This is a genomic window from Algibacter lectus, assembly GCF_004368925.1.
Classification (GTDB): domain Bacteria; phylum Bacteroidota; class Bacteroidia; order Flavobacteriales; family Flavobacteriaceae; genus Algibacter; species Algibacter lectus.
Map to the genome: position 1 here is coordinate 48191 of NZ_SORL01000010.1, position 57671 is coordinate 105861.

Sequence of the window (57671 nt, forward strand, 5' to 3'; positions counted from 1 at the left end):
TCACTACCGAAATTGGAGCTACTTTTAGATATTTTAACACCAGAATGGATGCTAATTTGGAGCAAAGCCAAATTCCAAATCCAACAGCACATCAAAATGTAAATCCAAATTCGCAAACTGTTTTTGTTCGAGTGGCTGTTCCCGATAAATGTGATAATATTACGAGTTTCAATATTGAGACTATCCATATTACCCCACCAACGCTAACCAAAGCAACCTTTTGCGCTGGCACTTCTGTGGTTTTAGATATGGGGCCAAATTACTCAACGTATACCTGGAGCACCACAGAAACCAAGCAATCCATTGAGGTTTCCGTTGCAGGAACGTACAGCGTAACTTTAGAAGATAGCGATGGCTGTATTGGTACGTTTGATGTTGAAGTTGAAGAGTTACCTCTACCAAACGTAATTGCAACATCCATTACAGAATGTGATTATACAGGTATTGCCGATGGATTAATGCAATTTAATCTTCATGATTATGACAATCAAGTTACAGGTAACAACAGCAACGTTACAACTCACTTTTACTTATCGCAAAGCGAATTAGACAATGATTCCAACGAACAAAGCGCAACGTTTACAAACACTACAAATCCGCAAACCATTTACGTAAAGGTAATTGATAACACTACCGGTTGTTTCGATTCTACAACGCTTACATTAAATAGTAGTTTTATAGAATTAACGCCAAATACTTATGAAATTTGCGATACCGATTTCGATGGTAATTACAGCTTCAACCTTAATGAATTAAACACTTTAGTAGTTGCAAACACCGCGAACTTAGCTTTTGAATATTACAATTCGCAAACCAATGCCGAAAACCAAAATTCAGCACTTTCCGGTATTTACACCATCCCGAATAATAATCATGATGTTTATGTTCGAGTAGAAAACAGTTTAGGTTGTGCCTATATCACTTCCGTGGAAATACAACACAGAGCAAGCACTTCCGTGGAAACGGTTACCGAAATACTAGAATCATGTGACGATGATTTAGATGATTATGCCATATTCGATTTAACGTCTTTTGAAAACTTATTTACTACCGAAATTGGAGCTACTTTTAGATATTTTAACACCAGAATGGATGCTAATTTGGAGCAAAGCCAAATTCCAAATCCAACAGCACATCAAAATGTAAATCCAAATTCGCAAACTATTTTTGTTCGAGTATCTGTTCCCGATAAATGTGATAATATTACGAGTTTCAATATTGAGACTATCCATATTACCCCACCAACGCTAACCAAAGCAACCTTTTGCGCTGGCACTTCTGTGGTTTTAGATATGGGGCCAAATTACTCAACGTATACCTGGAGCACAACAGAAACCACACAATCCATTGAAGTTTCCGTTGCAGGAACTTACAGCGTAACTTTAGAAGATAGCGATGGTTGTATTGGTACATTTGATGTTGAAGTTGAAGAGTTACCTCTACCAAACGTAATTGCAACATCCATTACAGAATGTGATTATACTGGTATTGCCGATGGATTAATGCAATTTAATCTTCATGATTATGACAATCAAGTTACAGCAAATAACACCAACGTTACAACTTACTTCTACTTATCCCAAAGCGAATTAGACAATGATTCCAACGAACAAAACGCAACGTTTACAAACACTACAAATCCGCAAACCATTTACGTAAAGGTAATTGATAACACTACCGGTTGTTTCGATTCTACAACGCTTACATTAAATAGTAGTTTTATAGAATTAACGCCAGCCATATTATATGTTTGTGATGAATTAAATTCTGAAGACGGATTAAACACCTTCAATTTAAGCTTAGCGTCTCCTCAAGTTTTAATAAATTCAACTGAAAATTTTAATGTAGCTTATTATGAAACTTATCAAGATGCAGAACAGCAAATAGATCTATTAGCAAATAATTATCAAAATACTGAGGCTTATTCTCAAACCATTTACGCTCGTGTTGAAAATAACGAAGGTTGTTCATATATTGAAGAAGTTCTACTAGTTGTAAATAGCTTACCTAATATTGAAGTTACTCATGAAACTATTTATTGTCTAAATGCCTACCCTGAGACCATCACCTTAGATGCTGGTTTAATTACGGGTTCTACAAATAATTTCACTTATTTATGGAGCACTAATGAAACAACTCCTGAAATTGAAATTAACGAAATTGGAACATATAGCGTAACTGTAACATCTTTAGAAGGCTGTTCGAAAACAAGAGATATTATTGTTTCACCTTCAACTATACCAACCATAGATCGCGTAGATATTATAGATGCTATGGACATACAAACCGTTACCGTTTATCTTAACGAGAATAGTATTGGAGACAATGAATATGCTATAGACAGCGAATTTGGACCATACCAAGACAGTAATATATTTAATAATATAGAGGGTGGATTGCACACCATTTACGTTAGAGATCAAAATGGTTGTGGTATAGATTCTGAGAAAATTTCAGTTATTAGTATTCCTAAATTCTTTACTCCAAATGGAGATGGTTTTAATGATACATGGCTGGCTTTAGGCATATCTAAAGAATTCCAAACAGATGTTTCTATTTATATTTATGATAGGTACGGAAAACTATTAAATATTTTAGATCCCTTTGGCCCAGGATGGGATGGCACTTTTAAAGGTTACCCGATGCCATCTTCTGATTATTGGTACACCGTTGATTTTCAAGAACTTTTTAGCCAAAAACATCGTCAATTTAAAGGTCATTTTACTTTAAAACGATAAAAACCAACTATTTGAATCCTTTGCAAAATTTATCAAAATCTAATTTTTAAAATATTTCATTCACAATAAAATTCGCAGCTACATATTAAAGCAATTATTGCTTACATTTGTAGTACAACAAAAAAAACACTTCATTTAAATATAGTGTAGTATTCCATAAGAATTTAGAAAGATTAGCATAATGATTTATACCGTAATTGATGTTGAAACCGCTGGACCAGGAAATAAACTTACTGAGATTTCTATTTTTAGATATGAAGACGATGAGTTAATAGATGAATTTACATCGCTTGTTGATCCTCAACAGTTAATCCCTGAATACATTACCGATTTAACAGGTATTGACGATTTGATGGTTGCTAAAGCACCAACATTCGCAGAAATTGCAGAAGATATTTTATCGATTACCCAAAACGCCATTTTTATAGCGCATAATGTGAGTTTTGATTATAACGCCATACAAAATGAATTTGCGGCAATAGATATAAAATTTGTTAGAAAGAAACTATGCACCGTTAGACTTTCTAGAAAATTATTACCAGGTCACAAAACCTATAGTTTAGGTAAATTGTGTGCCAAATTAGATATTCCTATAGTAGGCAGACACCGCGCAAGAGGCGATGCTGAAGCTACTGTTATTCTATTTAAAATACTGCTAAAACAACCTACAGCAGCAGAAGTTATTGAGTCTTTTTTAAAGAAAGCTACTAAAGAGACAAAAGTACCAAAACATCTTAAACAAGAAACTTTCGATCAGTTACCAAGTACTACTGGAATATACTATTTTAAAGATGAAAACGATGCTATTATCTACGTAGGTAGAGCTAAAGACATAAAAAAACGCGTGTTAAGTCATTTTTCGAGTAAAGCAGAAAAAGAGATTAATTTATCTAAAGAATTAACCGATGTAGATTACGAGCTTTCAGGTAGTGAAACCATTGCATTACTTATGGAAGATGCCGCGTTAAAGGAACATCTTCCAAAATACAATCAAGCACCAAAACGTGCTCCTAAAGCGTATGCTATATTCAGTTACCAAGATAGAAATGGCATATTACATTTAGCTTACAACACGCTAAAATCGACGCCAAATGCCATACAAATATTATATAGTATTCAAGAATGTAACCATTACTTAGAGGTACTTTGTAAACAGTTTAATTTGTGTCCAAAATACACGCATTTACAAGAAGGCACTGCAAATTGTTCGCTCTACCCTATTCAATCTTGCAAAGGTATTTGTGATAAAAAAGAATCGATGGCCTTATATAATCTTCGTGTTAAACAAGCTATAGATTACCTTAAAAATATGTCTAAAAATGTGATTGTAAAACAAAAAGGACGATATGAAAATGAAGAAGCTTTTATTTTAATTGAAAACAGCAGCTACAAAGGTTACGGTTTTATCGATAAGTACGAGCAAATTAATACTTCGGAAGATTTAGAACCTTTTTTAATTCCTCAACAAGACAACATAGATATTCAAAGAGTTTTGAATAAAATATTGATTAGTCCTGATCAAAGTGTCGTGCAAACCCAGTAACATATTTTATATCTACATAAAACAAAAAAGCAACCTAATTAGGTTGCTTTTTTGTTTTTGCTATATAATACCGAATTTACTAACTAACGGCTTTCTTCAATTTAATAATATGTAGTTTATCTAAAACAACCATAATACAATACGTAATATCAACCTCAAACCAACGCACTCCAAAATTTGCACGTCCACTGTGAGAATGATGATTGTTATGATAACCTTCACCCATCATTAAAAAATCGAATGGCAATAAGTTTTTAGACGTATCGGCAACTTTAAAATTTCTGTACCCATAAATATGAGCAAACCAATTTATAATTACGCCGTGTATTGGTGCCATTAAAAAAGCTACAGGTAAAAATAACCATTGCCACCAAGCAGTTGCAAAGAAAATAAAAAACACAGTGTATAATGCAGCCCAAACTAATCGAGACACTCTAGAACTTGCAAATTTATCGAAAGACTCCCATTGCGGAACGTTTTTGGTAAACTTATCGGCAACCTCAATTCGTTTTTGATTTATGTCTTGATATATGTTTTTTGTACGCCACATCATAGAAAACACATTGGCATCATATTTAGGCGAATGCGGATCTTTTTCTGTGTCGGCATAAGCATGATGCATTCTATGCATAACGCCATAACCATAAGCACTTAAGTAATTAGAACCTTGAAAAACCCAAGTTAAAAAGAAACATATACGCTCTGCTATTTTAGACATGGTAAAGGTTTGATGCGCCGCATAACGATGCAAAAAGAATGTTTGAAAAAACAAACCTGTATACCATAAAATGATAATAAAAATAAGAATACTCATAATCTTTGTTTAGATAACAAAGGTCTTATTACTTTATGGAAATTACAATGAACCTAGGTTAAGAAATTCGTTTCCTAATTCGGCTTAAAGCCTGTGCTGTAACCCCAATATACGAAGCTATATATTTTAAAGGCACCTCTTTTATTAAGTTTGGGCGCTCTGTAAATAACTTAAGGTAACGCTCTTCTGCAGTTTCATTTAAAAGCGATTGCTCTCGTTTAGATTTTATAAGAAATAAACGTTCTGAGGACATACGCCCTATAACATTACCAACAAAACTTTTTTGATATACCTCTTGTAAATCTTCATAAGAAATACTCCAAATAACCATATTGGTAAGCGCCTCTATTTGGTAGAGCGATGGTTTATGTGTTAAAAACGAATCGTAAGCGCTTATAAATTCATTTTCGAAACAAAACCCGAAAGTGATTTCTTTCTCTTTATCTTCCTTCGGAATTAAAAAACGTGCAATACCAGATTCTATAAAAGAGATGTAGTTCTCCACCTGACCAATTTCGGTAAGTTTATCTTTTTTATTAAACTCGCGTTTAATTAATTTAGATGAAAACAACGTCCAATCGGTATCATTTACCGTTATGGTCTCTTCTATATAGGCTCTAATATTTTTCATTTAAAACTATTCTAGTTCTCGAAAAACTCTGGATAAAATATGAATTAAAATTATTTTATATACGCATTAAGTAACTCTTTCAAAAGTAATATATCTTGTTCTTTATTACGTACTAAACGATTTTCTTTATCATTTTCAAAAGCGGCATAATCAATTTCAACTAAATGGATTTCTTTCTTTTGAAGTACGTCTCTACGTCTTTTATTATATTTTTTTATTTGTTCAGCCCTAGTTATACCACTAACCGTCATTACATTTAGCTTCTCTTCATCTTGATCGGCTTCACTTTCCTTTTCTAAAAACTCTATAACTAAATTAGCTTCTTTATAAAAAGCTGCTAAAGGCAATTTCGTTCTTGTTTTTCCTCTTTTATGCATATCTCCTAGTAAAAAAGGAAAGGTATGCTTACGCGATGCTTTTTCGTTAAGCACCTCATCGCATAGGTCTAAAACATAAAACTCATCACTATTTTCTCTAGTTTCTTGAGCTTTTTCTTTTTTAGAAACCGCACCAATAGCTTCATTCGGTACAAACTCTGCTCCTTCTCTTAATAAATACCAATAAACAGCTGTTTCTGTACGTTCTGCATGTACAGCAGGAATTTTATCTAATGCTTTTTCTTTATCTAAAGCTCTAAAAACCTTACGAAGCGGTAACCCTTTTTTTGTGTCTTTTGTAAAAACACCTGCCTCTATTAAATCGGACATAATATCCTTAGCCGGAATAGAGTTTTTTTCCGTATTTGTATTAAAATAATTCTCTATTACTTTATTAATTTGAGCGACTTGATCTTCGCTAATATTACTATTCTTCATGATTATAACTTTTATGCTAATTGTAGCAACTACAATTAAAACGGCCGCAAGATAAGCCAATATTATTACGATGTAATTATACTACTCGTTTTATTAATCTTAAACACATCATTTTACCAGCTAGAACGTAAAAGTCGTACTAATCTAGAAAAAATATCATCATAGCGCCATTACTTTTTAGAAAGTACCGTTTTCATTTGCGTAGGATTAGAATATAATACCTTTTCGTTCTGCATTAATTGTTTATGAATGTGGTGCGTAACATCCATCCAACTCCGTTCTTCAATCCATAACGGATCCATCATTTTAGATTCCCACAGCTTCAATTCATTTTGTAATAATTGATACTCTTCCTTTTTGAATGTTTTTAAGTCTGTGGTTTCCCCTAAATCATTTTCTAAATTATAAAGCGTTGCTCCAAAATCTTGCAATCTCACCATTTTATAATCACCTATTCTAACTCCAGCTTCTTCCAGTTTTCTCCAAAATAATTTATCGTGCGGATTTCCTGTTTTTTCTCCTTTTAAATACGGCAATAAATTGGTTCCGTCTAAAATTAAATCATCGGCCTTTTTAATGTTTGCTGCGGCCAAAGATGTTGTGAAAATATCTAAAGATGAAGATAAGCCACCAAACGTTTGACCACCTTTAATGATTTTAGGCCAACTCACAATAAAAGGCACGCGATGTCCGCCTTCAAACTTATTACCTTTCCAACCTTTTAAAGGTCCGCCGCTAGAACTATTATTTGCCGCTCCACCATTATCACTTAAAAAATATATAAGTGTATTATCTGCTAAGCCCAATGCTTTTAATTTTTGTTGAAGCTTCCCTATATTTTCATCTAAAGACCAAGTCATGGCTGCCAATTCTTGTCTTGGATGATTTTTATACTTTTCTAAATGCTCCGTTTTGGCTTCCATTGGTGTATGCACGGCGTTATAAGCCAAATACATAAAAAAGGGTTGCGCTTTATTTTCTTCAATAAACTTTACAGATTGATCTCCTAAAACATCGGTTAAATACCCATCGAACATAACTCGTTTACTATTATGCTGAAGCATTTTTTCTTTCTTAGGATTTTTATAAGAAAAGTAGGAACGACTCCCGGCTTCGAAACCAAAAAACTCATCGAAACCTCTTTGATTTGGATGATCACTTTTATCTGCTCCTAAATGCCATTTCCCTAAAGCTAGTGTTTTATATCCATTGGCTTTAAACACATCGGCCATTGTAGAAACATCATCCGAAAGGCCAATATCACCAGGATTACCAAAGCCTGTTCCATTAGCTTCAAAACCAAAACGTTGTTGATATTTACCTGTCATTAAGCCCCCTCTAGATGGAGCACAAACGGTAGCGCTTACATGAGCATCAGTTAAAATAACACCACTTTTTGCTAGAGCATCAATATTTGGTGTTTCTAAATCTTGGCTCCCCATAAAGCCAAAATCGGCATAACCAGCATCGTCTATAAGAATAACGATAACATTGGGTTGCTCTTTAGGTTTCACAACACTTTCATCTTTGTTTTCTTTACAAGATGACACAAAAATTAACAAAAGGATAAATAAACCAAATGCTTTTGAAACACTTTCTTGTATTCTGAAAAAGACTGTCATTTTTTGGTGTTTGTATTTTAAATGACAAGTTATAAATTTATGCTTAAGTTAAATATAAAGATCTAAATTTATTATATATGATAAAAAAACATCCCTTTACAGAATGACTGTAAAGGGATGTTTAGATGGTTTGATTTTCTTAAAACATTAGTTATTTATTTAGAATATAATTTACGCCTGCCATGGCATGAATGTCTGTGGTATTAAAAGCCGGAATATCTAAATCTTCATCAAAAATCATTAAAGGAAACTCAGTACAACCTAAAACAATTCCTCCTGCTCCTCTATCCACAAAACCCTGAATAACCGCTAATACATAGGCTTTCGATTCGGATTTAACTTCTCCATAAGTAAGTTCTTCTTGTATAATTCTATGTAATTCATTCAACACAACTTTATCTTCAGGAACTAAAACTTCTATACCGTTATCAGCAATTCTTTGGGTTACAAAATCGGATTCCATAGAGTAAATAGTTCCTATAAAACCAACACTTTTAATACCTTTATTGTGAATTGCCTTAGCGGTAGCATCTGCAATATGTATTACCGGAAAATCTAATTGCCCCTGCACGGTTTGATATACTTTATGTGGAGTATTGGCACAAAACATAACAGACTCTGCTCCTGCTCTATTAAGGCTTAATGCAGCTTCCGTCAACATACCAGCTATAGAATCCCATTTATCTTCCTTTTGAAACCTATGAACCTCAGCCTGATTGAGCGTATAAACTAATAATGGCGGATTGGTGTTATTCCCATAATAATCGTTGATAGATTGATTAATTGCCGCATAATACTCGATTGTAGAGTGCCAAGAGGTGCCACCTATTAGCCCAAGGGTTTTCATTTCTTTTCGCTTCATTTTTGATTTTTCATTTAAAACCTTAATCTTTTCTATAGGTTTATTACATGCTATAGCCACTAAAAGCACTAAACAATATAGCTGTTTTTTTAGTAGAGCCATGAAAAAAATAAATTAATTATTAAACCCTTTGCTTAACACTTTTGCCATTTGCGCTATAACTACTTTATTTTCAGAATTATTAGCAATATTAATATTCTCCTGAGCATCTATTTCATGATCAAAAAGTTCACTTGTTATAAAATCACCTCGTGTTTTACTCTCTGGTTTCCACTCATACCACTCCACATAACGGTATTGATCTGTTCTAACGGTATAACCCATTCTTTCAATACCTCTGAGTGCTTTTGGACCATATCGCCCTAATAGAAATTGACTATATGCAGCATCTTTAACACTAGCTTCTGGGTTTTCTAATAAAGGTTTTAAACTTGTTCCATGTAAATGTTTAGGCACTTCAAAGCCAGTTACATCGCAAAGTGTTGGGTAGATATCAACGAGCTCGGTTAAGGCTTTACTTGTTTTACCTTTTCCGTTAACGTTATTACCACTTATAATTAATGGCACACGAGTATCTATTTCATAATTGGTTTGTTTTCCCCAACCATTGTGTTCGCCTAATTTCCATCCATGATCTCCCCATAAAACAACAATCGTATTTTCCATAAGCCCAGAACGCTCTAACTCATCCATTAAACGACCTATTTGTACATCGACGTAAGATATACAAGCATAATAGGCATGTATTAATTCCCTTTGCTCCGCTTCAGATAATGATGCTTCATTTGGTTTTGGTAAATCGTGTCTTTCAGAATACCCTCTAAGTTCTGCATCACCATGCATACTAAAAATCGGACTATCTTTAGGAGTAAATCGATTTGTTGCCAAAGGAATATCCTCACTATTATACATATCCCAATATTTTTTTGGAGCTGTAAATGGTAAGTGTGGTTTATAGAAACCTACCGATAAGAAAAATGGTTCATCTGATTCGCCTAATTCACGCATTTTTTTCAGTGCCATAGTTGTTTGTGCACCGTCGTAATAATCGTCATCATTGACTTCTGCCATTTCAATAGAATTGGCTTTTGTATAAATAAAACCGTATTTATCGAACTTAGCTGTTCCTTTTTTTACACGATTAAGCTCTTGCTCTTTTTGAATAATTAAATTCTCTTGATTAATATAAACAGCATCCGGATCGAAAGGAAAACCATCGACATGTAAATATTCATTCCAAGCAACAGAATCTTGTAACGTATTATGAAATGTTTTCCCTAAACCTACGGTATGATAGCCGTTATTTTTGAAAAACTGAGGTAATGAAACAATATCTGGTAAAACATCTCTAAAGTGTTTTTTTAAATCCCAAACCTGAGTAGAGTCAGGCCTTAAACCCGTCAACAAACTTGTTCTAGAGGGTGTACATACTGCTTGCTGACAATAAGCGCGATTAAAAACAACACCATTACTAGCGAGTTTATCGATGTTAGGTGTTTTTACAATACTGTTTCCATAGCATCCCAAATCTGGTCTTAAATCGTCTACTGGAATAAATAAAATATTCGGCCTTTTTACCTGTGTAGTTTTAGCTAATTTTCCTTTTTCCTGATTACATCCACTTAAAACTAAAATAGCTAAAAGCCATAATGCATTGAGGATTTTTATTTTTTTTCTCATAATTAAATATAAATTTTGATAATTCTATTTGGTTCTAACTGTATCTCTAAGATTTACTTTTTGGTAATGCGCCTCTCCAACCTTTTGCCAATTGCGCAGATAAACGTTTAACAATATCCTCCTGCTCGGAATTTTTAGCTACATTAACAGTTTCGTTACTATCTACAAAATGATTATATAATTCAACATCAGCAAAATCGCCTTTCAATTTTTTATCATTATCCCAATGGTACCATTCAATATAATGGTATTGCTTGGTTTGCATGGAATAACCCATGTATTCGTTACCATCTTTAGAAACACGTGCACGTCTTCTAAACTGTGTAAAAACAGCATCTTTCCATTCTAAATCTGGGTTTTCAAAAACAGGAATTAAACTAGTACCTTGTAAATAATCAGCTTTATCTAAACCTGTTAAATCGCAAAGTGTTGGGAAAATATCTACTAATTCTGAAAGAGCTTCAATACGTTTTCCTTCTGTTTGATAAGCTTCTTTTATAATTAATGGTACATGGGTGTCGATATAAAAGTTAGTCATTTTTCCCCATCCATTATGGTCGCCTAATTTCCAGCCGTGGTCGCCCCATAGTACAATAACGGTATTTTCATAAAGACCTCTTTCTTTTAATCCTTCTATTAGTTTTCCTACGCAAGCATCAATGTAACTTACACTAGCATAGTAGCCCCTTTTTAGAGAATCGGCATAGGTTTCTGGAACTGGGGTATCTTCTGGGCGTCCAATTTTATAAGGATTAGTGTATGCTCTTAATTCATAATTAGAATTAGCAGACATTACTGTCGCATTTTTGGGTAATTTTGGGTTGGCTGCTAGTGAAACAGATCCAACAGGGTAAAGATCCCAATATTTTTTTGGTGCTACAAAAGGCAGGTGTGGTCTGTAAAGCCCAAGTCCCATAAAAAATGGTTCATTTTTGTCTTTAATTCTATCTATGGTTTCTAATGCTAATTGTGTTTGCATAGCATCAAAATATAGTGAGTCCGGAACATCTGCTGCTTCTATTGCAGGGCCTCGATTCCAGCCATCGCCATATACTTTTTGACCTTTTCTTTTTTCTAATAAAAGTGCTCTTTTTGTTTTTTGATCTTCTAGAGCTTCTTCAGTGTAATAATAAGTTTCAGCATCGCGCAATGCGTAGGCTTTAGTATTGTAAGGATGTGGTTTTAAATCTGGTTCGTCCCAAGAAATAGAATCCGGCATATAATTATGGAAAATTTTACCAATATTAACCGTATAATATCCCGCTTTATTGAAGTATTGCGGCATGGTAACTGCTTCCGGATTAATTTCTCTAAACTTGTCGCCTAAATGCCAAACTCTGGTAGAATCTGGTCTATAGCCTAACATGGTGCTTGCTCTCGATGGTGCACAAACTGCAGCTTGGCAATGTGTGTTTAACATGACCATGGAGGTTCCTGCTAAGGCATCTATATTTGGTGTTTTTATTTCGCTATTGCCATAGCTTCCAAGATCGGCTCTTAAATCGTCTATCGATAAGAAGATGATATTGGGCTTTTTTGTAGGGCCTTCATTTTTTAGGGAGGCGGCTTTATTTCCGCAAGAAAGAAATAAAAAAAATAAAGAAATACATGTTAATAAAATTCTCATTTGGTAAGGTTTAAGTTGTGTTAACCTGTTTTTATAAGTGGTGCTTTCCTGAAATATAGACAGTTAAAATACGAATTAAATAAGCCAGCGATTTTTATTTCCTTATGAAACAAAACTAATTCAAAGTCTAAAATCTACTGGCTCACTATTAACAGAACAAAGGGAGTGTGCTCTATTTATTTTTCGAACCACATAGGATCCTCGATAGTTACTTCTGTAGGTATGTTTATGTTCGCTGCGGCTTCATTGCTAGAATATGTATATCTTCTGATTATATCTGTTGCTCCAGAAAGGTTAGGGACATCAAAATCAACCGACTTTGTTCTTTTCCATAAATTCCATGCTTCTATTCCGTTACCAAATAAAGCGATATAATGCTGATCGTTAATGTAATCCAAAGCCTCTTCTTTTGTTAAAGTCGATAAATCGGGTAAACTAGCGATGTAGGTATCTTTATCTGTTTGTGAAATCTCTCCTAGAGAACCATCGAAATAATCTAAAGCCAATGTAACGCCTTCTAGAAACCATGTGTTTGCTTGAGCTAAACCTCCAGAAATATATTCGTTTGCAGCAGCATCTGCTAATAAAAAGTAGGTTTCAGATGCTGTTGAGTATCTATCAGGTGTGTCTGCTAGAATATTGTTTACATTTATTTTTGAAGCAAATGCGACACCTGTAAATCCTTGAACTAAACCAACATAAACACCATTTGTATTTTGATCAAAATAGGTTGCTCTACGGGGATCGTCTAAATCGTTCATAAGGTTTACTAGTGGGCTTCCTGCGTACCATAAATTAATATTTCCTCCCCAAAAATTATTTATAAAAGTATATTTAGGGTTTTCGTTACCAATTTCAGAACTGTATTGTAATTTGGCTTCTTGGTCGTTAGTGAAGATTAATGCGCTATTTGCTACCTCCTGAAGTCTACTAGAAACTTCACTAGGCTTTTTGTTTGCCATAAACATAAGCATTTTTAACTTTAATGAATTTGCCCAACGAATCCATGCTGCTTTATCGCCTTCAAAAATTAAATCATCAACAATATTAGAATCTACATCTTGTTCTAAAATTGCAATAGCCTCATCCATTAAAGTTACGATACCCTCCATTACAGTTTCTTGAGAATCGAACACTGGATATGGATATTCTGCTGGATTTCCTGCTTGAGTAAAAGGAACTTCACCCCATACTTGCGTGATATTAGAATAAATAAAACCCTCTAATATTTTTGCTTGAGCAACAATATATATGTCATCTGGATAATCTGTTTCAACTAATAATTCTACTAAAGATAAATTTTTTAAACAGGTAGTATACCAGTTGGTCCATGCGTTATTTACTGAGGGTACACCAAGTGTATATCTACTTCTACTTCTCCAGGTGCCACCACTACCTGCCCATTGTTGGGCGTGCATATTAGAACCTGCAAATTCAATAACTCTTTGTGAAGACATATTCACTATGACCTCTGGAAATAAAAGATAAGGAGGTACTGTTGTTACTGCTAATGGATCTTCATTAATATCTGTGATATTCTTAGTGCATCCGTTTAAGCTGAATATAATTATCGATAATATTAATAAATACTTTGTTTTTATGATTGTATTTTTCATCTTTTTCTTATTTAAAATTTAACGTTTACACCAAACCCAATACTACTTGTTGAAGGCAAACCATTATATTCTATACCTCCTCCATTACTGCTTGAGCCAAACAAATTTGTTTCAGGATCAATATGAGGAATACTCGTGTTAAAAATGGCTATGTTTCTTCCTTGCAGACTAAATCTTAAACTGCTAAAAGGTGTCTTTTTTAACTGTTTTTTATTTAATGAATAAGACAAGGCTAACTCTCTCCATTTTATATAAGTAGCATCAAACGTGTTGCTTTCATGAATTCTGGCGGCAGAATAATTACTCCAATAACTTTGAACGCTTGGTATTGGTGTTGTGTTTTCAGAGTAAGTGCCATCTCCATTATCAACAAAGGTGTTGGGGTCTACAAAAAGTGTTTCTCTATCTACAGCTGTTTCTGCGGCCAAACCACTAGTTCTTAGATTAGATACGGTTTGCGAATACAAAACACCGCCTTCTTTCCAGTCGAAAGTTGTGGAGAGTCTCCATCCTTTATAACTAAATACAGAAGTAAGCCCCATAGTAAAGTCTGGCATTATGTCTCCTAAGCGTTCTGTATTACCTTCATAACGTAAACCGGTACTTCCTACTAGTATTTGATCTTCTATAGTATCTCCGTTTTCATCTACAGCTCTAGCAAATCTATTTCCATATAGGCCTATACTTTGTCCTTCTCCGGCAGCTACTGTTAAACCGTTATAGGTACTCGCCATAGTATATACACCTAAGTCGCCTAAATCTTCAATAATGGTTTCATTGGTTGTAAAATTGTAATTTACGTCCCATTTAAACCCTTTAGCTCTAATCAGTTTTATTCCTAATTCCAGTTCAAAACCTGTGTTTGAGATTTCTCCTAAATTAGTCCAAGCAGAACTATACCCTGTAGAAGGCGAGGTAGATAATGCTATAATTTGATCGGTAGTATTAGTCTTATAATAAGTTGCATCTACTGTAAATCTGTTTTTAAAAAATCCTAATTCAATACCAATTTCTTTACTTAATTGATTTTCTGGTTTTAAGTTTGAATTTGGTAGGGAGTTTGGACCAGAAAAAGCGAGCTGACCATCAAAAGGAAATGTTCCTCCTGTACTAAATTGTCCATACCAACTTGATTGAGGATAGTACAAATAATCTAATTGATATGCGCTTGTATCACTCCCTACGTTAGCCCAGTTCCCTCTTAATTTACCATAACTAAAAATATTACTCTTAATATTAAAGGCATCGGAAAAAATAAAACTTAACGCTACAGATGGGTAGAAATAACTGTTATCAGCTTCTGGTAATGTAGAAGACCAATCGTTTCTAGCGGTTGCATTTAAGGTAAGCCATTTTTTATAAGTCATTGTAAAATCTCCAAAAGCTCCAAAAACACGTGTTTGAGAATAATTGTTAAAAGGGACATTACTTTCTACATTACCTGGGGCAAAAAGTTCTGGGATGGTAAGCGTTTCACCAATATTACCAATAATATCAGTTGTTCTTTGGTTCCATTGCATTCCTCCTCTTAAAGTGACATCAAAATCTTCAAAAGAATTATCATAAGTTGCTAAATAATCTAAAGTTATTTCGTTTCTGCTTGTAGTAGATTGTCTATAATTACCTTCAAGAAGCCCAATGGTTCCTTTATGATTATTTCTAAAATATTTTGTGTTATAGGTATCATATCCTACTCTTCCTAACATAGAAAAATGATCTATAGGACTATAAGTAAGCGCCACATTTCCAAAAAATCTTTCGGTATCGGCAGTTCTTTGATTTTCATTAACAATCCAATACGGGTTATTGGTTCCATCAGCATCAACAGGAGATAGCTGTGTTACTCCATCATCGGCTACCCATGGTTTAAAAACATCTATATTGGTAATTCTTGGTAAAGTATTTATAATACTTGTTAATATATTCGGGTCATTTGCCCCTGTTGCCACTGCACCATCTATACCTGTGTTAATATAATTTATGCTGAATACAGAGTTTAATTTATCGGATAATTCAGAACCTGCTTTAAGTCCTAAATTCAATCTGTCTAGAGACGATCCAGGTAAAATCCCTTCATTTGAACTATAAGAAGTACTTACTCTATAATTGTTTTTTCCTTCGTTTGAAGTTCCTGAAATTGAAAAACTATTTACCTTAGTTGAACCTAAATCATAAAAATCTTTTTGAAGATCTGGATTCGATGTAAAGGTTTGTAAATTACCTGCATAATCTGTGTAGGCTGTTCCGCTAGAAATTGCAGGTCCCCAACCTTTAGAGGCGTCTTTTATATTATCGCCATCAGCCTCACTATAAACTCCTAAACTACCTGGGCCATAGCTGTTTTGGAAATCTGGAAGTCGTAGAGGAGAATCGAAACGCATGGTTGAACTATAGGTAATGGTTACGCCTTTTCCTTTCCCTTTTTTAGTAGTTACCACAATAACACCATTAGATGCTCTTGAACCATATAAAGCTGCGGCTGATGCACCTTTAAGTACGGTTAATGTTTCAATATCATCTGGATTAATATCTTGGGCTCTGTTTCCATAATTTGCTCCTCCTGAAATACCACCGTCGGAACTATTACTATCTGATATAGGAACCCCATCAATTACCCATAAAGGGTTATTATCTCCAAATATACGAGTAAGCCCCCTTACTGTTATCTTTGTAGAAGTTCCTACACCGCCGCCGCCGCCGGTAATTTGAACCCCCGATAGTTTACCTTGTAATGCTTGAAGTACATCGGTTTCTCTTGCTTCTTCAAAATCTTCAGATTTTATTGAACTAACGGCATAACCTAATGTTTTTTCGGCACGTTCAATGCCCATTGCGGTTACTACAACTTCGTCTAAGGACTGCGCATCTTCTTTCATGGTAATATTTATAGTAGCGGAAGTACCAATAACTTGTTCCTGGGTTTCCATACCTAAATATGAAAAAATTAGCGTTTGCCCTGGGCTGGCTTTAATGGCATAATTTCCATCGAAATCAGATTGAGCTCCTCTTGAAGTTCCTTTTATTATAATGTTAACTCCGGTAGCAGGCAATCCTGTTTCATCTACAACATTTCCTGAAATTGTTTTTTCTTGAGAAAAAATATGTTGCGTACTTAATAGATGAGTGACTAGAAATAGAATAAGTAATTTTGCAGTTCTTGTTTTCATAAAGTTAATTAATTTGAGTGAGAGTTAGTTTTGAAGTAGGGTGTAACTAGCACTATTTTATCATGCAGTTTAGCCTTAGCTTCTACGTAAATAAACATAAAAACCGTAAAAAAGACCGTGTTTTGGAGGTTACACTTATACTACAGCTATTGTAAACACAGATGTTTTGCTATATTTTAAATATAGATTGAAGATATTAGGAGATTATAAAAATGGTGGGTTTAAAATTATGGATATCTAAAATGAAATTCCATGGCGTATTTTTAAAAACAGACGGCGGAATGACTAGTTGTATGCTTTATATTTAAATAGAGTGTGATAGAAAAATGTGTTTTAAGCAACAAATATTATAAGTTTTTAATCCAAACGTAAAGATTGGTGCCTTCTGGAAGGTCTAGTTTTTTACGTAATCTATATTTTTTAGTTTGCACTGTTTTTGGTTGTACATGAGTGTATTGTGCAATATTTTTTGAAGAAAAGTTAAGCCAAATCATAGCACATAATGATAATTCTGTGTTGACTAGTTTCGGATTAACTTCCAAAAGTTTTGCGCATACTTTGGGATACACCTCTTGAAATCTAATTAAAAAAGAAGCATCATTTTCTTTCGCTAAAGAAATCACCTCATCAAAAGCTACGTTAAGCTTTTGTTTAAGTTTATCACGCTCTAAGTTTTTCTGCTTTATAACGTTTTCTTTATCTTTTATTAAACCCAAACGTTTTTTCCTATAGTAATAGATAACAAACCCTGTTATTGTAATGAAGAGTAAAATCCCACCCCCTAACAAGTAACTAAATTGTTTTTCTTTTTCTTTATGGTTTTGCTCTTGACTTTTTAAAAACCCACTTATTACAACATCTACGTTTTTTTTATATATTATATTTACGCTATCATTAAAAGTGGTGTATTTCAAAAGATACTCATGCGCTCGGCTTTCTTGATTAAGCAACTCATAGGTTTCAGAAAGGAGCTTATACACCAATTTAACCTCTATATATTTCTTCATTCTAATAGAAATATTTAGGCATTCTTCATAATAATCTATAGCTTTTTGATATTCTTTAATAGATTTATAAAAGTTACCCTGCGCTTGTAATAAAATAGATTTATGGTATGCCGAAACCTTTTTTCCCTGCATGAACATCTTAGACTTATTTAGGTAATACCTCGCAGAGTCAATATTTCTATTTGTTTTTAAATAATAATTTGAAATCACGGCATACTTAAAAGATGATTCCTTAATTTTTAAGCTTTTATGAAGATAAAATAATGAAGAGTCTATTTTGTGTTTTGTATTTAAAAAAGCAGATGCTTTATTAATATATAACGTGGCTAAGAGTTCAGAGGAAGTTGTTTTTTTGGTTTCATAAAGACGAAGTCCTTTATTCAGAAATTTAATGGATTTATCATTTAGTTTTAGTGCAGAATAATTTCTACCATAATTTTCGTAAATTTTAATTTTTGCTGTTACTAATTTTTCTTCGGAAATTATTTGGTCTGCTAAATCCAAATACTGCAAACTCTCCAAATGTTTCCCTATAGTACATAGTATACCCGAAATTTGGATATACCCTAATGCAACGGCATCATCTTCATTATGCTTTTTTGCCTTTTCAATAATATCGATACTTAACATTAGGGCTTGTTCCATTTCCCCTTGATTGACTAAAACTCTTACTTTTTTTCGTTGTTGCGAATAATCAATATGCTTTTCCTCATGCTCCTGCCCAAATATGCTATTTGAAAAAGCTATTAAAAAAAATATATTGATATATATATTACGCATTATAAAGAACTATAAGTTAAAAAAAAGCATGGGGTTCTACGTAAAAGTACCTCCTTTTTATTAAAAAAAATAGCCTCTAAAAAAAATTACAGATACCGCATTTTTATTATAAAAAAAATCAAGAAATAAAAATTATTGAAGCTTAATTACCCTTACCCAATAATTCTATCCAATCATTTACATATCCAATATTTCTAACACCGTTAGAATGGCCTTTTTTACCTTCTGGAACAGGTAAATTAAAAGGATAAATATGGCTTTTTGGAATCCCCATAGCGTCATAACTTTCTTTTATTATTTTGGCTGCAGGTTCTGTAACATGATATGTACCATACCAAACATCGCTTGGTGTTACACTTGGTGAATAATACCATTTCGCTATTTTTGGTTTATCTGAATAATCCCAGCCTCCGGAAAAATCTACTACACGCGACACCAATTGTTCTTTGGCTATAAAAGCGGCCATTCCACCTCCTTGAGACTGACCAGAAACTGCAATTTCACTCCATTTAGGAGCTCCATTTTCTAAGTAAGTATCCCAATTACCTGTTTTATCATGTTCCGATAGATAAATAAGTAACTTAGTTAATCTATTCACTATGGCATCTTGAGGAGCATCATCAATTAATGAGAAATTATTATTTCCATAAATACGTCTAGTTCTGAATTCTTTAGTACAATTAGAATTTTCAGCAAGCACTTTTCCTCTACAAATTTGCGCCACTGCTGGTGTGTTAATATATGATATATTAATAACGTGATAGCCTTGATTTACAGCTGTAGCAAATAAGCTCTTTGGCCCTTTTAGTGCAATCCCTCCTGTTCCTGGCATAAAGAAAAGAAGCTTCCCTTGTTTAGCCTCTGGATTATAAACTACTAAATGTGGTGAATTTGCTTCTGAGATTGTAGAATCTGTTTTAGAAGGTTCAATATGTAAAACTTTATATTCTTCTGGAAACCCAGTTGAAGTTTGCGAAAAAACACTACTATTAATAACTACAATTAAAAGAAGTGATGTAAAAATCTGTTTCATTATTTTTTTGATTTAAAATTAGGCATTATTGGTTTTAGTAAAAAACTATCTACAATTTGGTAAAGCAGTTAATTCTCGCTCCAAACAACAATACGTAAATTAACAAAAAACCTATGTAAACCATTAAAAAAAGGGGGTTACACTTATACTACACTTTATGTAATAAGTCTGTTCTTTTTGTTATGAAACGAGAAAATTGAGAAATTATGAAGATTAGCCTTTTGTTTTACGCCTCTTAATGATTTAGCAAAAAAAAATGCTCAACACCAAAAGAGGTGTTGAGCATTTTATAAAACAACTTTAGGGTTAGTATTTATAAATTATTATTCCCAACCTGGGTTTTGTATTAAATTTGGGTTTAACACCAATTCTTCCGCTGGTATTGCTAGTAAATAATCGCGATCTGGATTAAAACTATAACCGTCTACTAGTTCTACAGCATAAGGATCAAGATAACCATCTGCATCAGAATCAAGATTTGCCGCAGTGTCCATTATTAATGTTTCGTAATAAGCACCTTTTGGTCTTTTATCAACAAATAACTTATGTGCTCCCCAACGCATTAAATCGTCAAGTCTAAAGCCTTCATTCATTAATTCCACGACTCTTTCTCTTCTTATTTCTTGAAGCACAGGAGATATTGTATGTCCATAATCTGGCCAGTTAGGATCTGTAACAGGGCTTAACGTAAGTTTTGCTGTTGCGTTTGTTGCAAAATCAAAACCTGCTCTTTCACGTAATGCATTAATAGTAATATCTAAATCATCTTGTGTAATTGTTCCTAATTCAGCCTTAGCTTCAGCATAAATAAGTAATGCTTCACCATATCTCATAAGGATTTTTGCTGTGTTTCTACTATAATTATTAGTAGAAGGGTCTAATGTAGTAATTCTATATTTTTGAGACTCGTATGCCCCAACACTTTGACCTACTGTAGGCTCTTCCCAATATAACATTGAACCATCAATATTAACAACAGTAACATCTCCAGGAACCATTAGTGTTTCTGCTAGTCTTGGATCCCTGTTTGTTTCAATATTAGCTAATTCTTTATCATCTGTGGTTAGTGTACTTACAGCTATAGGCAAACCATCTAGAGCTAAGTAACTTTTAATAGCATCTAGAGAATAAGAAAAATTATTAGGCCAACTAAGTTGAGCGTCATTACCAAAAGAATTACCTAAACCAACATAATCATATTCTCTCCAAAGGATAATCTCATTGTTTGTACTTAAGTTTGTTTGATTAAATAAATCGCCATAGCTAGGGTTTAAAGTTCTTGTACCTCCATCTATAAGTTCTTTTGCTGCATCGGCTGCTTCTTGTAAAAAAGCAGTCCCGTCTGATCCTGCTACTCCAAACTCCGTACCGCTATGATATTTTTCCCATGTACCTTCGTAAAGCGCTATAGTTGCTTTTAATAGTAACGCAGCCTCTTTATTTACGCGAGGTGTAGAAAGATTAGCTTTAGTTTTAAGTAATGAAATAGCCTTGTCTAAATCTGCAAGAATAAAATCGGCAACTTCATTACGTGGTGATCTCGCTTGGTATAATTGATCAACATCTAAGTTATCAAAATACGCTTCGTAGATAGGTAAATCACCATATTTTTTTAGTAAATCGTAATAGAAATAGGCTCTAAAAAAATAACCTTCACCAGTAAATTGATTAATCTCGGTCTCTAAACCTTCTGCTTTAGATACATTTGAAACAAAGTAATTAGCTTGTCTTACTTCATCCCAGCTCCAAAGGGAATTACTACCTGAATTAGGAATACCTTGAGATCCGTCTAATCGAGAAGATATACCTGTGCCAAGACCTAAATCAGTACCTACATCTGGCATTTGAGCACTACCAAAACCTACACCAGACCATCCTGGCAATTTATTATAGAAAGAGTTTGCATATAATTCTAGATCACTTGTTGTTTTCCAGAACTCTGGTTCGGATATTTCGTCTAAAGGTGTTCTATCTAAAATATCGTCGCTACATGACACTAATGAAAGTGTTGAGCATATTGTTAGAAAATAAAATATTTTTTTCATAATTATTATAAATTAAATTTTAAAATGAAAGATTAACCCCTAATGAAAAAGTTTTTGATAATGGATAAGAAGAACCTCCACTAAATTGACCAGCAACAGATTCTGGATCATAAAATAACAAATCAGAAACTGTTAGCAAGTTTTCTCCTGTAATGAATATTCTAAATCTATCAATTTTGTATTTATCTGTTACTTCACTAGGAATTGTATATCCAAGTTGTATTGTTTTTAATCTAGCATAAGCACCGTTTTGTATGTAACGATCTACTTGTTTTGAGTAGTTTCTGTTATTTTTACCATTATTTACGGCATAAGGTCTTGCAAAATAAGAATCTGTATTAGCACCTAATGGACTATCTGTATCAGCAGGTCTATAATAATCTAAATGTTCTGCATATACGTTGGAGTGAAATGGGCCTTGGTTTGGACCTAAAAATTGTTTCTTTAAAGAACCTGTTAAAGGAGCTATGTCTCTTTTTCCAACACCTTGTATGAAGGCATTAAAATCGAAACCTTTATAACTTGCCCCAAGTGTAAGTCCATATTGATATCTAGGTGTTGTATTTGCTATTACAGTATAATCACCATGATCTTCAACAGTACCATTACCATTGTTAATAACACCATCTCCATTTACATCAACATACTTAGTATCTCCTTCACCAAATTGACTGTTATGCACCCATCTTTGATTTACAACAGACTCTCTATCTAAAGCTTCTTGGTCGCTAGCAAACCAACCTTCCCATTGTAGTCCCCAAACCTCTCCAAGATCACGCCCTGTATAAAAGTCTGATAATAATTGCGTTTCATTAGGAAACGAAACAATAGTTTGTTTGTAATCTGATAGTGTGGCTCTAATATTATATTTAAAATCACCTAATGTTTGTTGCCAGTTCACTTCAGCTTCCCATCCTTGAGTTCTTGAAATACCACCATTAACCAAAGGAGAACTTGTTCCAAGAACAGCAGGTAAAGATGTACCATTGGTAGACATATTTTCAATATCTGAACGATACCAATCAAAAGAAAAGCCTAATTTATTGTTCAATGCTAAAATATCGATACCAATATCTTTAGTTTTAACAGTTTCCCAAGTCAAGTTTATACTGGTTAAGTTAGGTACATTTGCGGTGTATTCTCTTTCTCCATTAAATAGATAAAAACCATTCGCAACCGGAATTCTTGGTACATATAAATAGTTACCTACATTTTGATTTCCTAAAGAACCATTACTGGCACGAAGTTTAAACATACTAATTTCTTCAATAGGCCAAAAGTTTTCTTTTGCTACGTTATAACCTAACTCAAAAGAAGGAAAACCAGCCCATCTATTTCCTGGCTCAAATCTTGAAGACCCATCTCTACGGTATGTAACCCTAGCAATATATTTTCCTTTATAGTTATAACCAAAACGACCAAACATACTCTCTGTAGACCAGTGAGAAATATTATCGGTAACTGTTTGATCTCCTACCGCTGTAGATATTGCCGTTACATTATCCGACAATAAGCCATATGCATTTGCACTAATGTTATAAACATTATAACGTTCACTTTGGTACCCTACGGTAGCATCAAAATGATGTCCTCCTAATGTTTTATTATAACTTGTATATATATTTGGAGACCAATAATCATTAGTAGCTAATGTAGGAGTAACACGAGTTTGATCGCTAGAAATTATAACTTGTGTATCTCCATTAGGTCTTGTAGCTTCATATTGTGAAGTGGAATAAAGCGTTTTATTATTGTTTGTTCTATAGTTGTATTCTAAATTAATACGCCAATCTTTAATAGGCTCGATAGTAACTCTAGGTAATAAAACCAATTGGTTTTTTGTATTAACCTCACTTGAATGTTGCCATGAAGGGTAATAAGCTCCAGGAAGTGGCTCTCCATAAATAGGATCTACCGTAGGCATTGTTGGTTTTAGTTTTGATAATTGATCAAATACTCTACCTCTACCATAAGCTGGATCCCATGGAAAAACAGCATCACTTCTTTGCATTTTAGTTAAAAGCTCAAAAGCTAACCATTTTGTAGGTTTTGCTGCTATTTTTGCATCTAAATTATATCTATCAAAAGTATTTTCTGCAACTTTAAACAAACCATCCTCAGAATAAGCGCCTGCAGATATGTAGTAATTTAGTTTTTCATCACCACCTCTAAAACTTAGGTTATGTTTAGTTTTTACAGCAAAATCACTAAAAAGGAATTCCTTCCAATCGGTATTTCCACTACCGTAAAGACCACCACTACTTACATCCCAATCTAAACCATTATTTTTAGTAACTAATGTTGGTGCACTACCAGGGTTTGCTATATTCTGTTCTATTCTATCAATAGCATCTTCACTAAAAAACACATTGTTACGCCCCGTATTATTAAATCCAGCCTCGTTCATTACAGTTACATAGGTTAATGCGTCTGTTTGATCTGGCCATTGTGTAAACGTAGAGAAAGAAAAGTTATTAGAGTAGTTAACTTTCATACCGCCATTCATATCCTTACCACTTTTGGTGGTTATTAAAATAGCACCACCAGCAGCTCTAGATCCATAAATAGAAGCCGCAGCTGCATCTTTTAAAACGGTAACTGTTTGAATATCTTCTGGATTGATGTCGTTCATATCCATCACAGCTCCATCAACAAGAACTAAAGGACCTGCATTACTTATGCCAGTACCCGTAGAAGTCATTAAACCTCTAATATTGATATTTTGAGCAGCTCCTGGCTCTCCACCACTTGAAGAGTTTGTAATTTGAAGTCCTGGTACAGCTCCTTGTAAACCATTAGACACACTTGCAATAGCTCTGTTTTCAAAAGTTTCAGAATCAATTTGTGAAACTGCAGATGTTACTGTGGTTTTAGTTCGTGTACCATACCCAACAACAACAACCTCATCAAGAGCAGCAATATCTTCTTCCAAAGTTATTTTTAAAACTTTTTGATTAGTTACTGTAACTTCTTGAGTTTTAAATCCAACAAATGAAAACACTAACACAGCATTTTCTTTAGACGGTGTTATAGCGAAGCCTCCATCAAAATCTGATTGCGCTCCGTTTCCTGTTCCTTTTTCCCTAATATTAACACCCGGCACAGGTTGCCCATTAATATCGGTAATTGTTCCTGTTATTTGTTGCTGCAAATAACTACGCGTTACTTTAAAATCTACACTTGTGTTTGGCGCCAAACCAAAACTGGCAGAAACACACGAAAAAGCCAAAACACTCAAGAAAAAACCTAAGTGCCTTTTTTTTCGATAGAAAGCGAAATTGTGTAATTTAATTTTCATAGAAATGTGAGTTAATTAATAGTTAAAAAATTTTGTGGTTAGTAGTAGCTTTTCATCTTTAAACATCTTCTAATAAAAATAAACAAAAGCAAAAAAATTCTTAAAGGAATTCGGTTTTGTAGCGTTTATTTTCACAAAACAATGTTAAAAACATAATAAACCTATATATTTCAACCGAAATAGAGACAAGAATTTCGACAAACAACACCTGCCATTCGACAAATAAGTATTAAAATCATGTTAATTTTTTATTAACTAAAAAAGAGCTCTTTTATATGGAGCAAAAGAAATTCATTAATATTTGGTATCGGTATGCAGAAAACTTTAATATTCAATCTATTTAAACCAAATAAAAAACCTCCAACGATTTTAAATCATTGGAGGTTTTATTATGAATAAATACTCTGAATTTTACCAACCTGGATTTTGTACTAAATTAGGGTTAGCATCTAAAGAAGTCTGTCTAATAGGTAATAAATAATAGTAATCGTTCCAAACTCTTGCAAATTCTGTATCACTATTATTTGCTTTATATTTCTCACCATATAAGTCTCCAGGCTCAGTAGTACTAACTGGGATACCATATACTTGGCCTATTACTTGGTCTCCCAATTTATAACGCCAAATATCCCACCAGCGTTGTTGCCCTTCACCAGCAAACTCATAACGTCTTTCTAGTAATATAGCATCAATCATAGTATTTCCTGTAGTACCTCTAGTTACGGTAGGTAAACCTATATCTGCATATTTAGGCATTCCTACACGCTCTCTAACCATATCTAAATAAATTAGAGCATTTCCATCATCACCTTGTCCAGCAAAAGCTTCAGCATACATTAATAAAACTTCAGAATAACGTATTAATTTTAAATCGACATGTCCTGCATCTAATCCATCTAAATCATAATCGATATATTTTCTAAAACCATAACCAGTGCCTACAGAGGTAGTTCCAATGTTGTCATTGTTTCCAGCAGATCCGCTAATATTTGGATTTGGTTGGTACTCATAAAAAGCATCTTTATCTCCATTTTTTGGTAATAAATCTCCAGGTAAAACGGCAGTAACTGCAAGCCTCGGATCTCTATTAATATATGGATTCGTTGGGTCGTATGCTGGATCGTCTTTTGGAAATAAACCATTTATAGTTTGTACTTCCTCTATAAAATCTGATGAAAAACCAGCTCTACCTTGGTTGCTATTTGATTGTTCTGTACCTCTCCAAGATCCTTTTAAAGCAAGTCGTCTTGCTAAGGCATGTGTTCTTAGGTCTTCTATATATATATTTGTTAAAATGGTTTCGGTGTTACTATCTCCAGTACTGTAAAATAAACTTTTAAACCCATCAATACCGCTAGCTAAACTGTATTGACCATCGTCAATTATTTCGGCACAAGCCTCTTCTGCTCCTGCATACAATGTAGAGGTATTAGAGTGCCAACCTACAGCTTTTAAGTAAGCTCTGGCTTTTATGGCTAAAACAGCACCTTTAGTAATACGCCCATAATCTTCAGCGCCATAGGTTAAAGGAAGCATATCTGTTATTTCAGTTAATTCAGAGATAACAAAATTAAAGACATCTTCTCGAGGGTCCCTTGCAGGATCATCAGAAGAACTAATAGTACTTGTTAATAAAGGTACATCGCCGTAAGCAAATACCATTTGCTCGTAAAGCATAGCTCTAAAAAATCTTGCTTCTGCTTCATGCTGATCTCTTTTACTTTCATCATTGTAAGAAGCACCTGGTAATTTTTCTAGAAAAAAATTGATATCAGCAATACGAGAATAATTATAAAAATCATCTAAAAAAGCATTAGTTGCTGTCCAATTGAAATCTGATCCATAACGGCCTTCACCATTTATGTTTCTATGCACCGCTTCGTCAGTCCAAAAATAAGGCACCAAATTACCTGTTATATCCGCACCAGGTAAAGAAAAATATAGTGCATTTAAGGCACTCTCCATATCTGCTTGATCTTGATATAATGCATCTGCAGTATACTCATCACCATCTATAACTTCTAAAAAGTCTTCGCTACATGACCATATAACGGACATTAGAAATAATGTAGGAATTACTATATTAAATTTCTTCATTTTTATTTTTTTTATAGTGTTATATTTAATCCTAGAGAAGTAGTAAGTGGTAATGGGTAACTAAAGTTTCCGGTAGTTACTTCAGGATCCCATCCGTATTCATATACTGGGCTATTTGTCCAGATTACACCAAGATTTTCCATTGAAAGGTTAATATTTACAGATTTAAGCTGTTTTATATTTAATGCCTTTTTTAAGTTATACCCAATAGTTATATTCTGTAGTTTTATAAATTCATTATTTTTTATAAAATCGGATACTGTTGAAGTATAGTTTTGATTTCCAGCTCCAACAGGTACAGGTAATAATGCATCGGTATTATCTGGACTCCAATAATCTAAATGATATGCGTAAGAGTTTGAAGCTAATAAAGGCTCGTGAGACAAGGCATTGTTAAAGTATTGATTTCTATCAAAAGCACCATAAAAACGAGCGGATACAGAAAGTTCTTTATAACTAAAACCTAAGTTGAAGCCAACACGATAGTTTGTTGCTGTGTTATTATCAATAATAACTCTGTCATCAATGTTTATTACTCCGTCGCCAGTATCGAAAACGCCATCGCCATCAGAATCAATTGTAAGTTGGTCTGTATATTTAAACCCGCCTACGTAAGCACCGCCAACAGAAGTTTGGTCTGCATGAGAAGCAATTTCTGCTTCACTTGAAAAGTACCCATCTGTAACATACCCATGGCGATCACTTATACTTTGTCCAACAGCTACTAATTCAGAATCAAAACCAGCTAAGTCCGTAATTTCATTATCATAGTAAGACAGATTTCCACCTACCCAGTATGTGAAATTTTCACCTATATTGTTTTCATGTTTTAAATCTAATTCCCATCCCCAACTTTTAACATCATATAAGTTGGCAGTAACATCTCCAAAACCAAATTCGTCTGAAGTATTACTATCAGTATCGATAATATCTTCTCTATTATTAATAAAATAGTCTCCATTAACTTGAAGTTTTCCTTTAAATAAAGATAAATCTAAACCAAAATTAAGAATTTTAGCCGTTTCCCATTTTAAGTCGGGGTTAGCATAAGCACCAAGTGCATATCCTGAATTAGTTACGCTTCCTATAGGGTAGCCTCCAGCAGCAGAGTAACTTACTAATTGTGTTGTTAAACCTTCAACACCATTGTCATCTCCAGTGATACCGTAAGAGGTTCTAACTTTAAGCTTATCAACCCAATTTGCTTTGTACATAAAAGGTTCTGCTTTTACATTCCAAGCTACAGCTACAGAAGGGAAAAAACCATATTTATTATTTTCTGCAAAATAAGAACTACCATCATAACGGAATGAACCTTCTATGATATAACGGTTTTTATAGTCATAATTTAATCTACCAAAATAGGATAATGTTGCATTATTTTCTATGAACGAGTAATTACCTAATTCTTCACCGCTTACTGTGTTATTTTCTTCTCCAAGAATTAAATCAACAGGCGTATCTAGAGCAAACCCTTTTCTTGAAGCTCCAAAACCTTCACCTTCATATTCTTTAGATTGAAAACCTAATAGTGCTTTAAAGTTATGGGTGTTGTTAATATTAAAATCGTAATTTAAGCGTGTTAGTGCAGTTACTGTATAACTAGTAGTTGTTGCTAATGTAAATGTTCTAGCATCAGATTCTGCAGGATTAATAGATCTATTTGTAGATTCTGTATTGGTATAAGAATCGGTATCTTGAAAATCTAGATTAATATACTCGAAAGAGTTGTTGAAAATCCTTTGGTTGGTATGATTTTTTAAAACAGAAATACTTTGTTCTAAAGAAAGGCCTTTTAAAGGTTTTATTTTAGCATAAGCTTGAATATTAAGGTTGTCTCTCGATGTTTTATTATAGCTTCCAGCTTGTGCAGCTGCTATTGGGTTTATTGCACCACTATCATTATTTACATAATAGCCATCTACAGATCTAACTGGGTAGAATGGAGACCCTATTAAATTTGTTCCAGATGTAATCTCTGTTTGGTTAATTACTCTGTTGGTTATTAATGCATTAGTCCCAACCTCTAACCAATCTGTTATATCGGCATCTATTTTCAACCTTAAGTTTAAACGTTTAAAATTGTCTTCCCCTATTGCTAAACCATCTTGTTCAAGATATCCTGTGTTCATTAAAACCCCAATATTTTCACTACCCCCTTTTATTGTTAAATTATGAGACTGTTGAGCTGCAGAACTAAGGTATAATTCATCCGCCCATTGGGTATCTGGATAAAAACCACTTTCTGCCAATGCAACAACTTCATCACTAAAAGATCCAGAATCTGCAACATTAGAAAATTTCACATATTCTTCAGCAGTCATTAATTCTGCAAATTTAGGAGTGCTCTGTATGGATTGACTTACGTTATAAGTTACAGATATGTTTTCACTTTTCTTAGTTTTTTTAGTTGTTATTAATAACACACCATTAGCCCCTCGTGCTCCATAAATAGCTACAGCGGCAGCATCTTTAAGAATTGTTGCCGTTTCAATTTCTTGCGGATTTATATCTTCTAAAGTCCCTTCAAAATTATCGATAATAACTAGGGCGGCTGTAGAGTTTAAAGAACTTGCTCCTCGAATTGAAAAACTTTGGTTAGTCCCTGGTGCACCACCAGCAGAGTTAGAACTATTTAAACCAGGTAAAGCACCAACTAAAGCAGATGATAAATTGGTAACAGGACGTACATCTGTTCCTAATTCCTCAGATGTTACTTGGGCTACCGATGTTGCTACTTTACTACTGTTTTGAGTACCAAAACCAACAACTACAACTTCATCAAGTTGTGCAATATCTTCAGCTAAAACAACTGTAATATCTGTTTGGCTACCAATAGAAACTTCCTTTGTAACAAAACCTACAAATGAAAATACCAAAACAGCGTTATCGCTTGATGGGGTAATAAAAAATCCTCCATCAAAATCAGATTGAACTCCGTTTGTTGTACCTTTTTCCACAATATTAACACCCGGAATAGGTTGCCCGTTAACGTCTGTAATAAGTCCTTTTACTTGTTGTTGTAAATAGTTTGTAGTCTTTTTAGATTCTACACTCATAATAGGTTCCAAACCGTAACTGGCAGAAACACACGAAAAAACCAATACGCTCAAGAAAAACCTTAAGTGCTCTTTTTTTCGATAGAAAGAGAAATTTTTTAATTTAATTTTCATAGAAATTCGAGTTAATTAACAATATATATTTTTTGATATCCTTATTTTATTTCAAAGGCAAAAATATTAATCAACACTCAATATTGATTAAACAATATAGAATACTTTTAATATTAATACTTTTAAAATTTACATTAAGAATGTAATAAATTTATAAGTTCTTTAAAGTTAATAGGTAACTATTTCGACCAATGACCTCTAGCTCTCGACAAATAATCAAAACACAACCTAAAAGCCCATTATCACTAGGATAATCCCTAACACAAAACGTGTTTTTTATCTTACAAAAAGCAGTATTCACCCCCAAATACGCACCTAAACACAGCATAAATTCTCGCTCTTAAAACCTACAAATACAACTTAGTACGCTATAATCTACATGATTACTGAATAATATTCCTTTAATCTTTTATAAAACCTTAAAGACGTAAGACGAAAACGACTTTTATCTATAACCCTAAGTTATTGGTCGAAATTTAAACTCATAAAACATAAATAAGTATATTTTTATAACAAACTAATATGTGAAGATAAAATCAGTTTATTTTTTTACACCGCTAAAAAGTAAACTATTAACAACACTAACTTCTAACATCAACCAAAACATGAGTACCCCTTTTAGAAAGATAAAAAGCACATTAACCCCATACTTATTATGTTTCTTACTAGCGCTTACATCATGCGATAAAAAAGAACTAAAAATAGGAGAAACTGCAATTATCCCGTTACCAGCAGAATTAATAGAAGGCGACGGACATTTTATTATTAACGATAAAACAACTGTATCAGTTAATAACCAAGAGCAACAAACCATTGCAACCAATTTTTTTAAAAAATTTGAAACCGCATCCGGATGGATCCCAGAAATAAGTATAAATAATGAACAAGCAGATATTATTTTTTATACTGAAAAATCTCTCAACCCTGAAGCTTACGAATTAGTCGTAAATACAGGTGGCATACATATAAAATCGGCTTCAGGGGCCGGTTTTTTCTATGCTATGGAAACCATTGGACAATTACTGCCTACAACATTTTATTCCAAAGAAAAACAAACAAATACCATTTGGGGAATTCCCGCGGTTACCATTAAAGACGAACCGGCTTTTAAATGGCGTGGTTATATGCTCGATGTTTCTCGTCATTTTTTCACAAAAGAAGAAGTAAAAGATGCTATTGATTTTATGGCAGAAGTAAAATTAAATCGTTTTCACTGGCATTTATCAGACGATAATGGATGGCGCATAGAAATTAAAAAATATCCAAAATTAACAGAGATTGGCGCTTGGCGTGTAAACCAAAATGATAAAGATGAAAACACTTCTAATTGGTGGGGACGCCCAACACAGCAACCTGGCGAAAAAGCAACATACGGCGGTTTTTACACGCAAGACGATATTAAAGAAATTGTAGCTTACGCCAAAGCACGATATATAGAGATAATTCCAGAAATAGACATGCCTGGTCACTCTTTAGCAGCTATTGCATCTTACCCAGAAATTTCGTGTTCTACAGGCCCTTTTTACGTAGGTACAGGTGGTGTAGTTAGAAACAACACCTATTGTCCTGGCAAAGAAGTCACCTTTGAGTTTGTTGAAAATGTTTTAGGTGAAGTTATGGATTTATTCCCTTTTGATTATATGCATATTGGTGGCGATGAATGTAATAAAGAAGCATGGGAAGTCGATCTAGATTGCCAACTCCGCATGAAAGAAGAAAATCTTGCCGATACACACGAGCTACAAAGCTATTTTGTTAAACGTGTAGAAAAAATAGTAAATACCCACGGTAAAAACATGATTGGCTGGGACGAAATTCTAGAAGGTGGTTTAGCTCCAAACGCAACTGTTATGTCTTGGCGCGGAGAAAAAGGTGGCATTGCAGCAGCTAGACAAGGACACGATGTAATTATGACACCTTCACGATACTGCTATTTCGATTTAAAACAAGGTGACGACGACTTAGAACCGAATCTTGGTTACGCCTACTCTTTTTTAAAAGACACTTATAATTATAAAATAATTTCCGATAGCTTAACTACCGAACAAGGCAAACATGTTTTGGGTCTTCAAGGTAATTTATGGACAGAATCGCTTAGAAATTGGAGCCAAATAACCTACATGACATTTCCGCGTTTATACGCTGTAGCGGAAAATGGTTGGACCAGTCAAGCCGATAAAAACTGGGATGGTTTTACAAACCGTTTACTTAACCAATTTAAACGTTTAGATCAAAAAGGCGAGCGTTATGCAACAAGTGCTTATAATGCTAGAATATACCATACTGGACAAAAAAATGGTAGTATAGAAATTGCTCTTAAAACCGAAGTTAATGGCATGGATATTTACTACACATTAGATGGTACAGAACCTTCGCTAACTTCTATAAAATACAAGAATCCTTTCTATATTCAAAATACAACCACTTTAAAAGCAACCACTTTTTATAAAGAAGAACAAATAGGCAATATTTCAGAAAAAACCTTTCCTATACATAAAGCCGTTGGCGCCAAAGTTGTTTATAATACACCAAAAATTACCGGTGCAAAAGAAACAAACAAGCTCATAGATTTAAACTTCGGAAAATTAAACCGTGGCGATCGTAATTGGCAAAACATAAGAGGTAATTTAGATGTCGATTTAATCTTCGAAAAACTTACAGACATTCAATCTCTAGAAGTTACAAGTCTTAGGTTTACAAACTCTAGCGTTTATGTTCCCAAATACATTGAAATCTATGGCTCTAAAGACGGCAAAACCTTTACCAAACTAGGCGAAATTAAACAACTAGAAGCCAGCCATACGCAAGGTAGAAACAAAGTAAAATCTACCATAGCATTCAAAAAAACACAAGTAAAAGCTATAAAAGTGAAAGCTAAAAGCGTTAACCCGATACCAGAAGGGCATCGCAGAGCTGGTAACGCTTCGCTAATTTTAATCGACGAACTTATTGTTTTTTAAAAAATTAATACTAACAACACACTCATAATGAAAAACACTCTACTAATTGCGCTGTGCATCATTGTTTCAGCCTGTTCAAACAAATACGCAAAGGTCATCAATGCCGAAGCAGATTACCACATTATTCCAAAACCTACATCTTTAAAAATTTCCGAAGGCAGATTTTTGCTAGATAAAAACACTGTAATTACTGCAGAAACGGCATTAGAAAATGAAGGACAATACCTTTCTGAAATGCTAAGTACTATTTCTGGTAAAAGCATTCCTTTTTCTAAAGAAACCCAAGGAAACATTCTATTAAAGCTAGATGAAACCATAGAAAACAATGAAGGTTATACCCTTTCTGTAAGCTACAATCAAATTACAATTACTGGTAAAACAAGCGCTGGTGTGTTTTATGGAATTCAAACCTTAAGTCAGTTAATTCCTTTACCTGCAACTGCTAGTAACACTCAAACAGAAGTTTCAATTCCTGCAACAAGTATTGTCGATAGTCCAAAATTTGTTTACCGAGGCATGCATTTAGATGTTGCTCGTCATTTTTTCCCAGTATCGTTCGTTAAAAAATACATAGACATATTGGCCATGCACAAAATGAACACTTTTCATTGGCACTTAACCGAAGATCAAGGATGGCGTATAGAAATAAAAAAATATCCAAAACTTACTTCTATTGGTAGCATTAGAAAAGAAACTATTGTTGGTCATGGCAACACATGGAATAAACCAGACGTGAAATACGATGGTAAACCTTACGGTGGTTTTTACACTCAAGAAGATATTAAGGAGGTTGTCGCTTACGCGGAAACAAGACACATTACCATAATTCCAGAAATAGAATTACCAGGACACTCTCTTGCTGCCATTACGGCTTACCCAGAACTTGGAAACACAGGCGAACAATATGAAGTTGGAAAAAGATGGGGCGTATTTCCAGAAATATATGCACCAAGCGAAGAAACCTTTAAATTCCTAGAAGATGTTTTAACAGAGGTTATTGCGCTTTTCCCTAGTAAATTAATACATATTGGAGGCGATGAAGCTCCAAAAAAACAATGGGAAGCCAGTAAATTAGCTCAAGATATTATTAAAAGAGAAGGCTTAAAAGACGAGCATGAATTACAGAGTTATTTTATTCGACGTATTGAAAAATTCTTAAACTCTAAAGGACGAAATATTATTGGTTGGGATGAAATTCTAGAAGGTGGTTTAGCACCAAACGCAACCGTAATGTCTTGGCGTGGTGAAAAAGGAGGTATTCAAGCTGCAAAAATGCATCATAATGTAGTGATGACGCCTACTCGTTTTTGTTATTTTGATTTCTACCAAACAAAAGATAGAACTAACGAACCTCTTGCTATTGGCGGAAACACTTCCGTAGAACAAGTTTATAGTTACAACCCGTTACCAAAAGAGTTAACCAAAGAAGAACAAAAATACATTTTAGGCGCACAAGCCAATGTATGGACCGAATACATCAAAACACCAGAACAGGTTGAATATATGGTTTTACCAAGGCTTACAGCGTTATCTGAAGTAGTATGGTCTAGCTATGAAACTAAAGATTGGAACGATTTTCAAACACGCCTTATTCATCTAACAAAAAGGTATGAAGCACTTGGTTTAAATTATGCAAAACACAGTTTAGAGATTAAAACCGAAAAATAAGCACTTAACAAATAAACACGTCACTCAACTGATTTTTTTGTCTATAACCAGAAGTTACTGGTCGAAATTTTAAGACATTAAAACAATAAAAAGATAGTTTTGGATAACTAAGGACAAATTACACGTAATATGCAAACAGAACCAATTAAATACAGAGAAGCCGGTAAATTTGAAGAAACACGTTTTGAGAAAATACATAATGTTATTTTCGAATCTTCGCAAGATGCTTCAATTATCGTTGCTCAAGAAATAGCTACTTTAATTAAAGAAAAAAGCGCAGCAAACAAACCTTGTGTTTTAGGTCTTGCAACTGGGTCTTCGCCTATAAAAGTTTACGAAGAACTTGTAAGAATGCACAAAGAAGAAGGTTTAAGTTTTGCTAACGTGGTATCTTTTAATTTGGATGAATATTATCCAATGGATAAAAACAACATCCAAAGTTACTATTACTTCATGCACGAGCATTTGTTTAATCATGTTGATATTCTTCCTGAAAATGTTAACGTTCCAAATGGTACAGTAAGCCCAGAAGATTTACATCAATATTGCATTGATTACGAAAACAAAATTACAGAACTTGGAGGTTTAGATTTCCAATTACTAGGTATAGGTAGAACAGGTCATGTTGGTTTTAACGAACCTGGATCGCACTTTAATTCTAGAACACGAAGCATTATTTTAGATCACATTACAAGAGCCGATGCGGCACCTTCATTCTTAGGTATCGATAATGTGCCTAGAAAAGCTATTACAATGGGTGTTGGTACTGTAAGAAGTGCTAAGCGTATTGTTTTATTAGGTTGGGGTTTAAATAAAGCTAGTATTTTAAAAGAAACTATTGAAGGTGAAATTACAGGGCAAGTTCCTGCAACATACTTACAAGAACATGATAATACTACATTTGTTCTAGATCAAGGTGCAGCGGCAGAACTTACTCGTGTTAAAACACCATGGTTAGTAGCGTCTTGTAAATGGACCGAAGAGTTAGAACTTAGAGCTGTAGTTTGGTTAAGCCAATTAACAGGGAAACCTTTCTTGAAATTAACCGACAAAGATTATAACGATAACGGCATGTCCGATTTGTTAGTCGAAGAAGGTTCTGCATACGATTTAAACATTAAGATGTTTAATAAAATGCAAAAAACCATTACAGGTTGGCCAGGAGGAAAACCAAATGCAGACGACTCTAATCGCCCAGAAAGAGCAAATCCAGAAAGAAAGCGTGTTATTATTTTTAGCCCGCACCCAGATGATGATGTTATATCTATGGGCGGTACTTTCGATAGATTAGTACAGCAAGGACACGATGTGCATATTGCATACCAAACCTCTGGAAACATTGCTGTTTCTGATGAAGAAGCTTTAAAATTTGCTGAAATAGCAAAAACATTTAACGCAGATGCTAAAGAACCTCAAGCTATTATAGATTACCTAAACGATAAAACAGGTAATGAAATAGACTCTCTTGAAGTAAGAAAACTAAAAGCACTTATTAGAAGAAGTGAATCTCTTGGAGCTACACGCTACTTTGGATTAGACGATGACCACGTTCACTTTTTAGACCTTCCTTTTTACGAAACAGGAACTATAAAAAAGAATAATTTAGGTCAAGATGATATTGCCATTGTATGCGAATTAATAGACACTATTAAGCCTCACCAAATATATGCCGCCGGCGATTTAGCCGATCCACATGGTACTCACAAAGTTTGTTTAGACGCCATTTTTATAGCCTTAAAAGCTTTAAAAAGCAATAGCTATATGGACGATTGCTGGGTTTGGTTATACCGTGGTGCATGGCACGAATGGGAATCTTACGAGATTGAAATGGCTGTACCAATGAGTCCAGACCAAGTTTTAAGAAAAAGACATGCTATATTTTATCACCAATCGCAAAAGGATGGTGTTATGTTTCAAGGAGACGATAACAGAGAATTTTGGGTAAGAGTTGAAGATAGAAATAGACTAACAGCAAAAAAATACAACGATTTAGGCTTAGCTGATTATGCAGCTATTGAAGCCTTTAAACGTTATCATTTTTAGGATTTATTAATAGCAAATAAAACCAACCAAGGTCTTATATAGAGGAGTTTAATATTTTTTGTTTAACTTCTTCAATATAAGACCTTCCTATTACATACCTAAGCCCTTCTATTTCTACACTATTGCCTTCTACAGCATCAATTTTATCAATAGCTACGGTATAAGATCTATGAATTCTAATAAAATCATTAGAAGGTAATAAATTAGTAAAATCTGATAATGTACTGTGGATAATATATTTCCCCGTAAGGGTATTTATTTTTAAATAATCTTTTAAAGATTCTACGGTTAAGATTTCATCTAAAAAGATTTTTTTCATTTTCTTCTTATCAATTTTAACAAAGATATATGGTCTATCTTTAGAGGTATCTACTATTACTTTGTTATTCTCTAACCTCCTATTCACCTTATTTAAGGCCTTCATAAACCTCGGAAATTCTATAGGTTTAATAAGGTAATCTAGAACATCTAGTTCGTAAGTTTCTACAGCAAACTCATCATAAGCACTTGTAATAATTAAAAGTGGCGGATTCTCTAAACTCTTAATAAAGTTTAAACCATCGAGTACAGGCATGTTAATATCCAAAAATATAACATCTACCGTGTTACTCTTTAAAAAATTTAAACCATCAATAGCATTACTAAATGTATTAATAAGTTCAAAATCTTCTATTTGCTCCAAGTAGTTTTTAATGACATTAATAGCAAGAGGTTCGTCGTCTATTATTAAGCATTTTACCTTCATGAGTTTGTATTAGTTTTAAGAGACTTTTATTTTAAGCTTAACAACAAACATGTCATCATCACTTTTAATATCTAATTTATAATCATTTTTTTCATAGCCTAATGCTAATCGTTTCTTCACGTTTTCTAAACCAATCCCACTAGATTCAGAAAACGTTTCCTGATACTCTGTAATTACAGGCATAGGATTTGAAATCGTAAAATACAGAAAATCTTCTTTAATAGATAAATCAATTTCAATTTTAACTTCTCCTATATTTTTGTGTACACCATGTTTAAACGCATTTTCTATAAAAGAAAGCAATATTATAGGTGCAATTTCCTTATCGGAAATATCTCCAGAAATAGACATATCTATCTCTAATTGATCATTATGCCTAACGCGTTCTAGGTCTAAATAATTTTGAATACAAAGAATTTCGGCTTCTAAAGATTGGCGTTTATTTTTTGTTTCATAAAGCAGATATCTCATCAATTCTGCCAATTTTAAAATAATTTTTGGCGTTTTTTTCGATTTCTCTACAGATAACGAGTAAATATTATTTAAAGTATTGAAGAAAAAATGCGGTGAAATTTGAGTTTTTAGAAATAATAATTCGGTTTCTAATTGTGTTTTTTCAAGATCTGCAACACGCTTATGTTCTTCTAAAAAATCTAAAGTAATTTTAATGGCGGTAACAAACGTAACCACATAAAGTTCTCCAAACATCATATCTATGGTATAATTTAACGATAGATTTGTAATGGTTGCAGGACCTTCTGGCCATACATTTTGATTTACCATAAAGTATGTTAAATTGAACTTTACCACTACCATAATAAAGATAGCCGATAGCATAATTACAATATAAGATACGTACTTTTTCTTAAAGGCAAGCTTAGGCATTAGCACATAAATATTAAGGTAACATAATATCATGTGTATCGGAAAACCAAGCGTATTTGTTTTTAAAGAATACCAATAAGGGAACTCTAAAACGCCTTCAAAAGAGACATCGTTAAAGTAACTACCCCAACGTAAAGTGTTTAGAGTAAAGTATCCTAACCAAAAAAGAATATGATGTTTTAAGGATACTTTGTAGAGGTGATTTGATATAAAATCCACGAGAGTAAAATAAAATTAGAGGTATTTTTTGATGTTTACCTGAGTTAATGCGTTATCCGTCTAAATAACTTTTAATATTCGCTAAATTTATGAAAATTTAAATAATTAAACCGCTTAAATCATTTTATGAAAAACTTTACTCTACTTTTTCTCGCTACCTTTTTAATCATTAGTTGTAACAAAAGTACCGAAAAAAAACAAGCTAAAAATGATTCTATAACCAAACATGTAAACCCTTTTATAGGTACAGGTGGTCATGGTCATACTTACCCTGGTGCAACAGTACCTTTCGGAATGTTACAAGTAAGTCCGGTAAACGGGAAAAGCAGTTGGGACTGGTGTTCTGGTTATCATTACTCCGATTCTATTGCTGTTGGTTTTAGTCATTTAAGTTTAAGTGGAACAGGTATTGGCGATCTAGCCGATGTTTTATTTATGCCAGTGAATAAAGCTGTAGACATCACGAACACACCAAAATCACGAGATTCATTAAGTTATAAGTCGACTTACAACCATAACAACGAGAAAGCTACTCCGGGTTATTATCAAGTTTTTCTTGAAGACCATGATGTTAATGTAGAATTAACAACATCGTTACGCACAGCGTACCACAAATACACCTTTAAACCTGCCGATACACAAACGGTAGTAGTAAATTTAGGTTTTGGGATTAACTGGGATAAAGCCACAGAGACCTCTATAAAAATTGAAGACGAACATACCATAAGCGGTTACCGTTACAGCACAGGTTGGGCCAGAAACCAAAAAGTGTTTTTTGTTGCTAAATTCTCTAAACCTATTACAAAACAGACTTTAGTTTCAGATAAAGAAATCATTGAAAATAATGTTGCCACAGGAATACAAACAGCAACACAATTGTTCTTTAAAGCAGATGACAACAATGAATTACTTGCAAAAGTAGCCTTATCATCAGTAAGTATAGACAATGCAAAAGGTAATTTAGAAGCCGATGGTTTTAATTTTGAAACCGTTAAAAAACAGGCAGAATCTACTTGGGAAACAGCGCTTTCTAAAATTAAAGTAGAGACTGAAATAGATTCTTTAAAAACTATTTTCTACACCGCAATGTATCATGCACAATTAGCGCCTGTTACCTTCAGTGATAAAAATGGTCAATTTAGAAAAGAGAACGATAGCATAGTTACTGCTACAAATTACACCGCATACTCTACCCTATCACTTTGGGATACATTTAGAGCAGAACATCCCTTACTTACTCTAATTGCACCAGATAAAGTTTCAGATATTACAAACACCATGTTGGCTTATTATGAAACTAAAAAGATTCTTCCGGTTTGGACGCTTTACGGCAATGAAACCAACACCATGACGGGCTACCACTCTATTCCCGTAATTGTTGAAGCTTACTTAAAAGGTATTCGGGGTTTTGATGCTGAAAAGGCATACGAAGCCATGAAAACTACCATGATGCAGGATGAACGTGGTTTAAAATTTTATAAAGAATTTGGATACATCCCTTATAATTTATTAGATGAATCGGTTACTATAACACTTGAATATACTTATGATGATTGGTGCGTGGCACAAATGGCAAAGGCTTTAGGAAAAACAGAAGATTACAATTATTTCTCAGAACGCTCAGAAGCTTACAAATTTTTATTTGATAATGAGTCGGGCTTTATGCGAGGAAAATCTGAAAACGGAAAATCTTGGAACACCCCTTTCGATCCTAAATATTCTAACCACAGAGAACATACAGATTATACAGAAGGTAACGCTTGGCAACACAGTTGGTTTGTACCACACAACGTAGAAAACTTTATTGAACTACACGGCAGTAACGATATATTTACCGACCGCTTAGAGCAATTATTTACTGAAAGTTCTGAAATTACAGGAAGTAATACATCTGCTGATATTTCTGGTTTAATTGGGCAATATGCTCATGGAAACGAACCGAGTCATCATATTGCTTACATGTTTAATCACGCCGATAAACCTTGGCGCACACAATATTGGTCGCGCTATATTTTAGACACGCAATACAACACCACACCTAACGGATTAAGTGGTAATGAAGATTGTGGACAAATGAGTGCTTGGTATGCTTTAAGTTCTATTGGTTTATACCCAATGAATCCGGCTTCTACAGAATACGAAATTGGAAGTCCTATTTTTGATAAAGCGATCATTAATCTTTCAGAAAACAAAAGTTTTACTATTGAAGCAGAACATGTTTCAGCCGAAAATATTTACATACAATCTGCCACTCTTAATGGCAGTCCTTTCAATCAATCCCTCATTTCTCACAAAACCCTTTTAGAAGGTGGAACACTTCATTTCACAATGGGAAATACACCAAACAAATCGTGGGGAATTAACACAAACAACGCAAAATAATGCATAGTATAGATGTAATAATAATTGTACTCTATATCCTATTAACCCTCGGTGTTGGTATTTGGATATCTAAACGTGCATCAAAAGGTTTAGACTCTTATTTTTTAGGAGGAAAAAGTATAAAATGGTACTACCTAGGGCTTAGTAATGGCTCCGGAATGTTCGATGTTTCGGGTACCGCCTGGATGGTTGGTTTACTCTTTTTATATGGTGCCAAAAGTTTCATGTTTATGTGGATGTGGCCGATATGGAATCAAATTTTCATCATGGTTTTCCTTGCCGTTTGGATTAGACGTTCAAACATCATGACGGGTTCAGAATGGATATTAACACGTTTTGGCGATGATAGAGCTGGCCGAGCTTCACACCTAATTGTGGCTATATTTGCTATTGTAGCTTCCGTAGGTTTTATTGCTTACTTCTTTGAAGGTGTTGGTAAATTTATGTCGGTTATTTTACCCTGGGATATTCCTTTTATTTTAAACGATGCTGTGCTACTAACTTCAAGTCAGAGTTATGCATTAATCATTATATTTTTAACCACTATTTACACCATTAAAGGCGGTATGTTTTCGGTAGTTGCTACCGAAGTTTTACAATACGGCATCATGGTTTTATCAGGTGTATTAATTGCTATTTATGCTTTCGTTTCGGTATCCGATGTGGAAATAAATAATATCATTTCTACGGAATGGAGTACTATTTTCTTCGGAAATTCTATTGAAGGCTCTTGGACCGGAAAACTCACTGCATTCAACGATTTGGTAGACACACAAGGTTACAAAATGTTCGGTGCTTTTATTGGCATGTGCTTGTTTAAAGGCTTTTTTGCAAGTATTGCAGGCCCAACACCAAGTTACGATATGCAACGTATATTATCGACACGCTCGGTAAAAGAAGCCGCATACATGAGTGGTTTTACAAACCTTATTTTATTTATTCCTCGCTATTTACTTATTGCAGGTATTGTTGTTTTAGCTTTAGTATACTTAGCGCCATCTTTGGCAGCTTCACCCACATTAAGCTTAGACGATTTAGAAATTATATTACCTACCGTAATTAACAACCACGTTCCTGTTGGAATTAAAGGTTTATTACTTGCTGGGCTTTTAGCTGCGTTTATGTCAACTTTTTCAGCCTTTGTAAATTCCGGACCGGCTTATGTTGTTAACGATATTTACAAAAAATACGTAAAACCAGAAGCCGAACCATCACATTATATAAAAGCCAGTCATATCACCTCTTTTGCTATTGTTATTCTTGGTGTTACTATGGGCTTTTTTGCCGAATCTATTAACGCAATAACCTTATGGATTACTAGTGCGCTTTATGGCGGTTACGTAGCATCGAATTTCTTAAAATGGATTTGGTGGCGTTTTAATGGTTGGGGCTACTTTTGGGGTATGACTTCTGGCTTAATTATTGCGACTATTCAGTTTTTATTAGACATGAATAAATCGAATTTCGAAGTCGGTTCTTGGCTATACCACTGTGCACACATTGATGTTATTTACATATTTCCAATTATCTTCGCCGTGTCGTTATTGGGGTCTTTTTTAGGTACCTATTTAACAGCGCCAACCAATATGGAAACCTTAAAAGCGTTCTACAACAACGTTCGCCCTTGGGGTTGGTGGCATCCGGTTTATAAAGCATTAAAAATAGACGAACCTGAGGTCACTAAAAACACAGATTTTAAAGCCGATATGTTAAATTGTCTAGTGGGTATAATCTGGCAATCGAGTATGGTTTTACTGCCAATTTACTTTATGATTAGAGATTACCCTAAAAGTTTAATAGCATTGCTTATTTTTATAATCACATCGGTTATTTTAAAATTTACATGGTTAGATAAAGTCCGTCAAATTCCAGACACCGAAGATTTATCTAACGAATAACAATTAACTCAAAAGTTGAAAAGAATGAAACAAATCCCTTGGCAAGAAAAACCTAGTCATTGTAATGATGTTATGTGGCGTTATAGCGAAAACCCTATTATAGATAGGTATGCCATTCCATCGTCTAATAGTATTTTTAATAGTGCCGTTGTGCCTTTTGAAGATGGTTTTGCTGGTGTTTTCCGTTGTGATAACAAAGCAGTACAAATGAATATTTTTGCTGGTTTCAGTAAAGACGGCATCAATTGGGATATCGAACATGAGCCTATTAAAATGCAAGCCGGAAATACCGAAATGATAGATTCTGATTATAAATACGACCCGCGTGTTGTTTTTATTGAAGATCGTTATTGGATTACTTGGTGTAATGGTTATAATGGCCCAACCATCGGTATTGGATATACTTTCGATTTTAAAGAGTTTTTTCAATGTGAAAACGCATTTTTACCGTTCAACAGAAATGGTGTTTTGTTTCCGAAGAAAATAAACGGGAAATTTGCGATGTTAAGCAGACCAAGTGATAATGGCCACACTCCTTTTGGTGATATTTATATTAGTTACAGTCCAGACATGAAATATTGGGGCGAACATCGTTGCGTTATGAAAGCCACAAACTTTGAAGATAGCGCATGGCAATGTACCAAAATTGGTGCTGGCCCAATCCCTATTTTAACCGATGAAGGTTGGCTTATGCTTTACCATGGTGTTATAAATACTTGTAACGGGTTTAGATATGCTATGGGTTCTGCGCTTTTAGAAGAAGACGCTCCAGACCAAGTTAAATACAGAACACAACCTTATTTATTAGGTCCTGCCGAAATTTACGAGCAAGTAGGCGATGTACCAAATGTGGTATTCCCATGTGCAGCATTACATGATACAGAAGAAGATAAATTGGCCGTATATTATGGCGCTGCAGATACAGTAGTCGCTTTAGCTTTTGGAAAATTAAGCGAAGTGGTAGAATTTACAAAAAACAACAGTTTATAAAGCGATACAGATGAAGTTGAAGGTCACATTTTTATGGTTATTAAGTTGTAGCATTTCGGCTTTAAGTTGTGCTCAAGAAGAAACAACCACTATTCCCGAAACGTATACCGCTTATAAAACTTCGGAAACTATAACTATTGATGGTGAATTTAACGAAGGTGCTTGGAGCAAAGTCGCTTGGAGCAACCCGTTTATCGATATTGAAGGCAAAAAACAACCTAAGTATAAAACAGAAGTTAAAATGCTTTGGGATGATACTTATTTCTATGTTTTAGCCAAAATGGACGAGCCACATGTTTGGGGTGATATCACGAAGCGCGATGCCATTATTTTTCATAATAATGACTTTGAAATTTTTGTAGATCCAACTGGAGATACTCATAATTACTACGAGCTTGAGATAAACGCACTAAACACCGCTTGGGATTTATTTGTAAGCAAACCATATAGAAACAACAACGTGGTGCTAAACGACTGGAATATTACTGGTTTAAAATCTGCTGTAAAAGTTAACGGTACCATCAATAACCCAAACGATATCGACAAAGGTTGGGTTCTAGAAATTGCTATTCCTTGGGCAGCCTATAAAACAGGTTATTTTCATAAAAATGTGCCTACCGATCAATTTTGGCGTGTCAATTTTTCTAGAGTCAATTGGGATCATCAAATTACCAATGGCAAATACGAAAGAAAAAAAGACGCTAACGGCAAATTGTTGCACGAATACAACTGGGTTTGGTCGCCAATGGGTGTTATAAATATGCATGAACCCGAAAAATGGGCTTATGTTTTATTTTCTTCGGAAGCACCAAAAAGAGAAAATACTTTTACCATTCCTCAAGATGATAAACTAAAATGGGAGTTGTATAAACTGTATCGCATACAAACCGCACATTTCAAAAAAAATCAAACCTATTTTACTTCCATAGAAGATTTAACGACTTCAGAAATAAAAATAGACAAAAAATTAATAACACCAACTTTAGAAATGCACAGTACCGGATGGAATATTTCAGTTAAAAGTCCGTTCACAAATAAGGTACTCACCGTTACAGAAGATGGAAAATTTATATCAAAATAATAACTCATGAACGTATTAAAAATAGCATTTTTAAGCCTACTATTAAGTGTGGTATCTTGCGATAAAACAGTAAAAATTGAAACAGCAAGCGAAACTGAAACGGCAACTATTGAAGCTCCAGCAAAATTTAAATATTGGAACTGGATTACTGTTGGTCATAAAAAATCAGACTCTGCATACACGGCACATTTCAACAAATTAAAAAGTAATGGTATCGATGCCGTTTTAATGAACACAGGTGCAGATCCAAAATTATTAAAGCGCCTTGCTCCTCTTGCTAACAAAGCTGGTTTAGAGGTGCACGCATGGATGTTTACTACAAACAGACCAGGCGATTCTATTGCTTTACAACACCCAGAATGGTATATGGTAAGCCGTAGCGGAAAATCTTGTTTCGATGAGCGTCCTTACGTAAACTACTACCAATGGTTATCACCAAGTCATCCAGAAGCTAGAAAACACATTTTAAGCTTGGTTGAAGGTTTGGCTAAAGTTGAAGGTGTTGCTAGTGTACACTTAGATTATATTCGTTACCCAGACATTTATTTACCAATAGGTTTACTTCCTAAATACGATTTAAAACAAGAAGAAGAATTACCAGATTTCGATTTCGATTATTCTGATGCTAGTGTAGAAAAATTCATGGCGCTTCATCATAAAGATCCTCGCAAAATGGAAAACCCTGCTATAGATATTGAGTGGAAAAACTTCCGTTTAAACGAAATTAAATCTTTGGTTAACGAAGCTTATGATTTGGTACACAAACACAATAAAAAATTAAGTGCAGCTGTATTCCCTTATCCTGAAATGGCAGACCACATGGTTCGTCAACGTTGGGATAAATGGAAAATCGATATGGTTTTACCAATGATTTACTACAACTTTTATAACGAAGAATTAGATTGGATTGGTTACGCAACAAAACAAGGTATTGACGATTTAGAAGGTCGCCCAACCGAATTGCATACCGGTTTATACACACCAAAATTAAGCGTACCCGATTTAAAATCGGCTATACAATTAGCGAAAGATAATGGCGCCAAAGGTGTTGCTTTTTTCGATGATTATAGCATGTCTGACGAACAATTTGAAGTCATTAAAAATTCTAAAGAATAAATTATCATGAACAAAAGTGTTTATATCGTTTTACTAACCCTTTGTTTTTATGCTTGTAAAAAAGAAACACAAGTTGAAGCAAAACCAACAACACTAACCGCTTTTGTTAATACATTTATCGGTACCGATGGCCCAGGGAATACGTACCCTGGAGCCACTGTTCCGTTTGGTATGGTGCAATTAAGCCCAGATCATGGCATACCAGGTTGGGATAGAATTGCAGGGTATTTTTATCAAGATTCTATCATTTCTGGATTTTCACACACACATCTTAGTGGTACAGGTGCCGGCGATATGTACGATATTTTGGTCATGCCAACTAACAGTCGTTTTTCAGAAAAAATTAAAGCCAATAACTTCAAACCGTTTTCTAGTTTCTCTCACGATAACGAAACGGCTTCACCGGGTTATTACAGCGTAATGTTATCCGATTTCGGCATTAAAGCAGAAGTTACAGCAACGCGACGCACAGGTATTCATCAATATACTTTCCCAAAGGATAGTTTATCACAAATTCATATCGATTTAGGGTATTCTCTAAACTGGGATAAGCCTACAGACACTTACTTTAAAGTGGTCGATAACGAAACTATAGAAGGTTACAGAATGTCTAAAGGTTGGGCTAGAGACCAACGTTTGTTTTTTGTTATAAAATTATCAAAACCTTTTAAATCTTATACTCTTTTAGAAGATAACAAACCTGCAACTTCGCCATTAAAAGGAATAAACACCAAATTAATTCTTGATTTCGATACTAACGAAAACGAACAGATTGTTTTAAAAACAGGCTTATCTACAGGTAGTATTGACGGCGCATACAAATCTATTGCTACGGAAGCGCCTAGTTTCGATTTTGAAGCTTACAAACAACAAGCCGATAGCACTTGGAACCAACAATTACAAAAAATTACGATTGAAACTGATGATGTTGAAAAGAAAACTATTTTCTACACCATGCTATATCAATCGATGTTAGCACCAACTTTATTAAGCGATTTAAATGGCGATTATAAAGGTGCAAACGACACCATAATGAACGCCAAAAACTACGATAGATACGATACCTTTTCGTTGTGGGACACCTATCGCGCGGCACATCCTTTACATACAATTCTGCACCCAAAACGTGTGTCTAACATGGTAAACTCTTTATTAGCGCATTACAACGAAACCGGTTTACTGCCCGTTTGGTCTATGCAAGGTAACGAAACCAACATGATGATTGGTTACCACGCTGTGCCTGTAATTGTTGATGCTTATTTTAAAGGTATTGAAGATTTTGATGCCGAATTAGCTTTTGAAGCTTGTAAAGCTAGCGCCATGGATCAGTCAAGACAAATTGATGATTACATGACTTACGGTTATGTACCTATTGATGAAAGTCACGAAAATTGGTCGGTTTCAAAAACATTAGAATATGCTTATGATGACTGGTGTATTGCGCAATTCGCCAAAGCTTTAGGTAAAACGGAAGACTATACAACATTTTCAAAACGTGCTAATTACTGGAAAAACATATACGACGATTCTAGCACTTTTATGAGACCGAAATATAAAAACGGTACCTTTATAGAAGATTTTATTCCGAAGGATTACACTCCTTATTTTTGTGAAAGTAACGCTTGGCAATATGTTTGGTCTGTGCCTCACGATATTGAAGGTCTAGTATCTACCATAGGAAAAGAAACAGCCTTCGAGAAAAAGTTAGATTCCATGTTTTCTTATTATCCTTTAAAAGAAGATAAACTTCCTATTTTTAGTACTGGAATGATTGGCCAATACGCCCACGGTAACGAGCCGAGCCACCATGTTGCTTACTTATACAACTACATTGGCAAACCATGGAAAACACAAGAAAAAGTTAGAGAAATTCTAAAAACTCAATATAAAAATGCACCTAACGGACACTGCGGAAATGAAGACTGCGGACAAATGTCCTCTTGGTATATTTTTAGTAGTTTAGGCTTTTATCCGGTAAATCCGGCACAAGGTCTTTATAGTTTTGGTGCGCCGTTGCACGATAAAGCAACCATTCATTTAGAAAATGGACAGAGCTTTACGGTTTCCGCAGAAAATAATAGCGACACCAATAAGTATATTCAATCTATCAGCCTTAACGGAAAAAAAATCAATCAAAGTTATATTTCTCATAAAACCATTATGCAAGGTGGCGAGTTGGTTTTTGTTATGGGAGATACGCCAAATAAGGATGATAAATTCCTAATGGCACCATCATCAGAAGTATTTAATTAACTATTAAGTTATGTCGAGTAGAAGAAAATTTATAAAAAAAGCAGCATTAGGTTCTGTGGCATTAAGCGCATTTAGTGCGTGCGGTGTTCAAGCCTCCAATGCAACAACAGCTCCAAAAGAAGCGCCAATAAAAACCGCAAAAAAACCATTAATTATTTCTACTTGGAATCATGGTTTAGCGGCAAACCAAGCTACTTGGGAGGCACTAAATGCAGGTAAATCTGGACTTACTGCCATAGAAAAAGGCCTAAATATTTCTGAAGCCGATCCAAAAGTTCGAAGTGTTGGGTATGGCGGACTTCCCGATAGAGAAGGTAAAGTAACGCTAGATGCTTGTATTATGGACCAAAATAGTGATTGTGGTTCAGTATCTTTTTTACAAGGTATAAAACACCCTATTTCGGTTGCAAAAAAGGTTTTAGAAGAAACACCACACGTGATGTTATCTGGTCAAGGCGCTTTAAATTTTGCTTTATCCCAAGGTTTTAAAGAAGAAAACTTACTTACACCAGAATCTGAAAAAGCCTGGAAAAACTGGTTAGAAAAATCGAAATACCAACCTGTAATAAACATTGAAAACCACGATACCATTAGTATGCTTGTTATTGATAAAGACGGAAACCTAACTGGTGGCTGTACAACAAGCGGAGCGGCATGGAAAATGCACGGTCGCGTTGGAGACTCCCCTATTATTGGTTCTGGATTATTTTTAGATAATGAAGTGGGTGCCGCTGCCGCAACAGGTTTAGGCGAAGCCGTAATTAGAACGGCCGGAAGCGCTATGGTTGTAGAACTTATGCGCCAAGGTTTATCGCCAAATGAAGCTTGTAAAACCATTGTAGAACGCATTTACAACAAACATAAAAACCATAAAGACATGCCTTATTTGCAAGTTGGTTTTATAGCAATAAATAAGCAAGGTGAATATGGTGGTTATAGCTTACGTGGTGGTTTCAATTTCGCAGTTTGCGATGCCGATAACGGAAACCGAATGGAGAAACCTGATTTTAAAATGACTTGGAAAGATAAATAATGACCCTAATGAAAAATAAATTATACAGACCCTTTTTAGCAACTGCTATTTACCTATTAACACTGACAGCTTGCCAAGAAAAAACACCTAAAATTTATACGGAAGCTGATATTAATATCATTCCTAAAATTGAAAAGGTTCAAATAAATCCTGGCGTTTTTGAATTTAATAAAAACACCACGTTTGCTGTTTCTAATGATGAACAAAAAAATGCTGCTACATTATTACAAGATAAATTTAAACTAGCAGCGAATTGGGATTTAGCAATCACCGATGCTTCAGAAAAAAGTAATACTGTTAGCTTTAAAGAAGACATAAACTTAGCGGAAGAAACTTATAAATTAACTGTTACAGATGCACAAATAACTATTGAAGCTTCTGGCAATTCAGGATATTTATATGCTGTGCAATCTTTACGTCAATTACTACCAACAGCTATAGAAAGTAAAAACGTGGTGAGTGATATTTCATGGGAAATTCCAAATATTGAAATTGAAGATAGCCCGCGTTTTCAATATCGCGGCTTAATGCTCGATTTATCACGTCATTTTTTCGACGCAGCTTATATCAAAGAAACAATCGATGCCATATCTATGTTAAAAATGAATGTATTGCACCTTCATTTAGTAGACGATCAAGGTTGGAGAATCGAAATAAAAAAATATCCAAAACTAACTGAAGTTGGTGCATGGCATGTAGACCAAGAAGATATTCCTTGGAATTCTAGAACTAAAAATAGCCCTGATGATGAAGCTAGTTACGGTGGTTTTTTAACACAAGAAGAACTTAAAGATATTGTAGCTTACGCACAATTAAAAGGTATCGATGTAATACCAGAAATAGAAATGCCTGCCCATGTTTCTAGTGCTATTGCAGCATACCCAGAATTATCATGTTTAGCAGAACCTATTGGTGTGCCATCGGGAGCCTTATGGCCAATTACAGATATTTATTGTGCAGGTAAAGAACATACTTTTGAGTTTTTAGAAGATGTTTTAACTGAAGTTATGGATATATTTCCATCAAAATACATTCATATTGGTGGTGATGAAGCCACAAAAACCAATTGGAAAACCTGTCCACATTGTCAAAAAAGAATTAAAGATGAAGATTTAGAAGGTGTTGAAGAACTTCAAAGTTATTTCATCAAAAGAATAGAAAAATTTATCAATTCTAAAGGAAAAAAACTTGTAGGTTGGGATGAAATTTTAGAAGGCGGTTTAGCTCCTGACGCTACAGTAATGAGCTGGCGTGGTTTTAAAGGTGGATTAGAAGCTGCAGCGCAAGGTCACGATGTAATTATGACACCTGTTTCGCATTCTTATTTCGATTATTACCAAGGCCCACCAGAACAAGAACCTGCTGGAGGTGGTGGTTTTACACCTTTAAATAAAGTCTATGAATTTGATCCGGTTGTAGAAACAATGACCGAAGCCGAAGCGAAACACGTTTTAGGTGGACAAGCCAACTTATGGGCTGAGTTCGTGCCAACAACATCGCATTCGCAATACATGATTTTCCCAAGATTAACGGCTTTAGCCGAAACCGTTTGGAGTTCTAAAAACTTAAGAGATTGGGACGATTTCTCTAGACGATTACCAGCTGCTTTTGAGCGTTATGAATATTTAGGCATAAACTATTCAAAAAGTTCATTTATTGTAACCTCTAAAATGGAAACGAGTGTTGAAAACAAAACGGTATCGTTAGTTTTACAAAATGAATATACAGTATCTGATATTCGTTATGCTTTAAATGATGAACCTTTAAATAGCGGTTCAAAACATTATACAGAACCTATTATTTTATCTAAAACGACTGCTGTAAAAGCTGGCTTATTTAAAGATGATGTTTTAGTTGGAAACGTTTTTAAAGACACAGTGAAGTTCCACAATGCAGTAGCTCATAAAACCACTTACCAAACAGAATACCATAAAAGGTACCAAGGTGTTGGCGCATATAATTTAGTAAATACACTAAGAGGTACTAAAAACTTTAGAGATGGTAGATGGCAAGGTTGGTTAAATTCTGCTGCCCAAATCACTATCGATTTAGAAAAAGAAACGCCAATCAACAAGGTTACTATTGGTAGTATGGAAAATCAAAAAAATGGCATCTACTACCCAACTTTAATTCAGGTTTTCACCTCTAAAGATGGTGAAACATTTAAAGAGACCGTCGCTTTTAAAAGACCATACGCCGATAGCTCTGAACCTGAACTGAAAGATTTTATATTAGAGTGTAAAGCAGAATCTGCACGATTTGTGAAAGTAAAAGTGAGCACTTCTAAAAATGAACAAAATGCCAACGAAGGTTGGTTATTTATAGACGAAATACTAATCGATTAAAATTCGATTAGTATTTCTGTTATACTAAGTAAATACCGCTTAATTTAGATGCTGTAATAACCATCTATAAACATCCCTACACGATGATAAAAAAGCTTTTTATTGTATCTATCCTAATAAACACCTTGGCTGTAAATGCGCAAGAATTCACTAAATATGTAAATCCGTTTATAGGAACTTCAAACTTTGGAGCCACCAATCCTGGAGCTATTGCACCACGAGGTATGGTAAGTGTATCTCCTTTCAACGTGGCGGGAACTCAAAATACATTAGAAAAAGATAGTCGATGGTTATCCAACCCTTATGTGAACGAAAACACCTTTTTAACAGGCTATTCTCACGTCAATTTAAGTGGTGTTGGTTGTCCAGATTTAGGTGTTATCCTTTTAATGCCAACCACAGGTGATGTTGAAACCAATCATTTAAAATACGGAAGTACCTACACCAACGAAACGGCCAAAGCAGGTTATTACTCTAATGTTTTAACAAAATATAATATTAAGGTTGAAACCACAACAACTACCAGAACGGGTATTTCTAGATATACATTCCCGAAAGGACAATCGAACATTTTATTAAATTTAGGATTAGGCTTAACGAATGAGGAAGGTGCCGCTATAAAAATAGTATCGCCAACAGAAATTGAAGGTATGCGTACCGTGGGCTCTTTTTGCTATTACAAACCCGAAGAAGCCTATCCGGTTTATTTCGTTGCAAAATTTAGTAAATCTGCAACAAATTATGGTGTTTGGAAAACTCCTAAAAAATATAAGGGCGCTGAAGCTGCTTGGATGCCATACAATGGAAAACCAAGACTTATGGAAGGTTATCGCAAAGAAGTTTTAGGCGATAGTATTGGGAGTTATTTTTCTTATCAATTTGAAAAACCAACCCAAGTAGAAGTTAAAATTGGAGTTTCATATGTGAGTATTGAAAATGCACGCGAAAATTTAGAGCAAGAAACACAAGATTTCAGTTTTGAAACGATACACCAACAAGCTGAAGCATATTGGGAACAGCAACTTTCCAAAATCAAAGTCGAAGGCGGTACTGAAGATGATAAAACCATTTTTTACACAGCACTTTATCACACGCTTATTCATCCCAATATTTTAAATGATTTTAATGGTGAATATCCAAAAATGACAACCCGAGAAACTTTAAAGACTGAAAACACCCGATTTACAGTGTTTTCATTTTGGGATACCTACAGAAACCTTCACGCTTTGATGTCTTTGGTTTACCCGAAGTCACAATCGGATATGGTTAAAAGTATGCTCGATATTTATGATGAAAGTGGCTGGTTACCAAAATGGGAACTCAACGCTACCGAAACCACAACTATGGTGGGTGATCCTGCAGGTATTATTTTAACGGATACGTATTTAAAAGGCATCACCGATTTCGATATTGAAAAAGCCTATGAAGCTATGGTAAAAAGTGCCGATGCTTTAGAAAATAATCCGTTACGACCTGGTATTCAACCGTATATTGAAAATGGCTATTTAAACACCGATCAAAATGGTTCGGTTTCTACCACTCAAGAATATAACGCCACCGATTATTCCATTTCACTATTAGCCAAAGCGCTAAATAAAAAAGACGATTACCAACGTTTTTCTAAGCGTTCCATTTCATATAGAAAACTATTTGATAAAGACTTAAAACTTTTACGCCCGCGTAATGCAGACGGTACTTGGCACGAACCTTTCGATCCGTTAGCTGGAGCAAATTTCACTAAAAACATTGGTTTTATTGAAGGTAACGCTTGGCAATATGCCTTTATGGTATCGCATGATATTAAAGGTTTAATGAAACTTATGGGCGGTAAAAAAGGTTTTAGCGAACAACTTCAAAAGGTATTTAGCACCAAACAATTCGATATGGCAAACGAGCCCGATATTGCTTATCCTTATTTATTCAATTATGTAAAAGGTGAAGAATGGCACACGCAACAATTAGTGCATGAGCTAATGGATGAATATTTCCAAAACAAACCTGCTGGCTTACCAGGCAATGATGATACAGGCACCATGTCGGCTTGGTTAATTTATAGCATGATGGGTATTTATCCTGTATCTCCTGGAGATCCTATTTATACGATATCAACACCTGTTTTCGATAAAATAACTATCGATTTAGACTCGAATTATTACCAAGGAAAAACGCTTGTTATTGAAAAATCGGGTACTGAAAAAGGTATTATAAACACAATTCAACTTGATGGTAAGGCGTATAATAGCTACTTCATTAACCATTCAGATTTAATAAAAGGTTCAAATTTAAAAATCAATTTAAAATGAAAATCAGATTCATAGCCCTATGTATTCTTTTAATTAGTAGTTCACAGTCTTTTTCACAAGAGCAGCTAGAAAAAATAATATTCGAAGATCAACAAGTTAATTACGGAAAACCAACCGTTGATAATCCTGATATTATTAGACTGCAAGGTGGTCGTGTAATTTTAAAGAAAGTCACTGTGCCAAAGTTCAAAAAAGGTACCGATGTTCATATTAAATTATCGCTACGCTCTAATGGTGATAAATGGGATAAATCGGGTTCTTGCTTTGTAATTACTAATCCTGATGATATTTCATTTTTAAATTTAGCAGAAGGCAAAACTAAATTTCCGAAGGAGTCTTACATGAATGAAAAGCACGGCGGTGTAAAAGCGACTGAAGATTACAAACCTGTAGTTGAATTATTACGCTTTATGACGCCATTTGGAGTTGGCCATTACAGCAATGATGAAGTAAAACATAGAAAACCGGTTTATGTACCACATTGGGAAAAAGAAGTAGTTTGGAATCAAGATATATCAGACCTTGAAAGTATTGTTAGCGATACTTTTTATGTAGGTGTTTGGATTGATGCATGGAGTAAAGTTGGTTATAAAGTGGATTTAAGCCTTATCTATTCTGGCAGACCAAAACAACAACGCGAAGTTTTACCTTTAGTTAATGCGGTAAACTATGTAAAAGGACAGGCATTGCCCGATTTTTTTGCTAACCGACCCTTAGAGCATAAGTTCGTTTTAGATAAAAACATTAAAAACGCTAAACTGCATTACATTACCACAGGGCACGGCGGACATAGCGGTGGTGATGAATTTATTAAAATTAAAAACACCGTTATAGTTAACGGAAAAACGGTAATAGATACTATTCCGTGGAGAGACGATTGCGCATCTTTTAGACGTTTTAACCCAACTTCTGGCGTTTGGTTACGTAAAGACTCTACTTATTACAGAGATAGAAAAACAAAAACATATAAGATTAAGGAAATTGAAGAGCGTTTAGCGTCTTCAGATCTTTCTCGCTCAAATTGGTGTCCTGGTTCTAAGGTAGAACCTTTTGTTGCAGAACTTGGCGACCTAAAATCTGGCGAGCAATCTTTAACTATTACAATACCTGCTACAGCAGCCGGAAAAGATAAATCTAACCATTGGTTAGTGTCTGCTTATATCACTTACGATAAATAATTTTATTGAATTAAATTCTTTTTAACCAACACCTTTTCAAACCTGTTATTCGTCGAACTAATTTTCTAATAATCTTTTATGTCACTTACTTTAGGGTAAGTTTATTTGAAGTTTAGTTTTGTTTTATTTTAAGTCTAAGGGAGGATCCTCATAACGTCCTCCCTTTTCTTAAAAGAATAAAATAGTTTTCTACTAACTTAGTATTTGTTTCAATACATTATAACATCTAATTTAGTCAACAATTAAAACTATCTGCAAAATTCAAAAAAACAATTAATCGACTAAAGAATTAGAATGGGAACCAACCATTAGATTTTTTGTATTTTTTTTATTTATTCAGATTTAATAATAAAAATCAAAAAAAATATGCAATCACCAAAAAAAAGTAATCTAGTTCCAATCGTTATTATAGCGAGTTTGTTTTTCATTTTTGGATTCGTTACCTGGATCAACGGGGCGTTAATTCCTTTCATGAAAACCATAAACGAATTAACAGATGCGCAATCTTATTTAGTCGCTTCTGCATCTTACATCTCTTTCGTTTTAATGGCATTACCAGCATCTTATATATTAAATAAGATAGGCTATAAAAAAGGTATGTCTTTAGGGTTAATCATTATGGGTATAGGTGCTTTACTTTTTATACCTGCAGCCGAAGCAAGAACTTATTGGGTGTTTTTAACAGGTATTTTTATTCAAGGTGTTGGTATGACGCTTTTACAAACAGCCGCTAACCCATACATTACAATTTTAGGCCCAATGGAAAGTGGAGCTAAACGTATTGCTATTATGGGAATAGCAAACAAAACTGCAGGAGCTTTAGGATCTTTAATTTTTGGTGCATTACTGCTATCGGGTATAGATGAAGTTAAGGATAAATTAGGAAGCGTTTCTTTAGAAGAGAAAAATGTACTTTTAGATACTATGGCCGATAGCGTATTTATGCCTTATTTAATTATGGCTATCGTTCTTTTTGTATTAGGTGTTCTGATAAGAATGGCACCATTACCAGATGTTGAAGCAGAAGATACTGACGATACTGTTGAAGGTAAAAGCACTAAAACTAGCATATTTCAATTCCCACATTTATGGTTAGGTGTGTTAGCCTTATTTGTATATGTAGGTGCAGAAGTAATTGCTGGAGATACTATTATATCTTACGGTATTTCTTTAGGCTTTACTGGAGAAGAAGCTAAATACTTTACAACTTACACCCTTATGGCCATGGTAGCAACTTATGCGTTAGGTGTGTTTTTAATTCCAAAATATGTTAAACAAAAAACAGCTTTAATAGCAAGTGCAGTACTTGGTATTGTATTTAGTTTATGTATTTTATATACTACTGGTTTTACATCTATTCTATTTGTAGCAGGTTTAGGTATTGCAAATGCCTTAGTTTGGCCAGCTATATGGCCTTTAACCTTGGAAGGTTTAGGCAAATTTACCAAAACCGCTTCTGCCCTATTAATTATGGCTATTTCTGGTGGTGCAATTATCCCGCCATTATACGGTAGAATTGTAGATGCCAATAAAACAGAACTCATAGCGAGTGGTATAGATCAGGTGCAAGCAACTTCAAGCGCTGCAACAAGTAGTTATTGGATATTAATTCCTTGCTACGCTCTTATTTTGTTTTTTGCTGTCTGGGGACACAAAATTGGAAAGAAATAAATATTTCACAAAAGAAAAAAACACTAACAATTCAATTCATAAAAATGGCAAAACACATTCTGAATACAACAAAATTGAATAATTCCTACTTGGTGGTTTTATCGGCTTTTATGTTATGCTTTAGCTGTAAAAACGAAACAAAAGCTAAGGTTGAAGCTGAAACCCCACAACGACCAAATATTGTTTTTATAATGAGTGATGACCATGCTTACCAAGCCATTAGTGCTTACGGTCATGGACTAAATAACACGCCTAATATTGATAGAATTGCGAATGAAGGAGCGCTCTTTAACAGAGGTTTTGTAACAAATTCCATTTGTGCACCAAGTAGAGCTGTAATGCTAACTGGTAAA

General features: G+C 34.3%; 34 protein-coding genes (1 of these 34 cut by a window edge). 17 read left to right on the forward strand and 17 right to left on the reverse strand.

The features are described 5' to 3' along the window. The coding region (locus tag DFQ06_RS14205) for a T9SS type B sorting domain-containing protein (protein WP_133968374.1) at nt 1–2738 on the forward strand (2738 nt) is incomplete at its 5' end. 181 nt (nt 2739–2919) lie between these two features. After that, on the forward strand, nt 2920–4281 hold the full coding sequence (locus tag DFQ06_RS14210) for an exonuclease domain-containing protein (protein WP_133968376.1): 1362 nt from the start codon (nt 2920–2922) through the stop codon (nt 4279–4281). Nucleotides 4282–4360: 79 nt separating this feature from the next. Here the strand turns inward: DFQ06_RS14210 and DFQ06_RS14215 are convergent, their stop codons facing one another. From DFQ06_RS14215 to DFQ06_RS14285, 15 genes are all read right to left on the reverse strand, one after another. Continuing rightward, on the reverse strand, nt 4361–5095 hold the full coding sequence (locus DFQ06_RS14215) for an acyl-CoA desaturase (protein ID WP_042500276.1): 735 nt from the start codon (nt 5093–5095) through the stop codon (nt 4361–4363). A gap of 58 nt (nt 5096–5153) precedes the next feature. Next, nucleotides 5154–5726, reverse strand: coding sequence for a Crp/Fnr family transcriptional regulator (locus DFQ06_RS14220; protein ID WP_133968378.1), 573 nt, complete (start codon nt 5724–5726; stop codon nt 5154–5156). A 50-nt stretch (nt 5727–5776) separates the two neighbouring features. Then, nucleotides 5777–6541, reverse strand: coding sequence for a hypothetical protein (locus DFQ06_RS14225; protein WP_133968380.1), 765 nt, complete (start codon nt 6539–6541; stop codon nt 5777–5779). A gap of 170 nt (nt 6542–6711) precedes the next feature. Beyond that, nucleotides 6712–8163 (reverse strand): sulfatase-like hydrolase/transferase, encoded by a 1452-nt coding sequence (locus DFQ06_RS14230; RefSeq protein WP_133968382.1) that lies wholly within the window; start codon nt 8161–8163, stop codon nt 6712–6714. A 151-nt stretch (nt 8164–8314) separates the two neighbouring features. Next, entirely contained in the window at nt 8315–9025 is a 711-nt protein-coding gene (locus tag DFQ06_RS14235) for an aspartate/glutamate racemase family protein (protein WP_159140084.1), read from the reverse strand. A gap of 114 nt (nt 9026–9139) precedes the next feature. After that, the gene (locus tag DFQ06_RS14240) at nt 9140–10705 is read right to left on the reverse strand and encodes a sulfatase (RefSeq protein WP_133968387.1); all 1566 of its coding nucleotides are present in this window, start codon (nt 10703–10705) and stop codon (nt 9140–9142) included. A gap of 46 nt (nt 10706–10751) precedes the next feature. Beyond that, nucleotides 10752–12332 carry a sulfatase gene (locus DFQ06_RS14245; RefSeq protein WP_133968389.1) on the reverse strand — a complete coding sequence of 527 codons (1581 nt, stop codon included), beginning with the start codon at nt 12330–12332 and terminating at the stop codon, nt 10752–10754. Between the two features lie 176 nt (nt 12333–12508). After that, nucleotides 12509–13948 (reverse strand): SusD/RagB family nutrient-binding outer membrane lipoprotein, encoded by a 1440-nt coding sequence (locus DFQ06_RS14250; RefSeq protein WP_133968391.1) that lies wholly within the window; start codon nt 13946–13948, stop codon nt 12509–12511. A gap of 11 nt (nt 13949–13959) precedes the next feature. Further along, the gene (locus DFQ06_RS14255) at nt 13960–17115 is read right to left on the reverse strand and encodes a SusC/RagA family TonB-linked outer membrane protein (RefSeq protein ID WP_133968393.1); all 3156 of its coding nucleotides are present in this window, start codon (nt 17113–17115) and stop codon (nt 13960–13962) included. 347 nt (nt 17116–17462) lie between these two features. Beyond that, entirely contained in the window at nt 17463–18902 is a 1440-nt protein-coding gene (locus DFQ06_RS14260; protein WP_133968395.1) for a transcriptional regulator, read from the reverse strand. A gap of 142 nt (nt 18903–19044) precedes the next feature. Beyond that, nucleotides 19045–19935, reverse strand: a complete 891-nt coding sequence (locus DFQ06_RS14265; protein WP_133968398.1) for a BPSS1187 family protein — start codon at nt 19933–19935, stop codon at nt 19045–19047. Nucleotides 19936–20258: 323 nt separating this feature from the next. After that, a complete protein-coding gene (locus tag DFQ06_RS14270) occupies nt 20259–21980 on the reverse strand; it encodes a RagB/SusD family nutrient uptake outer membrane protein (RefSeq protein ID WP_133968400.1) in 1722 nt (573 codons plus the stop codon). A gap of 19 nt (nt 21981–21999) precedes the next feature. Further along, the gene (locus DFQ06_RS14275) at nt 22000–25278 is read right to left on the reverse strand and encodes a SusC/RagA family TonB-linked outer membrane protein (RefSeq protein WP_133968402.1); all 3279 of its coding nucleotides are present in this window, start codon (nt 25276–25278) and stop codon (nt 22000–22002) included. A gap of 411 nt (nt 25279–25689) precedes the next feature. Beyond that, nucleotides 25690–27375, reverse strand: a complete 1686-nt coding sequence (locus tag DFQ06_RS14280; protein WP_133968404.1) for a RagB/SusD family nutrient uptake outer membrane protein — start codon at nt 27373–27375, stop codon at nt 25690–25692. An 11-nt stretch (nt 27376–27386) separates the two neighbouring features. After that, nucleotides 27387–30548, reverse strand: coding sequence for a SusC/RagA family TonB-linked outer membrane protein (locus DFQ06_RS14285; RefSeq protein WP_133968406.1), 3162 nt, complete (start codon nt 30546–30548; stop codon nt 27387–27389). A 605-nt stretch (nt 30549–31153) separates the two neighbouring features. Between DFQ06_RS14285 and DFQ06_RS14290 the strand changes: the two genes are divergently transcribed. From DFQ06_RS14290 to nagB, 3 genes are all read left to right on the forward strand, one after another. After that, complete coding sequence (locus DFQ06_RS14290) at nt 31154–33508, forward strand: beta-N-acetylhexosaminidase (protein WP_133968408.1); 2355 nt, start codon at nt 31154–31156, stop codon at nt 33506–33508. Between the two features lie 27 nt (nt 33509–33535). Continuing rightward, nucleotides 33536–35176, forward strand: coding sequence for a beta-N-acetylhexosaminidase (locus tag DFQ06_RS14295; RefSeq protein ID WP_042506099.1), 1641 nt, complete (start codon nt 33536–33538; stop codon nt 35174–35176). Between the two features lie 129 nt (nt 35177–35305). Beyond that, nucleotides 35306–37219 carry a glucosamine-6-phosphate deaminase gene (gene nagB, locus DFQ06_RS14300; RefSeq protein ID WP_162857675.1) on the forward strand — a complete coding sequence of 638 codons (1914 nt, stop codon included), beginning with the start codon at nt 35306–35308 and terminating at the stop codon, nt 37217–37219. A 34-nt stretch (nt 37220–37253) separates the two neighbouring features. Here the strand turns inward: nagB and DFQ06_RS14305 are convergent, their stop codons facing one another. Both DFQ06_RS14305 and DFQ06_RS14310 read right to left on the reverse strand, forming a co-directional pair. Next, nucleotides 37254–37964 (reverse strand): LytR/AlgR family response regulator transcription factor, encoded by a 711-nt coding sequence (locus tag DFQ06_RS14305; RefSeq protein WP_042500311.1) that lies wholly within the window; start codon nt 37962–37964, stop codon nt 37254–37256. Nucleotides 37965–37979: 15 nt separating this feature from the next. Next, nucleotides 37980–39068 (reverse strand): sensor histidine kinase, encoded by a 1089-nt coding sequence (locus tag DFQ06_RS14310; protein ID WP_133968412.1) that lies wholly within the window; start codon nt 39066–39068, stop codon nt 37980–37982. Nucleotides 39069–39194: 126 nt separating this feature from the next. On the opposite strand from DFQ06_RS14310, the gene DFQ06_RS14315 reads away from it, so the two are divergent. The 12 genes from DFQ06_RS14315 to DFQ06_RS14370 form a co-directional block, all read left to right on the forward strand. Next, a complete protein-coding gene (locus tag DFQ06_RS14315; protein WP_133968414.1) occupies nt 39195–41450 on the forward strand; it encodes a GH92 family glycosyl hydrolase in 2256 nt (751 codons plus the stop codon). Further along, entirely contained in the window at nt 41450–43348 is a 1899-nt protein-coding gene (locus DFQ06_RS14320; protein WP_074939454.1) for a sodium:solute symporter family protein, read from the forward strand. The genes DFQ06_RS14315 and DFQ06_RS14320 overlap by 1 nt, the downstream gene beginning before the upstream one ends. 24 nt (nt 43349–43372) lie before the next feature. Beyond that, nucleotides 43373–44338: a glycoside hydrolase family 130 protein gene (locus DFQ06_RS14325; protein WP_042506104.1), complete on the forward strand. Its 966-nt coding sequence runs from the start codon at nt 43373–43375 to the stop codon at nt 44336–44338. Nucleotides 44339–44348: 10 nt separating this feature from the next. Continuing rightward, on the forward strand, nt 44349–45419 hold the full coding sequence (locus DFQ06_RS14330) for a carbohydrate-binding family 9-like protein (RefSeq protein WP_133968416.1): 1071 nt from the start codon (nt 44349–44351) through the stop codon (nt 45417–45419). Nucleotides 45420–45425: 6 nt separating this feature from the next. After that, nucleotides 45426–46535, forward strand: a complete 1110-nt coding sequence (locus tag DFQ06_RS14335) for a family 10 glycosylhydrolase (protein ID WP_133968418.1) — start codon at nt 45426–45428, stop codon at nt 46533–46535. 6 nt (nt 46536–46541) lie between these two features. After that, nucleotides 46542–48788, forward strand: a complete 2247-nt coding sequence (locus tag DFQ06_RS14340; RefSeq protein WP_133968420.1) for a GH92 family glycosyl hydrolase — start codon at nt 46542–46544, stop codon at nt 48786–48788. Nucleotides 48789–48798: 10 nt separating this feature from the next. Continuing rightward, entirely contained in the window at nt 48799–49821 is a 1023-nt protein-coding gene (locus DFQ06_RS14345; protein WP_074939466.1) for a glycosylasparaginase, read from the forward strand. Between the two features lie 8 nt (nt 49822–49829). Beyond that, nucleotides 49830–52166 carry a glycoside hydrolase family 20 protein gene (locus tag DFQ06_RS14350; protein WP_133968422.1) on the forward strand — a complete coding sequence of 779 codons (2337 nt, stop codon included), beginning with the start codon at nt 49830–49832 and terminating at the stop codon, nt 52164–52166. An 83-nt stretch (nt 52167–52249) separates the two neighbouring features. After that, nucleotides 52250–54469, forward strand: coding sequence for a GH92 family glycosyl hydrolase (locus DFQ06_RS14355; protein WP_133968424.1), 2220 nt, complete (start codon nt 52250–52252; stop codon nt 54467–54469). Continuing rightward, nucleotides 54466–55647, forward strand: a complete 1182-nt coding sequence (locus DFQ06_RS14360) for a PNGase F N-terminal domain-containing protein (RefSeq protein WP_133968426.1) — start codon at nt 54466–54468, stop codon at nt 55645–55647. The genes DFQ06_RS14355 and DFQ06_RS14360 overlap by 4 nt, the downstream gene beginning before the upstream one ends. 366 nt (nt 55648–56013) lie before the next feature. After that, complete coding sequence (locus DFQ06_RS14365) at nt 56014–57318, forward strand: sugar MFS transporter (RefSeq protein WP_042506109.1); 1305 nt, start codon at nt 56014–56016, stop codon at nt 57316–57318. 44 nt (nt 57319–57362) lie between these two features. Then, on the forward strand, nt 57363–57671 hold the start of the coding sequence (locus DFQ06_RS14370) for a sulfatase family protein (protein ID WP_206672773.1). 1323 nt of this gene lie beyond the right edge of the window; 309 of the gene's 1632 nt are visible here — the first part of the coding sequence; it begins with the start codon at nt 57363–57365; its stop codon lies off the right edge, out of view.

Excerpts from the sequence above, each read along its gene's own strand:
- DFQ06_RS14285 (WP_133968406.1), bottom strand. The coding sequence starts at position 30,548 with ATGAAAATTAAATTAAAAAATTTCTCTTTCTATCGAAAAAAAGAGCAC.
- DFQ06_RS14260 (WP_133968395.1), bottom strand. The coding sequence starts at position 18,902 with ATGCGTAATATATATATCAATATATTTTTTTTAATAGCTTTTTCAAAT.
- DFQ06_RS14295 (WP_042506099.1), top strand. The coding sequence starts at position 33,536 with ATGAAAAACACTCTACTAATTGCGCTGTGCATCATTGTTTCAGCCTGT.
- DFQ06_RS14355 (WP_133968424.1), top strand. The coding sequence starts at position 52,250 with ATGATAAAAAAGCTTTTTATTGTATCTATCCTAATAAACACCTTGGCT.
- DFQ06_RS14305 (WP_042500311.1), bottom strand. The coding sequence starts at position 37,964 with ATGAAGGTAAAATGCTTAATAATAGACGACGAACCTCTTGCTATTAAT.
- DFQ06_RS14270 (WP_133968400.1), bottom strand. The coding sequence starts at position 21,980 with ATGAAAAAAATATTTTATTTTCTAACAATATGCTCAACACTTTCATTA.
- DFQ06_RS14275 (WP_133968402.1), bottom strand. The coding sequence starts at position 25,278 with ATGAAAATTAAATTACACAATTTCGCTTTCTATCGAAAAAAAAGGCAC.
- DFQ06_RS14290 (WP_133968408.1), top strand. The coding sequence starts at position 31,154 with ATGAGTACCCCTTTTAGAAAGATAAAAAGCACATTAACCCCATACTTA.
- DFQ06_RS14215 (WP_042500276.1), bottom strand. The coding sequence starts at position 5,095 with ATGAGTATTCTTATTTTTATTATCATTTTATGGTATACAGGTTTGTTT.
- DFQ06_RS14280 (WP_133968404.1), bottom strand. The coding sequence starts at position 27,375 with ATGAAGAAATTTAATATAGTAATTCCTACATTATTTCTAATGTCCGTT.
- DFQ06_RS14230 (WP_133968382.1), bottom strand. The coding sequence starts at position 8,163 with ATGACAGTCTTTTTCAGAATACAAGAAAGTGTTTCAAAAGCATTTGGT.
- DFQ06_RS14235 (WP_159140084.1), bottom strand. The coding sequence starts at position 9,025 with ATGAAGCGAAAAGAAATGAAAACCCTTGGGCTAATAGGTGGCACCTCT.
- DFQ06_RS14250 (WP_133968391.1), bottom strand. The coding sequence starts at position 13,948 with ATGAAAAATACAATCATAAAAACAAAGTATTTATTAATATTATCGATA.
- DFQ06_RS14240 (WP_133968387.1), bottom strand. The coding sequence starts at position 10,705 with ATGAGAAAAAAAATAAAAATCCTCAATGCATTATGGCTTTTAGCTATT.
- nagB (WP_162857675.1), top strand. The coding sequence starts at position 35,306 with ATGCAAACAGAACCAATTAAATACAGAGAAGCCGGTAAATTTGAAGAA.
- DFQ06_RS14265 (WP_133968398.1), bottom strand. The coding sequence starts at position 19,935 with ATGAAACAGATTTTTACATCACTTCTTTTAATTGTAGTTATTAATAGT.
- DFQ06_RS14220 (WP_133968378.1), bottom strand. The coding sequence starts at position 5,726 with ATGAAAAATATTAGAGCCTATATAGAAGAGACCATAACGGTAAATGAT.
- DFQ06_RS14330 (WP_133968416.1), top strand. The coding sequence starts at position 44,349 with ATGAAGTTGAAGGTCACATTTTTATGGTTATTAAGTTGTAGCATTTCG.
- DFQ06_RS14360 (WP_133968426.1), top strand. The coding sequence starts at position 54,466 with ATGAAAATCAGATTCATAGCCCTATGTATTCTTTTAATTAGTAGTTCA.
- DFQ06_RS14325 (WP_042506104.1), top strand. The coding sequence starts at position 43,373 with ATGAAACAAATCCCTTGGCAAGAAAAACCTAGTCATTGTAATGATGTT.
- DFQ06_RS14320 (WP_074939454.1), top strand. The coding sequence starts at position 41,450 with ATGCATAGTATAGATGTAATAATAATTGTACTCTATATCCTATTAACC.
- DFQ06_RS14335 (WP_133968418.1), top strand. The coding sequence starts at position 45,426 with ATGAACGTATTAAAAATAGCATTTTTAAGCCTACTATTAAGTGTGGTA.
- DFQ06_RS14345 (WP_074939466.1), top strand. The coding sequence starts at position 48,799 with ATGTCGAGTAGAAGAAAATTTATAAAAAAAGCAGCATTAGGTTCTGTG.
- DFQ06_RS14225 (WP_133968380.1), bottom strand. The coding sequence starts at position 6,541 with ATGAAGAATAGTAATATTAGCGAAGATCAAGTCGCTCAAATTAATAAA.
- DFQ06_RS14255 (WP_133968393.1), bottom strand. The coding sequence starts at position 17,115 with ATGAAAACAAGAACTGCAAAATTACTTATTCTATTTCTAGTCACTCAT.
- DFQ06_RS14350 (WP_133968422.1), top strand. The coding sequence starts at position 49,830 with ATGAAAAATAAATTATACAGACCCTTTTTAGCAACTGCTATTTACCTA.
- DFQ06_RS14245 (WP_133968389.1), bottom strand. The coding sequence starts at position 12,332 with ATGAGAATTTTATTAACATGTATTTCTTTATTTTTTTTATTTCTTTCT.
- DFQ06_RS14210 (WP_133968376.1), top strand. The coding sequence starts at position 2,920 with ATGATTTATACCGTAATTGATGTTGAAACCGCTGGACCAGGAAATAAA.
- DFQ06_RS14315 (WP_133968414.1), top strand. The coding sequence starts at position 39,195 with ATGAAAAACTTTACTCTACTTTTTCTCGCTACCTTTTTAATCATTAGT.
- DFQ06_RS14340 (WP_133968420.1), top strand. The coding sequence starts at position 46,542 with ATGAACAAAAGTGTTTATATCGTTTTACTAACCCTTTGTTTTTATGCT.
- DFQ06_RS14365 (WP_042506109.1), top strand. The coding sequence starts at position 56,014 with ATGCAATCACCAAAAAAAAGTAATCTAGTTCCAATCGTTATTATAGCG.